Origin of the sequence: Pseudomonas syringae group sp. 26L6 (genome assembly GCF_032587815.1) — a bacterium.
Lineage (GTDB): Bacteria > Pseudomonadota > Gammaproteobacteria > Pseudomonadales > Pseudomonadaceae > Aquipseudomonas > Aquipseudomonas amygdali.
The window spans coordinates 1-50,926 of record NZ_JAWHPJ010000021.1 but is presented as its reverse complement, the minus strand read 5'-3'; the positions used below and the strand labels follow the sequence as shown (position 1 = coordinate 50,926).

The 50,926-nt window shown below is 60.2% G+C and carries 49 protein-coding genes; 18 read left to right on the top strand and 31 right to left on the bottom strand.

Going from position 1 to position 50,926, the window contains the following annotated elements; translation table 11 throughout:
* Positions 1-132 precede the first annotated feature (132 nt).
* On the bottom strand, positions 133-1,653 hold the full coding sequence (locus RYA97_RS13215; protein WP_004666377.1) for an aldehyde dehydrogenase family protein: 1,521 nt from the start codon (positions 1,651-1,653) through the stop codon (positions 133-135).
* Positions 1,654-1,878: 225 nt separating this feature from the next.
* On the opposite strand from RYA97_RS13215, the gene mpl reads away from it, so the two are divergent.
* The 3 genes from mpl to RYA97_RS13200 are packed head-to-tail and all read left to right on the top strand — an operon-like array spanning position 1,879 to position 4,131.
* Positions 1,879-3,228 (top strand): UDP-N-acetylmuramate:L-alanyl-gamma-D-glutamyl-meso-diaminopimelate ligase, encoded by a 1,350-nt coding sequence (mpl, locus tag RYA97_RS13210; protein ID WP_316892463.1) that lies wholly within the window; start codon positions 1,879-1,881, stop codon positions 3,226-3,228.
* The gene (gene ubiX, locus RYA97_RS13205; protein WP_002555552.1) at positions 3,225-3,854 is read left to right on the top strand and encodes a flavin prenyltransferase UbiX; all 630 of its coding nucleotides are present in this window, start codon (positions 3,225-3,227) and stop codon (positions 3,852-3,854) included. Before mpl ends, ubiX begins: the two co-directional genes overlap by 4 nt.
* Positions 3,847-4,131: a YceK/YidQ family lipoprotein gene (locus tag RYA97_RS13200; RefSeq protein ID WP_002555551.1), complete on the top strand. Its 285-nt coding sequence runs from the start codon at positions 3,847-3,849 to the stop codon at positions 4,129-4,131. The genes ubiX and RYA97_RS13200 overlap by 8 nt, the downstream gene beginning before the upstream one ends.
* A 143-nt stretch (positions 4,132-4,274) precedes the next feature.
* On the opposite strand, the gene RYA97_RS13195 is transcribed toward RYA97_RS13200, so the two are convergent.
* The 3 genes from RYA97_RS13195 to RYA97_RS13185 all read right to left on the bottom strand — a co-directional run bounded on the left by RYA97_RS13195 (position 4,275) and on the right by RYA97_RS13185 (position 7,268).
* Positions 4,275-4,916 carry an oxidoreductase gene (locus tag RYA97_RS13195; RefSeq protein ID WP_005778941.1) on the bottom strand — a complete coding sequence of 214 codons (642 nt, stop codon included), beginning with the start codon at positions 4,914-4,916 and terminating at the stop codon, positions 4,275-4,277.
* 28 nt (positions 4,917-4,944) lie between these two features.
* Positions 4,945-6,672, bottom strand: a complete 1,728-nt coding sequence (locus tag RYA97_RS13190) for a C13 family peptidase (RefSeq protein WP_046834944.1) — start codon at positions 6,670-6,672, stop codon at positions 4,945-4,947.
* A 140-nt stretch (positions 6,673-6,812) separates the two neighbouring features.
* Positions 6,813-7,268, bottom strand: a complete 456-nt coding sequence (locus RYA97_RS13185; protein WP_316892462.1) for a MaoC family dehydratase — start codon at positions 7,266-7,268, stop codon at positions 6,813-6,815.
* A 205-nt stretch (positions 7,269-7,473) separates the two neighbouring features.
* On the opposite strand from RYA97_RS13185, the gene RYA97_RS13180 reads away from it, so the two are divergent.
* From RYA97_RS13180 to RYA97_RS13170, 3 genes are read left to right on the top strand one after another with little or no spacing between them, the layout of a single operon-like run.
* The gene (locus tag RYA97_RS13180) at positions 7,474-7,836 is read left to right on the top strand and encodes a CidA/LrgA family protein (protein ID WP_004659394.1); all 363 of its coding nucleotides are present in this window, start codon (positions 7,474-7,476) and stop codon (positions 7,834-7,836) included.
* Positions 7,833-8,549 (top strand): LrgB family protein, encoded by a 717-nt coding sequence (locus RYA97_RS13175; protein ID WP_002555546.1) that lies wholly within the window; start codon positions 7,833-7,835, stop codon positions 8,547-8,549. The genes RYA97_RS13180 and RYA97_RS13175 overlap by 4 nt, the downstream gene beginning before the upstream one ends.
* A 13-nt stretch (positions 8,550-8,562) precedes the next feature.
* Positions 8,563-9,153 (top strand): LON peptidase substrate-binding domain-containing protein, encoded by a 591-nt coding sequence (locus RYA97_RS13170; protein ID WP_004666370.1) that lies wholly within the window; start codon positions 8,563-8,565, stop codon positions 9,151-9,153.
* A 41-nt stretch (positions 9,154-9,194) separates the two neighbouring features.
* On the opposite strand, the gene RYA97_RS13165 is transcribed toward RYA97_RS13170, so the two are convergent.
* From RYA97_RS13165 to RYA97_RS13140, 6 genes are all read right to left on the bottom strand, one after another.
* Entirely contained in the window at positions 9,195-9,761 is a 567-nt protein-coding gene (locus tag RYA97_RS13165; RefSeq protein WP_316892459.1) for a DUF4136 domain-containing protein, read from the bottom strand.
* Between the two features lie 18 nt (positions 9,762-9,779).
* Entirely contained in the window at positions 9,780-10,418 is a 639-nt protein-coding gene (locus RYA97_RS13160) for a DUF4136 domain-containing protein (RefSeq protein WP_004659385.1), read from the bottom strand.
* 19 nt (positions 10,419-10,437) lie between these two features.
* Positions 10,438-11,187 (bottom strand): methyltransferase domain-containing protein, encoded by a 750-nt coding sequence (locus tag RYA97_RS13155; RefSeq protein ID WP_316886639.1) that lies wholly within the window; start codon positions 11,185-11,187, stop codon positions 10,438-10,440.
* Complete coding sequence (locus RYA97_RS13150; RefSeq protein WP_004659381.1) at positions 11,184-11,489, bottom strand: MazG-like family protein; 306 nt, start codon at positions 11,487-11,489, stop codon at positions 11,184-11,186. The genes RYA97_RS13155 and RYA97_RS13150 overlap by 4 nt, the downstream gene beginning before the upstream one ends.
* Positions 11,490-11,609: 120 nt before the next feature.
* Entirely contained in the window at positions 11,610-12,467 is an 858-nt protein-coding gene (locus RYA97_RS13145; protein WP_316892466.1) for a MaoC family dehydratase, read from the bottom strand.
* 30 nt (positions 12,468-12,497) lie between these two features.
* Positions 12,498-13,853 carry a 3-oxoacyl-ACP reductase gene (locus RYA97_RS13140; protein WP_316892456.1) on the bottom strand — a complete coding sequence of 452 codons (1,356 nt, stop codon included), beginning with the start codon at positions 13,851-13,853 and terminating at the stop codon, positions 12,498-12,500.
* A gap of 108 nt (positions 13,854-13,961) precedes the next feature.
* Here RYA97_RS13140 and RYA97_RS13135 point away from each other — a divergent pair, with 108 nt between their 5' ends.
* The 3 genes from RYA97_RS13135 (at position 13,962) to RYA97_RS13125 (ending at position 17,185) form a co-directional block, all read left to right on the top strand.
* Positions 13,962-15,239, top strand: a complete 1,278-nt coding sequence (locus tag RYA97_RS13135; RefSeq protein ID WP_316892455.1) for an acetyl-CoA C-acetyltransferase — start codon at positions 13,962-13,964, stop codon at positions 15,237-15,239.
* Positions 15,240-15,476: 237 nt separating this feature from the next.
* On the top strand, positions 15,477-15,755 hold the full coding sequence (locus RYA97_RS13130) for a hypothetical protein (protein ID WP_316892453.1): 279 nt from the start codon (positions 15,477-15,479) through the stop codon (positions 15,753-15,755).
* Positions 15,756-15,787: 32 nt separating this feature from the next.
* On the top strand, positions 15,788-17,185 hold the full coding sequence (locus RYA97_RS13125; RefSeq protein ID WP_316892451.1) for a DUF726 domain-containing protein: 1,398 nt from the start codon (positions 15,788-15,790) through the stop codon (positions 17,183-17,185).
* Between the two features lie 6 nt (positions 17,186-17,191).
* Here the strand turns inward: RYA97_RS13125 and RYA97_RS13120 are convergent, their stop codons facing one another.
* Positions 17,192-18,220 (bottom strand): bile acid:sodium symporter family protein, encoded by a 1,029-nt coding sequence (locus RYA97_RS13120; RefSeq protein ID WP_057402417.1) that lies wholly within the window; start codon positions 18,218-18,220, stop codon positions 17,192-17,194.
* 85 nt (positions 18,221-18,305) lie between these two features.
* Here RYA97_RS13120 and RYA97_RS13115 point away from each other — a divergent pair, with 85 nt between their 5' ends.
* Together RYA97_RS13115 and RYA97_RS13110 are read left to right on the top strand one after the other, a co-directional pair.
* Positions 18,306-19,109, top strand: a complete 804-nt coding sequence (locus RYA97_RS13115; RefSeq protein WP_005752856.1) for an AraC family transcriptional regulator — start codon at positions 18,306-18,308, stop codon at positions 19,107-19,109.
* A 244-nt stretch (positions 19,110-19,353) separates the two neighbouring features.
* Positions 19,354-20,250 carry a PA4780 family RIO1-like protein kinase gene (locus RYA97_RS13110; RefSeq protein WP_002555533.1) on the top strand — a complete coding sequence of 299 codons (897 nt, stop codon included), beginning with the start codon at positions 19,354-19,356 and terminating at the stop codon, positions 20,248-20,250.
* A 171-nt stretch (positions 20,251-20,421) separates the two neighbouring features.
* On the opposite strand, the gene cueR is transcribed toward RYA97_RS13110, so the two are convergent.
* From cueR to RYA97_RS13095, 3 genes are all read right to left on the bottom strand, one after another.
* The gene (gene cueR / locus RYA97_RS13105; RefSeq protein WP_005742930.1) at positions 20,422-20,820 is read right to left on the bottom strand and encodes a Cu(I)-responsive transcriptional regulator; all 399 of its coding nucleotides are present in this window, start codon (positions 20,818-20,820) and stop codon (positions 20,422-20,424) included.
* Positions 20,817-23,015, bottom strand: coding sequence for a heavy metal translocating P-type ATPase (locus tag RYA97_RS13100; protein ID WP_117140142.1), 2,199 nt, complete (start codon positions 23,013-23,015; stop codon positions 20,817-20,819). The genes cueR and RYA97_RS13100 overlap by 4 nt, the downstream gene beginning before the upstream one ends.
* Before the next feature lie 69 nt (positions 23,016-23,084).
* Complete coding sequence (locus RYA97_RS13095) at positions 23,085-23,465, bottom strand: hypothetical protein (protein ID WP_002555530.1); 381 nt, start codon at positions 23,463-23,465, stop codon at positions 23,085-23,087.
* A gap of 146 nt (positions 23,466-23,611) precedes the next feature.
* Between RYA97_RS13095 and RYA97_RS13090 the strand changes: the two genes are divergently transcribed.
* Together RYA97_RS13090 and RYA97_RS13085 are read left to right on the top strand one after the other, a co-directional pair.
* Complete coding sequence (locus RYA97_RS13090) at positions 23,612-23,809, top strand: heavy-metal-associated domain-containing protein (protein ID WP_004659353.1); 198 nt, start codon at positions 23,612-23,614, stop codon at positions 23,807-23,809.
* A gap of 137 nt (positions 23,810-23,946) precedes the next feature.
* Positions 23,947-25,143, top strand: a complete 1,197-nt coding sequence (locus RYA97_RS13085; protein ID WP_005742926.1) for a multidrug effflux MFS transporter — start codon at positions 23,947-23,949, stop codon at positions 25,141-25,143.
* A 54-nt stretch (positions 25,144-25,197) separates the two neighbouring features.
* On the opposite strand, the gene RYA97_RS13080 is transcribed toward RYA97_RS13085, so the two are convergent.
* Positions 25,198-26,211 (bottom strand): zinc-binding alcohol dehydrogenase family protein, encoded by a 1,014-nt coding sequence (locus RYA97_RS13080; protein ID WP_005778965.1) that lies wholly within the window; start codon positions 26,209-26,211, stop codon positions 25,198-25,200.
* A gap of 112 nt (positions 26,212-26,323) precedes the next feature.
* Between RYA97_RS13080 and RYA97_RS13075 the strand changes: the two genes are divergently transcribed.
* Both RYA97_RS13075 and RYA97_RS13070 read left to right on the top strand, forming a co-directional pair.
* Positions 26,324-27,247 (top strand): LysR family transcriptional regulator, encoded by a 924-nt coding sequence (locus RYA97_RS13075; RefSeq protein ID WP_002555526.1) that lies wholly within the window; start codon positions 26,324-26,326, stop codon positions 27,245-27,247.
* Between the two features lie 436 nt (positions 27,248-27,683).
* A complete protein-coding gene (locus RYA97_RS13070) occupies positions 27,684-28,376 on the top strand; it encodes an ArsR/SmtB family transcription factor (protein ID WP_002555525.1) in 693 nt (230 codons plus the stop codon).
* A 246-nt stretch (positions 28,377-28,622) separates the two neighbouring features.
* On the opposite strand, the gene RYA97_RS13065 is transcribed toward RYA97_RS13070, so the two are convergent.
* The 7 genes from RYA97_RS13065 to RYA97_RS13035 form a co-directional block, all read right to left on the bottom strand.
* On the bottom strand, positions 28,623-29,576 hold the full coding sequence (locus RYA97_RS13065) for an adenosine deaminase (RefSeq protein ID WP_005742922.1): 954 nt from the start codon (positions 29,574-29,576) through the stop codon (positions 28,623-28,625).
* Positions 29,577-29,654: 78 nt separating this feature from the next.
* Entirely contained in the window at positions 29,655-30,620 is a 966-nt protein-coding gene (locus RYA97_RS13060) for a 2-oxoglutarate and iron-dependent oxygenase domain-containing protein (RefSeq protein ID WP_057404553.1), read from the bottom strand.
* Between the two features lie 75 nt (positions 30,621-30,695).
* Positions 30,696-31,790, bottom strand: a complete 1,095-nt coding sequence (locus RYA97_RS13055) for a BMP family ABC transporter substrate-binding protein (protein WP_117140144.1) — start codon at positions 31,788-31,790, stop codon at positions 30,696-30,698.
* Positions 31,791-32,073: 283 nt separating this feature from the next.
* On the bottom strand, positions 32,074-32,865 hold the full coding sequence (gene fecE / locus RYA97_RS13050) for a Fe(3+) dicitrate ABC transporter ATP-binding protein FecE (protein ID WP_117140145.1): 792 nt from the start codon (positions 32,863-32,865) through the stop codon (positions 32,074-32,076).
* A gap of 4 nt (positions 32,866-32,869) precedes the next feature.
* Positions 32,870-33,838 carry an iron chelate uptake ABC transporter family permease subunit gene (locus RYA97_RS13045; RefSeq protein WP_117140146.1) on the bottom strand — a complete coding sequence of 323 codons (969 nt, stop codon included), beginning with the start codon at positions 33,836-33,838 and terminating at the stop codon, positions 32,870-32,872.
* Positions 33,835-34,824, bottom strand: a complete 990-nt coding sequence (fecC, locus tag RYA97_RS13040; RefSeq protein ID WP_002555519.1) for an iron-dicitrate ABC transporter permease FecC — start codon at positions 34,822-34,824, stop codon at positions 33,835-33,837. Before fecC ends, RYA97_RS13045 begins: the two co-directional genes overlap by 4 nt.
* Positions 34,825-35,745, bottom strand: a complete 921-nt coding sequence (locus RYA97_RS13035) for a Fe(3+) dicitrate ABC transporter substrate-binding protein FecB (protein WP_003431850.1) — start codon at positions 35,743-35,745, stop codon at positions 34,825-34,827.
* 265 nt (positions 35,746-36,010) lie between these two features.
* Between RYA97_RS13035 and RYA97_RS13030 the strand changes: the two genes are divergently transcribed.
* Entirely contained in the window at positions 36,011-37,108 is a 1,098-nt protein-coding gene (locus tag RYA97_RS13030; RefSeq protein ID WP_004659338.1) for a calcium:proton antiporter, read from the top strand.
* A gap of 112 nt (positions 37,109-37,220) precedes the next feature.
* On the opposite strand, the gene RYA97_RS13025 is transcribed toward RYA97_RS13030, so the two are convergent.
* The 9 genes from RYA97_RS13025 to RYA97_RS12985 form a co-directional block, all read right to left on the bottom strand.
* Positions 37,221-38,576, bottom strand: a complete 1,356-nt coding sequence (locus RYA97_RS13025) for an 8-oxoguanine deaminase (RefSeq protein ID WP_005742917.1) — start codon at positions 38,574-38,576, stop codon at positions 37,221-37,223.
* A gap of 123 nt (positions 38,577-38,699) precedes the next feature.
* Positions 38,700-39,389: an SDR family oxidoreductase gene (locus RYA97_RS13020; RefSeq protein WP_054995097.1), complete on the bottom strand. Its 690-nt coding sequence runs from the start codon at positions 39,387-39,389 to the stop codon at positions 38,700-38,702.
* Between the two features lie 239 nt (positions 39,390-39,628).
* A complete protein-coding gene (locus RYA97_RS13015; protein WP_117140148.1) occupies positions 39,629-40,555 on the bottom strand; it encodes an ABC transporter permease in 927 nt (308 codons plus the stop codon).
* Entirely contained in the window at positions 40,555-41,655 is a 1,101-nt protein-coding gene (locus RYA97_RS13010; protein ID WP_005778974.1) for an ABC transporter permease, read from the bottom strand. The genes RYA97_RS13015 and RYA97_RS13010 overlap by 1 nt, the downstream gene beginning before the upstream one ends.
* Before the next feature lie 11 nt (positions 41,656-41,666).
* Positions 41,667-43,220, bottom strand: a complete 1,554-nt coding sequence (locus RYA97_RS13005; protein ID WP_117140149.1) for an ABC transporter ATP-binding protein — start codon at positions 43,218-43,220, stop codon at positions 41,667-41,669.
* A 522-nt stretch (positions 43,221-43,742) separates the two neighbouring features.
* On the bottom strand, positions 43,743-44,336 hold the full coding sequence (locus RYA97_RS13000) for an IMPACT family protein (RefSeq protein ID WP_117140150.1): 594 nt from the start codon (positions 44,334-44,336) through the stop codon (positions 43,743-43,745).
* 32 nt (positions 44,337-44,368) lie between these two features.
* Positions 44,369-45,031, bottom strand: coding sequence for a TetR/AcrR family transcriptional regulator (locus tag RYA97_RS12995; RefSeq protein ID WP_002555510.1), 663 nt, complete (start codon positions 45,029-45,031; stop codon positions 44,369-44,371).
* Between the two features lie 95 nt (positions 45,032-45,126).
* A complete protein-coding gene (locus RYA97_RS12990) occupies positions 45,127-46,524 on the bottom strand; it encodes a uracil-xanthine permease family protein (RefSeq protein ID WP_057404556.1) in 1,398 nt (465 codons plus the stop codon).
* A gap of 187 nt (positions 46,525-46,711) precedes the next feature.
* Positions 46,712-47,632: a LysR family transcriptional regulator gene (locus RYA97_RS12985; protein WP_005778983.1), complete on the bottom strand. Its 921-nt coding sequence runs from the start codon at positions 47,630-47,632 to the stop codon at positions 46,712-46,714.
* Between the two features lie 112 nt (positions 47,633-47,744).
* On the opposite strand from RYA97_RS12985, the gene RYA97_RS12980 reads away from it, so the two are divergent.
* Both RYA97_RS12980 and RYA97_RS12975 read left to right on the top strand, forming a co-directional pair.
* Positions 47,745-49,091 (top strand): aspartate aminotransferase family protein, encoded by a 1,347-nt coding sequence (locus tag RYA97_RS12980; RefSeq protein ID WP_002555507.1) that lies wholly within the window; start codon positions 47,745-47,747, stop codon positions 49,089-49,091.
* Between the two features lie 104 nt (positions 49,092-49,195).
* Positions 49,196-50,689, top strand: a complete 1,494-nt coding sequence (locus RYA97_RS12975; RefSeq protein WP_005742910.1) for a CoA-acylating methylmalonate-semialdehyde dehydrogenase — start codon at positions 49,196-49,198, stop codon at positions 50,687-50,689.
* Positions 50,690-50,926: the final 237 nt, after the last annotated feature.

The window sequence follows — 50,926 nt, the reverse complement described above, 5'->3', positions numbered from 1 at the left end:
GTCGGCATGCAGTTCGTGACGCTCTGCGTCACAAGCTCGTGCTGACCCCGCGCATTTGAGATCGGACGCAGAGCGTCCAGAACCGCGTTACCACGCTGGAGCGTGGTAACGATAGTCGGACAATCAACGGGCCTAGAAAAAACCCAACGGGTTGGTGTCGTAGCTCACCAGCAGGTTTTTGGTCTGTTGGTAGTGCTCAAGCGCGATTTTATGGGTTTCGCGGCCGACGCCGGACTTTTTGTAGCCACCGAACGCGGCGTGGGCCGGGTACAGGTGGTAGCAGTTGGTCCAGACTCGCCCGGCCTTGATCGCCCGGCCCACACGGTAGGCGCGGTTGATGTCGCGGGTCCACAAGCCTGCGCCCAGGCCGAACTCGGTGTCGTTGGCGATGGCCACAGCTTCTGCTTCGTCCTTGAAGGTGGTGACGCTGACCACCGGGCCGAAGATTTCTTCCTGGAACACACGCATCTTGTTGTTGCCTTTGAGCAGCGTCGGCTGGATGTAGTAGCCAGTGGACAGGCTGCCCTCAAGCTTCTCGACCTTGCCGCCGGTCAGCAGCTCGGCGCCTTCGCCCTTGGCGATGTCCAGATACGAAAGAATCTTGTCGAATTGTTGCTCGGATGCCTGAGCGCCGACCATAGTGTCAGTGTCCAGCGGGTCGCCGCGCTTGATCTTCTCGACCTTGCGCATCACCGCTTCCATGAACTGTGGATAGATCGACTCCTGCACCAGCGCGCGGGACGGGCAAGTGCAGACTTCGCCCTGATTGAAGAACGCCAGCACCAAACCTTCGGCGGCCTTGTCGATAAACTCAGGCTCGGCGCTCATGATGTCTTCGAAGAAGATGTTCGGCGACTTGCCGCCCAGCTCGACGGTGGACGGGATGATGTTGTCCGCCGCCAGTTTCATGATGTGCGAGCCGACCGGTGTCGAACCGGTGAAGGCAATTTTGGCGATGCGCTTGCTGCTGGCCAGCGCTTCGCCTGCCTCGCGACCATAACCCTGCACGATGTTCAGCACGCCAGGAGGCAGCAGGTCACCAATCAGTTCAATCAGTACGCTGATCCCCAGCGGGGTCTGTTCGGCTGGCTTGAGCACGATGCAGTTACCGGCAGCCAGCGCAGGGGCGAGTTTCCAGGCTGCCATCAGGAGCGGGAAGTTCCACGGGATGATCTGCCCGACCACGCCCAGCGGCTCATGAATGTGATAGGCCACGGTATTGCCGTCGATTTCCGCAGCGCTGCCTTCCTGCGCGCGCAGCACGCCAGCGAAGTAGCGGAAGTGATCGGCGGCCAGCGGAATATCGGCGTTGAGGGTTTCGCGGATCGCCTTGCCGTTGTCCCAGGTTTCGGTGATGGCCAGGACTTCGAGATTGGCTTCAATACGATCGGCAATCTTCAGCAGCACCAGCGAGCGCGCCTGCACCGAGGTCGAGCCCCAGGCTGCAGCGGCTGCGTGCGCAGCGTCGAGGGCCTTTTCGATGTCTTCGGCGGTGGAGCGCGGGAATTCGGCGATGGCCTTGCCGGTGACGGGCGAGGTGTTGGTGAAGTACTGGCCTTTGACCGGTGCGACGAACTCGCCGCCGATATAGTTACCGTAGCGTTCCTTGAAATTGACGATAGCGCCTTCGGTACCGGGATGAGCGTAACGCATGATATGTCTCCTGGTTCTTGTTGTGAGGGAGTCTGTGTCGATTCTGCTTTCGGGCATATGGCAATAAGCGTTCAAGAATAGGCCAATTGCATCCGGCCGTGGTTAGGACTTTAGGCTTATCTGCCGGTCATTGAAATGGCCTGTGCAGGCAATGCAGCGGACAAACTCAGGGTGCCATTTCACCGTCCCTACGTTAACCTGCGCAGATGTTCTGAGAGGTTGGTCATGCATATTCATATCCTTGGTATCTGCGGCACGTTCATGGGTTCTCTGGCGGTGCTCGCCAAAGAGTCGGGGCACCGGGTCACCGGCTCCGACGCCAACGTCTATCCGCCGATGAGCACCCAACTGCAAGCCCAGGGCATCGAGCTGACCCAGGGTTACGATTCTGCGCAACTGGACCCCGCACCTGATCTGGTCGTGATCGGCAATGCGCTGTCGCGTGGCAACCCGGCGGTTGAATACGTCCTGAATAAAGGTTTGCCGTATGTGTCCGGCCCGCAATGGCTGGCCGACCATGTGCTGCAAGACCGCTGGGTATTGGCGGTGGCCGGTACGCACGGCAAGACCACCACCAGCAGTATGCTGGCCTGGGTGCTGGAACATGCCGGCATGAGCCCCGGCTTCCTGATCGGTGGCATCCCGCAGAACTTCGCCGTGTCGGCGCGTCTGGGTGACACCCCGTTCTTCGTAGTCGAGGCCGATGAATACGACAGTGCGTTTTTCGACAAGCGCTCCAAGTTCGTTCATTACCGCCCGCGCACTGCGATCCTCAATAACCTTGAGTTCGATCATGCCGACATCTTCCCGGATCTGCCCGCCATCGAACGCCAGTTTCACCATCTGGTGCGTACCATTCCGAGTGAAGGCCTGGTGATCCATCCGACCACCGAGCCTGCGTTGTCGCGGGTCATCGAAATGGGATGCTGGACGCCGGTGCAAACCACTGGCGAAGGCGGTCAGTGGCAGGCTCGACTGTTGAGTGAAGACGGTTCGCGTTTTGAAGTGTTGTTCGAGGGCCAGCTTCAAGGTTGCGTCGAGTGGGACATGACCGGTCAGCACAACGTGGCCAATGCCCTGGCAACGCTGGCGGCTGCTCGCCACGTGGGCGTTGTGCCTTCGCTGGGCGTGCAGGCACTCAGCGCCTTCAAGAGCGTCAAGCGGCGCATGGAAAAGGTCGCCGAAGTGCGCGGCATCACTATTTATGATGACTTCGCTCACCACCCGACGGCCATTGCCACCACGCTGGATGGCCTGCGCAAGAAAATCGGTGATGCGCCGATCATTGCCGTCATCGAACCGCGTTCCAATTCCATGAAGCTTGGCGCGCACCGCGATGGTCTGCCGGAAAGCGTGAGTCAGGCAGATCAGGTGGTCTGGTATGCCCCGCCCAATCTTGGCTGGGACCTGGCGGCTACGGTCGCAGGAGGCAGCGCACCCTCGACGGTATGTGATTCGCTTGAAGCAATCATCGCGCGAGTCCATAGCCAGGCGCAGCCCGGCACGCATATCGTCATCATGAGCAACGGCGGCTTTGGCGGCCTGCACGGCAAACTGGCCGAGGCGCTGAAATGAGCGGCCCGGAGCGCGTTACGGTTGCGATGACCGGCGCTTCTGGCGCGCAATATGGCCTGCGCTTGCTGGATTGTCTGGTGCGTGAGGACCGGGAGGTGCACTTCCTGATTTCCAAGGCCGCGCAGTTGGTAATGGCCACCGAGACCGACGTACGCCTGCCACCCAAACCGATGATGATGCAGGCGTTTCTGACGGAATACACCGGCGCGTCTGCCGGGCAGATTCGCGTTTATGGTCGTGACGACTGGATGTCGCCAGTGGCGTCAGGTTCTGGTTCGCCCAGCGCAATGGTGGTGGTGCCATGCTCCACCGGTTCGCTGTCGGCAATTGCTACCGGGGCCTGCAACAATTTGATCGAACGCGCTGCCGACGTCACGCTCAAGGAGCGTCGCCAGTTGATTCTGGTGCCCCGCGAGGCTCCGTTTTCCAGTATTCATCTGGAGAACATGCTCAAGCTGTCGAACATGGGTGCGGTGATTCTGCCCGCATCTCCGGGCTTTTATCATCAGCCGCAGACCATCGACGACCTTGTGGACTTTGTCGTCGCGCGGATTCTCAATCTGCTGAATATTCCTCAGGACATGCTGCCGCGTTGGGGCGAGCACCACATTGGCGGCGATGAATAAGCTGATATTGATATCACTTGCGCTGGCACTGACCGGCTGCGCCACCGCGCGCACGCTCGATGCGGCCAAACCCGGCGCGCCGGTGGTGTATGCAGGCACGCGGTTGAATATGTATGCGCTGCAGGGTGGTTGCTGTGCGGCTGACCGTTTCGGTGCCGAAGCACCGAGCTATCCGGGCCTGGACCTGCCGGGCAGCGCGCTGCTCGACACCTTGTTGCTGCCGCTGTCATTGCTGACGGCAGCGGGACTAGGGGTTCAGGCTACGGGCGGGCTTTAGGGTTACCGGTGCAACACCTGCGCTATCAGGTAATGCTCCCTCGGGTGACGCAGAGCGTCACGAATTGCATTCCCACGCGGAGCATGGGAACGATCATGCGATGGGCTGGAAAACGATCATCGTCCGGCCGCAGCGACCGTCATCTACTTGCCCAGCTTACGCAGTTCATCCGACTCGACGATACGCTCGCCATTCTGCTCTTCCAGCGCCAGGCGCCACATGGCGCGGGCCAGCTGGCAGGCTTCGATAGCGCCATACTTACCGGGGATCAGTTTGGCGATGGGGGCTGCCAGTTGCTCGACCCAGCGGGTTTCGGTGCGGCTGCCTACCAGCAGGGAAGGGCGGGCGATAGTCAGTTGCGGCCAGTCCTGCGCGCGCAATGCCTGTTCCATCTCGCCTTTGATACGGTTGTAGAAGGTGCTGGACTTGGGGTCTGCACCAATCGCACTGATTACCAGCAAGTGGCGCGCGCCCAGCTCACGCGCTCGTTTGGCGAACGCTATGACCAGATCCAGATCAACCGCCTTGAACGCATCCTGTGAGCCCGCTTGCTTGATCGTGGTGCCCAGGCAGCAGAACGCGATATCCACACGGCCAGCCAGTGTTGGCAGCAGAGTGGTCAGCTCGCCGACCGGGTTTTCAAGGTGCGGGTGTTCTGCCAAGGGCCTGCGCGTTGGTGCCAGCACGCGGCTGACTGTCGGTTCGTTGAGCAGGCGGTCAAGCAAGTGCTCGCCCGTCAGGCCGGTGGCCCCTGCAAGCAGGATGTGTTGCGGCGTCAGATACATAACCGTTCTCCCTTCATACACTGATAGCCTAGTGGCTAGTCGAGGTCTTCGCTTCCGTGCGGTTCAACGCCGTATTCAAAGCGCGTTCGGCCTGGCTTTTGCGCAACTGCTGCCAGCGCGCCAGAACTCCTTTCGGTGCCCATATCTGCGGTTCGGAGGCGTCGAAATTGTCTTCGCTCTCTCGTTGGGCAACATAGGCTTTTGCTTCGTTGAAAGCGTGTTGCAGGTCATCGGTTTCGACCAATGCCCTGGCGAATAGTGCATCGCCAAAGTAAGTGAAGTCAGCCTCTTCCGAGCAGCCGAATGAAACGCGGTCGGCGCGTGATGCGGTCATGATCAACGTGCGTTCATCTTTCAGGTCTGGAATGAAACCACCGGAATAACACGCCGAAATCACCACGATCTTGTCACGATTCTTCAGCGGCGCAAGGGCGGCCGCGAGGGCATCGGCGGGCAGGTCGGCCAGCGACAGGCGCGGCTGGTCCAGCACCAGTTCATGTTCCTGGGTGCCGTGGCTGGTCAGGTAAATGAAGATCAGGTCTTCCGGGCCGGTACGTTGCGCGAGTGTCTGGACTGCGCGGGAGATGGTCTCGCGGGTTGCCATTGGCCGGTCATCCATGTGGTCGCGATGATTGACCAGACTGACCTGCCCGACGGCTCCAAAGCGCGACTTCAGCAGGTTGCTGACATAGTCTGCCTCGCGCATGAACACGCTCTGCTTGCCGTCGCCGCCCACGACCAGAGTGTAAAGCTCGGTGGCGGGCGTTGACGCAGGGACTGCGGCCAGCGCTTTTTCCAGCAGGGTGCCTTGTACCAGCAGCCCTGCTTCAAGTGCGTCGGGCAGCAGTTTGCCTTTGGCGTCGCGCACCCGTTGGCCATTGGCCCAGATACCGCGCTGCTCCTTGCCGTCCGGGGAGATCAGCACGCCATCGCCCTGATAGGTGTCATCGGCGAACTGGCCGACATAGCGGCTGCCGTCGGCCAGTTGCAGCTGGCCTTGCCCCATAAAGCGCCAGTTGTCGAAGTCGCCTTGATAACGGCTGCCGTCAGCACCGATCAATTCGCCTTTGCCGGTCAGCGCGCCTTCCTTGAAGTCACCGCTCCAGACGTCGCCGTCGCTATTTTCATAGCGACCTTTGCCGTCGAGCTGGCTGTTGCGAAAGTTGCCGACGTATTGATCGCCATCAGCGCTGGTGAAGCTGCCGGTGCCCTGCAATTGACCGTCGACAAAATTACCGCTGTATTGATTGCCGCTGGCGTCACTGCGCGAACCTTCGCCGTTGGCCTTGCCATTGGCGAACATGCCCTGGTGCTGGCTGCCGTCTTCAAGCTCCAGACGTCCGGGGCCGTCGTACAGGCCTGCCTTGAACTGACCGCGATAAAGCACGCCCTTGTCTTTCTGAGTGCCTTCGCCGTCGCGCAGCCCGAGCTTGAAGTTACCGACATAACTCGCGCCATTGCGGGTCGTTAATCGGCCCTGACCGTTGAACAGGCCTTGCTCGAAACCACCCTTGTAGACGTCACCGTTGCTGGCGTGCCATTCACCCTGGCCTTGGCGCAGGCCGTTTTCGAACTGGCCTGCGTACCAGCTGCCGTTGGGGTAGTCGATACGGCCCTGGCCCTGCAATACGCCGTTGACCAGATCGCCGCGATAGCGCCCGCCGTCGGAGAGGCGGCCGTCGGGTGGCAAAATTGATTCGCCATCACCGCAGCCTGCGATCAAGAGTGTCAAAGCCAATGGAGCGAGCGCGCGCATGTGAGATCCCGGAAGAATGATTCAGGGGCGGGCCCGGCTCTGCTTTAGCAGATGTTATGGGGCACGCCCGCAGGGGAGTATGCCGCAGCGAGTAAGCGGGATGAAACAGTCTGTTACGACTGTTTCATGTTTTAAACGTGTTACACGAAACACAGGGTTAAAGGTTCGGCCACAAAAGCGGGTTTTTCCTGACCTTCGATCTCCAGCGTGGCGATTGCCTTGAGCAGCCATTGGCCGGGTTTTTTCTCGCTCACTTCAGTCAACTGGACCTTGAGACGCACGCGAGAGTTGACCAGCACAGGCTGAACGAAGCGCACGCTGTCCATCCCGTAGTTGACCGCCATCTTCAAGCCTTCGGGCAGCACCATGATGCCCTCCATCAGCTTGGGGATCAGTGACAACGACAGGAAACCATGCGCAATAGTCGCGCCGAACGGAGTCTGCGCCGCTTTGACCGGGTCGACATGAATGAACTGAAAATCCCCTGTGGCTTCGGCGAACAGGTTGATGCGCTCCTGGTCGATGGTCAGCCAGTCTGAACATTCTGCGTCCTTGCCAATGTAATGCTTGAGCTCTGTGACGGGTACAGAAGGCATGCCGCTCTCCTTGTCTGATGTGGTTTTGTGTCGAGGTGCCACCGCCCGCATCAGCTAAGGCCTGCGGGCGAATCACAAGATCAGCAGAGTGTTGCCGGTTGGTCAAGCAACTGCCTCAATACGAATACCCGCTCATGACCTGCGACGCGGCGTGTTTATAATGACGCCGATAATTCGCTGGATTCGTTTATTTGCCGGGGTCCTCATGTTGTTACGGGGTTTGACATGGCTGGTGCTGTTCCAATTGCTGGGAACCGCGCTGAACCATCTGTTTCTATCGATATTGCCGGGGCCGATCATCGGTCTTGTGCTGTTGATGGCCTATCTGGTGCTGCGCGGTGAAGTGAGCGAGCCGATCAGCATGGCCGCCAGCAGTCTGCTGCGTTATCTGCCGCTGCTGCTGGTACCGCCTGCCGTTGGCGTGATGGTGTATGCGTCGGCCATCGCCAAGGACTTCTGGGCGATCTTCGGCACGCTGACCCTGTCCCTGATGATTTCCGTGACCTTTGTCGGCTGGCTGATGCAGGCACTCATCAGGCGCCAGGCCCGACGCCAGGAGGGGTCATGAATATGGACTGGCACGGTGCATGGCTATCGGTGATTCACCATCCGCTTTTTGGCATCGCGATCACCCTGGGTGCCTATCAACTGGCGATGGCTGTGTACGAGCGAACCCGTTGGCTGTTTCTGCAGCCGGTGCTGGTCTCGATGGTGGTGGTAATCAGTGTTGTGCTGTTCTGCGATCTTGAATACACCGAGTACCGCAAGAGCACTGAAATTCTCAGCACGCTGCTGGGGCCTGCGACCGTGGCGCTGGCGGTGCCGCTTTACCTGAATATGCGCCGAATCCGACAGCTGTTCTGGCCTGTCTTGACTACGCTGGTAGTCGGCGGGGTTTTTGCCACCGGGTTGTGTGTCGGGTTCGGGGTGCTGTTCGGTGCCGACCATATGATTCTGATGACCATGGCACCCAAGTCGGTCACCTCGCCCATCGCCATGCTGGTTGCCGAGCAGATCGGCGGCGTCGCAGCCCTGGCGGCGGTTTTTGTGTTGATTACTGGCGTATTCGGTGCCATTTTCGGCCCCGGTCTGCTGTCGCTGGCCGGGGTTGATAACCCTGCGGCTCGCGGCATGGCACTGGGTCTTACCGCTCATGCGGTTGGGACTTCCGTGGCATTGCAGGAGGGAGAGGAATCGGGGGCTTTTGCTGCGTTGGCAATGAGTCTGATGGGCGTTGCGACGGCACTGTTCCTGCCGCTGGCAATGTCGCTGGCCATTTAAAGGAGGCTTTTCCATGACGTTGCCATTGTTTCCGTTGAACGCTGTGCTGTTTCCAGGTTGCGTGCTTGATCTGCAGTTGTTTGAAGCGCGCTATCTGGACATGATCGGCCGCTGCATGAAGCAGGGTGAAGGGTTTGGTGTGGTGTGCATCACCGAAGGAAGTGAGGTGGGCACCGTACCGGGCGGCTACTCGCCGATTGGCTGCGAAGCACTGGTCACGGATTTCCAGCAGCAGGACAACGGCTTGCTGGGCATCCGTGTCGTCGGCGGGCGGCGCTTCCGGGTGGTCGCCGCTGAAGTTCAGCGCGATCAACTGCTGGTGGCCGAGGTTGAATGGCTGCAAGAGCCCGTGGAGCGTCCGTTGCAGGAAGAAGACGCCGACCTCGTTGCACTGCTGGAAGCGCTGGCCGAGCACCCGATGGTGGCGTCCTTGAACATGGGCGTGTCGGCCGGTGGGCAGTATTCATTGTCCAACCAGCTTGCCTATCTGCTGCCGTTCACCGAAAAGGACAAGGTGGAGCTTCTGGAAATCGACGACCCCGAAGAACGCCTCGACGCGATTCAGGAGCTACTCGATGAAATGCAGGGCGATCTGCAGGCCTGAGCCTCGATCGCGCTGCTCATTGCGCAACACGTCAGGCGAGGTTAGTGCGGCGGATATTGCTCCAGAATTTTTGCCACCGTGGTGCGGATGGCCTGCTCCCGTTCAGCCGGGTTGCCAGCGTTGTCGTTAAGGATGCGCTCGGTGCTGCCGCGCCAGACCAGTTTGCCGTCCTTACCGTCGAACATATCAATCTGCAAGGTGCCGACCTTGTAGTCCACGCTGCGGGTTTCGGTGTTCATCGGCCCGTTCCAGTAGCCGTAGCCACCCCAAGGGTTCCAGCCGCCGCCATAGTTGGTGCTGACCGTTTGCTGGCGGTTTTCGACAATCAGCCAGGCCTGTACTTTCAAATCCGACCGGGCACCGGCAGCGGCCATACGCAGGCCGCGCTGGTCCAGTTGCTCGCTGATCGATTGGCGAATGCGTTGCTCGGTCAGGTCACTTTTGAGCCGTGGGTCATCATCCGGCTGATACTGAACGGCAGGTTCTTTCCAGCTCCAGTTGCGATAGCCGCCGAAATCACGCTGGGCATCGAAATCACGATTGATCGAATTGCTCTGACAGGCAGCCAGCAGCAAGGCACAGGACAGCAGGACGATACGGCGAAACATGGCAGTGCTCCGAATGGGTTACGAAGGAGGGTAGGCCGTCAGCGCCTGTTGCACGGCCTGACGTAATGCGCTGCTGCGGTCTGCCAGGTTATTGCTGGCGCGTGCATCTGCGCTGGCGCTCCATACCGGTTGACCGGTGCGTGCGTCGATCAGATTGATCTGCACCACCATCACGTTTTCCTTATAAGTGCGCACCACCGGCACGCTGGCGTATCCGCCGTAACCGGGCCGGTAGCCATCGTAGCGGCCATAGCCCATGCCGCCTCCGTAATACGGGTCGTAATCTTCGCGCACCTGACGCAACCGGGTTTCCTGCCGGGTCGTGGCGCTGACGTAGAGGTCCGCAGCTTGATTACCGCGAGCCGGCCGCAAGCCGCGTTGGTCCAGACCATTGCTGACCGCTTCGACCACCTGCGCAGAATCCACCCACGCCGTACCGGGCGGCAACTGGCCGTTGAGCCAGCCCCACGACCGATACCGGCCATAGTCGCGCGGCGGCGCAGGGTAGGCGCTCATGTCCAGGGTCTTTGCCGCCTGCGCAGGAGCAGGCGGCATGGGCAGAGAACTGGCCACATACGGATTATCGCTCTGGCACGCGCTAATCCCGAGCAGGCCAGTCCCCAGAAGCACGGCAAACAAGGCAGAACGGTGTTTCATGGTGGTCTCCGCAGTGATGTCAGACCGGACGGCACATCCAGTGCAGGTAACGGCCCAGCCCGGCAAAGGCTGGATGACGCCGATGCGCCAGCTCCATTTCCAGCAGGTCGGTCAGCTCGGCCCGAGCCTGGAATTCAACCGGCATGTAATCGTGAAACACCCGTACGCCGCTACGGGTTTCGACTTGCCACAGGCCTTCAAGTTGCGTCGCCAGTTCCCGAGGGTCGAGCGGTTGTTGTGGCGTCAGGCTCTGCTTTTCCCCGGCCATGTCATTTTTGCGCAGCTTGCGGAAATGACCTTTCAGCAGGTTGCGATAGATCAGCGCATCACGGTTGTAAAAAGCCAGTGACAGCCAGCCATCGTCGCGGGTCAGGCGGCGCAGTACCGGAAGGATGGCGTGCGGCTCGGCCAGCCATTCCAGCACGGCGTGGCACAGCACCAGATCGTAAGTGTCGCTCAGTAAACCGGGCAGCGCCTGCCAAGGAGCCTGAATGAAGGTCGCCGTCTGTCCGGCCTCGACAAAGCGCTGACGTGCGCCTTCGAGCATGGGTTCGGCGGGCTCGGCCAGGGTCACTTCATGTCCTTGTTCGGCCAGCCAAAGTGACATGTGGCCCAGCCCCGCGCCGATATCCAGCACGCGAAGCGGTCGTGCGGGCAGCGTCTCGGTCAAATCGGCCTGCAGCACCGCCAGACGAATGGCTCCCTTGGCACCGCCGTAGATCTTTTCTGCAAAGCGGGTCGCCAGCTGGTCGAAATGCCGATCACTCACTTGGCAAATCTCCGCTCGCTGTCTGCCAGCTTGTTGCGCACCACGGTTTCCATGTCCAGCCCCAGCTCGCTGCACAGCAACAACAGATATAGAACGATATCGCCGACTTCCTGACCGGCATGTTCCAGTTGGTCGGCAGGCAGCTCGCGGGACTGGTCTTCACGCAGCCACTGGAATATCTCCACCAGCTCGGCCATTTCCACGCTGGCAGCCATGGCCAGATTTTTCGGGCTGTGAAATTGCTTCCAGTCATTCTGGTCGCGGATGCGGTGCAGGCGTTGGGTCAACTCGTCGATGTTCATCGTGCTCTCCTGAAGGTGCATAGCTTCAGGGGGAACGGGTCGCCAGGCAAGTGGGCGTTGCGGTTTGTTCAGCCATTGAAGGGAGCGGTGCTCCCGTCAGAGGGTTTTATCAGGGATGCATCACTCGGTTGCAGGCTGCCAGCTACCGATCATATGCACGATGCCCTCCTGGCCTTCGACACGGAACTGACCATGAGAGCAAGCGGCGCTGGCCGAGAGTGTGACGTCGGCGGGCAGGCGTACCGGCTTCTGGAACTGCACGCTGATCTCTACATTCGAGGCTGGCAAGTGCTCGCCAAGGGCCGCGAGCGTACGTGCCTTGAGCCACATGCCGTGGGCGATGGCACGCGGGAAGCCGAACAGCTTGGCGCTGGGTGCGCTGAGGTGAATCGGGTTGTAGTCGCCCGACACCTTGGCGTACTCGCGCCCGATTTGTGCCGACGCACGCCAGTTGTCCAGCTCGATCAGGGGCAGCGGCGCAAGCTCGGGATGCTCTACAGGCGCGTCTTCCAGATGCACAGCGGTGCACAGCATGGTGCTTTCTTCTTCCCAAAGCAGGCCCATGCCGTCCTCGGCCTGAGTCACCAGGGTGAAGGTGGCGCCTTTGGCGTGCGGGCGCAGGTCGGTGGCCTGAACGCTGATATACAGCTGGCTTACGCCGCCGAGCGGGCGATGAGTGCGAATGCGATTGGCAAGGTGAATAAGCCCCAGCAACGGAAACGGGAATTCCTGAGAGGTCATCAGCTGCATTTGTAACGGAAAGGCCAGCACATGCGGATACGTCGGCGGCAGCAGGCTGCTTTCTTCGAACCCACAGACCTTGCGGTAGGCATCAAGCTTGTCGGTATCGACCGCGATCCAGCTTCGCAATCCCAGATCGGGTAACTGCGACCCTGTGACCTTGCGCCTGAGCGCTGCCTGGATGAACAGGTTGGACAGGGGCTGCAGAGAATTGAGGTAGCGCCAGTGAGCCGTCATCATCCATCTCCTTGAATTCGATGCTGGGGCTTATGCCCCGATCACGTTTTGACCACATACACGTAGAACCTGACCGCTCACCGCGCCGCTGCCCGGCTGGCTAAACCACGCCACAGCTTCAGCAACATCCTGTGGCGAACCGCCCTGACCGAGCGAACTCATGCGCCGTCCTGCCTCACGCAGGGTGAACGGCATGTGCGCGGTCATTTTCGTTTCGATGAAACCTGGCGCGACGGCATTGATGCTGATGCCGCGCGACTTGAGCCCGGGAGCCATCGCCTTGGCAAAACCGATCAGACCGGCCTTACTGGTGGTGTAGTTGGTTTGCCCGCGATTACCGGCGATACCGCTGATCGAGGCCATGAGCACGATTCGGGCGTTGTCCTTCAAGGCTCCCGCGTCGAGCAGCACTTGAGTCAGCACTTGCGGCGCATTGAGGTTGACCGCCAGTACCGAGTCCCAGAAATCTTCCGGCATGTTGACCAGCGTCTTGTCGCGCGTGATGCCGGCGTTGTGCACCAGTATGTCGACGCCATCGGGCAGGTGTTCGAGCAACTGTGCCGGAGCATCCGCCGAGCAGATATCCAGCGCCAGAGCCTGACCGCCAAGCCGCGAGGCCAGTGCCTCCAGCTCGTTTTTGGTCTGCGGTACATCCAGCAGAATGACCTGCGCACCATCACGTGTCAGGGTTTCGGCTATAGACGCACCAATGCCGCGTGCAGCGCCCGTTACCACTGCCTTGCGTCCGGCCAGCGGGCGAGTCCAGTCCTGCACTTTGCCCGGACAGGCACTCAGGTGGACAAACTGACCGGAGATGAACGCAGCCTTGGGCGTCAGGAAGAAGCGCAAGGCGCCCTCCAGTTGATCCTGCGCGTCGTCATCCACTTGCAGCAGCTTGACCGTTGCGCCGTTGCGCACTTCCTTGGCCAGCGAGCGGCTGAAACCTACGATGGCCTGTTGAGTGCTGGCCGCCAGCGGATCAGCGAGTGTTTCGGGGGATTTGCCGAGGATGACCACATGTGCGCAGTGGTCAAGATTGCGCAGCAGCGGCTGAAAGAAGTCCCGCAACTGCCTGAGCTGCTCGGTGCGCAGGATCTGGCTGGCGTCGAACACCACCGCTTTCAGGCGAGGCCCCTGGTTGGACACCCAGGTGGTGGCGCCAGGCATGTCACTGCCGAAACTGTAAAGCGAGTCGGTCAGACGACTGGCGAACTGACGGACCTGATCACCCAGCGGCCCGGCACTGATCAGCAGTGTGCCTTCTACAGGACGAAGCCGGCCGGCCTGCCAGCGCTCCAGGTGCGTGGGGGCGGGCAGACCGACGGCATTCACCAAGCGCCGACCCATGTCGGAATTGGCGAAATCAATATAGCGATCTGACGGCATGGAACACTCTCCTGAAGTCGGGGTTCAAAGGAATGGACCACGGTGGCATGACGTTTGTTCTTGCGATCGACACGGCTCATCCATTCGCTTGAAGAAAGGGAGTTTTCCATGACGCATCCTCGTCGGGTCGCCATAGTTGGCGGTAACCGCATTCCGTTCGCCCGCTCCAATGGCCCTTACGCCACTGCCAGCAATCAGGACATGCTCACTGCTGCTCTGGAGGGGCTGATCGAGCGCTTCAATCTGCACGGGTTGCGCATGGGCGAGGTAGTGACAGGCGCGGTGCTCAAACACTCCAGAGACTTCAACCTGACCCGCGAATGCGTGCTCGGCTCGCGGCTCTCGGCACAGACCCCGGCGTATGACATTCAGCAAGCCTGCGGCACGGGGCTGGAAGCCGCGTTGCTGGTGGCCAACAAAATCGCGCTGGGGCAGATCGAGTGCGGCATTGCCGGGGGCGTGGACACCACGTCGGATGCGCCGATAGGTGTCAATGAAGGGCTGCGCAAGATTCTGTTACAGGTTAACCGCAGCAAAACGCCGGGCGACAAGATCAAGGCCTTGATGCAGTTGCGTCCACACCACCTCAAACCGGAGCTGCCCCGTAACGGCGAGCCACGTACGCGGTTGTCCATGGGCCAGCATTGCGAGCTGATGGCGCAGAACTGGGGCATAGAGCGCGGGGCGCAGGATCAACTGGCGCTCGAGAGCCATCTGAAAATGGCCGCAGCCTACGCCGAGGGCTGGCAGGATGACTTGATGACGCCGTACCTTGGGCTGATCCGTGACAACAACCTGCGCCCGGACCTGACCCTCGAAAAGCTGGCTGGCCTCAAGCCCGCATTCGAGCGAAGTGCCAAGGGCACGCTGTCGGCCGGCAACTCGACGCCGCTGACCGACGGCGCGTCGGTGGTGTTGCTGGCCAGTGAAGAGTGGGCGCGCGAGCGCGGCCTGTCGGTGCTGGCCTATTGGCGGGATGGTGAGGCCGCGGCGGTGGATTTCGTCAACGGCGCAGAAGGGCTGCTGATGGCCCCGGCCTACGCCGTTCCGCGCCTGCTGGCGCGCAATGGCCTGACCCTTCAGGATTTTGATTACTACGAAATCCACGAAGCCTTTGCCGCGCAGGTGCTGTGCACCCTCAAAGCCTGGGAGGACGCTGATTACTGCCAGACCCGTCTGGGACTGGGCGCGCCATTGGGTGCTATTGACCGCAGCAAACTGAACGTCAAGGGCAGCTCGCTGGCAGCCGGCCATCCGTTTGCCGCAACCGGAGGCCGCATCGTCGCCAACCTGGCCAAACTGCTCGATGCAGCAGGCAACGGGCGTGGATTGATTTCGATCTGCGCAGCTGGCGGGCAGGGTGTTACGGCGATTCTGGAGCGTTAGGCAAATGGCTGGGGTCATGGGCATAATCCACAGCTGAAAAGGGCGGTACGTCTGAAGAGATATGACGCGGAGCGTCATGAACGGCATGCCGACGCGGAGCATTGGCACGATAAGGTTCTTCTGGACACCTCTCGTTCCTCACGCTCCAGCGTGGGAATGCATTTCGTGACGCTCCGCGTCACACCCGTGCACGGGATGAACAGTCAGCATTATTGGCCTGTAACGTTGAGGTAAGGCATGGGGTTCATCATTGGGGTATCGGTGCTTCTGATTCTGGTCGGCACGGTGTTCTATCTGTTTGACAAAGGCGCGCGGACCCGCTGGCTGAGGCCCTATATCGGCCTGGCGCTGATTGGGTTGCTGATCGGCGGGATGGGCTTGCTGGTGGGGCTGGTTTCCGATGAAATCGAAAGTTATTTCCTGCTGGTTGCCAAATGGGTGATCGCTGTGACCGGTATCATGTTTTGCCTGCGGCTGATCATACTGATCGCCAGGCGCTTCATCGTCAGAAATTGAGCGTGCAACCCGCCCATGTGTGACAGGACAACGTGGAAAATCACTTCAAGTTTCTGACCTTGCCCAAGACATCGGGCGAGGTCGCCAACGTCTTCATTCACGGCTATTCGTCAGGGCATGATCTGGACGACCGGCGCATGCTGGCCAACAGTATTCCCGGTGCCTTGCGCCAAAGCGTGAATATTCTGGCGTTCTGGCCATCCAGCCATTTTACCCAGATGGACAACCGTTCCCGTGGCCTGTTGATGGCCGCCGCCCGAGTGCATCCGCTGGCGGGCGCAGCCGCGCTGGCAGGAGACCGCGTCGTTCATTTTGCGCGTATCCGCAACCGGGCTCGCGATATGGGCAAAGTGTTGCTGGCACAACTGGACCGTTACCTGTTCGAACATCATCCGGACGTAAAACAGGTCAACCTGATTGGCCACTCACTGGGCGGACGACTACTGGTCAGCACGCTCAAGAACCTGCAACAGACGCCCGAACACGGGCTGGTGGTGGGCGATGTGTTGCTGATGGCTGCTGCGGTGCGCATTGACGCGGCCGAGGCCGAAGTGTTGAAGCAGAAAATCAGCGGGCGATTGATCAACGCTTACTCCAGCGAAGACCACGTGCTGTTGCTGAATCTGGGCGAGAAGAGCCTGGGACGCACGCCGGTCGAGCATTTCGAGAATGTGCGGATGCAGGGTTATCGCCATCACCATTACTGGAGACGCTTGCAGGAAGTGCTGATTGCAACTCGCTTCAGCGGCTGTGAAGGACTGGAAACCGGCGTTGCCGTTTTACCGACAGTCAGCCGCGACCCGGTGTTGCAGGACATCTGGCTGCACAGCGTTCTGGCCCGCTCGCCAGACTACGTGCTGGAGGCGGCCATCAAGCATTTGTGCAGCAGTCGATGGACGCGCCTCAAGGCCACCGAAGCGGATCGCACCTACGCATTTGTGCGCGAGTTCCAGCTGGTCGCCGGACACTTTCTGATCAATGCCGCCCGGCGTCGAGGCGTGCCCTACACGCGAGTGCTGGGCATGCTGGCGCGGCAATACGGTCTGAGCGATTCGCTGCACAACTGTGCGACGGTGGTTGAAGTGGAGGAGCTGCTGCTGCGGACGTTTTTCCGGCAGGCCTTCAGCAACGATCACCCGCTGGTACAAATGCCTCGCGCCAGTGTCAGCGTGATGAGCTGGGAAGTGTATGCGGCACATATCGACGCACTGGCCGAGCGTTTGACCGTTGCTGCATTCTTCAAGCCCGCGCAGGCCGAGAAAGCTCCCGGCACGATCAAAGGGTTGCTGGGTGCAATTCGCCAGGCGCCGGTGCAGCGCCTGCTGACGCACTTCGGCACGGCGCTCAGGCCGGGTTATTCAGCGTTGATCCCGACAGTGGCAATCGTCTTTTACGCGCGCGTCACGCTGGGCGATGACGCGCTGATGTAACAGTGGTCAGGCGGCCTGGGCTTCTTCCAGCGCGGCCTGCGAAAGCTGCTGGCGATGACGACTGGCGTAGCTCTCGGCGATGATCGAACAGACGATCAACTGCATCGGGTGGTAGATCATGATCGGCAACAGGATCAGGCCCAGCCCTGGATTACTGCCGAAGATCAGCGCTGCCATCGGCGCCCCTGCTGCAAGCGATTTCTTGGTGGCGCAGAACACCGCCGCGACCTTATCGGCATGATCGAACTTGAGCGCCCGTGCGGTGCGCGTGGTCATCAACAGGATCACCGCCAGCAGCAGCGCGGTGCCGATGAATGCGGTCAGGATCACGCTGTTGCCCTGGCTCTGCCACATGCCGGAAATCATCGAGTTGCAGAACGCCGCGTAAACCAGCAGGAGGATCACCAGCTTGTCGATCAGGTTGGTGTACTTCTTGTGACGGGCGAAAAACTTGCCCAGCAACGGCCGCATTAGCTGGCCAAGCACCAGTGGCAGCAGGAGCATGGCGCACAGGTCGAGCAGTGTATCGCCCAGATCGATCCCGCCAGCGCCGGTGCCGACCACCAGGCTGACCAGCCACGGGGTGATGAAAATCCCGATGACGCTGGACATGCTGGCGTTGAGAATCGCTGCCGGGACATTGCCGCCTGCGCTGCCGGTCAGCGCCACCGAAGACGAAATGGTCGAGGGCAGGGCGCACAGGTAGAGAAAACCCAGCATCAGCAGCGCTGGCACATACGAGCCCAGCAGCTTTTGGCACGCCAGCCAGATCAGCGGGAACACCACGAAGGTGAAGACCTGGATCATCACGTGCAGGCGCCAGTTGGTCAGGCCTTTCTTGATCTGCTCGCTGGACAGGTTTACCCCATGCAGAAAGAACACCACGAACACGCCGACCTTGATGACGTATTCAGCGTGCATGCTGCCGCCGGTAGCGCCGAAACGCGGGAAGAAGTAGGCGAGCACCGTCGCCAGAACCATGCCCCAGAGGAACCAGTCGGTAGCGACGCGTTTGAAGTGTTTGAGTGATTGCATGACGGACCCGGACAACTTTTGTAAACAAGGATGTGCGCAGGCTACTCTGTTGCATAACAGCCGTCTTGCGACATAAGGCCATAAGATGCCGACTAACGGACAGATCGATCAGCGACATCCCACTGGCGAGCGGCAGATACCGGCACTGTCCGGTCTGCCGCGCCCGTTATATGCCCGCGCTGAAAGCCTCAGTGCCGGTTCGTGGACGCCGCCCCATCGTCACGACTGGGTGCAGTTTTCCTATGCGATCAGCGGGGTATTGGGTGTGCATACCGCCGAGGGCAGTTTTTTTGCACCGCCACAGTGGGGCGTCTGGGTGCCGGCCGGGCTTGAACACGAGGTCGTGACCTCCATGCGTGCCGAAATGCGCAGCCTGTACATTCGCACGGCTGATTCGGGCTGGGCACCACAGCGTTGCCGGGTGCTGGAAGTCACGCCGCTGGCCCGCGAACTGATCAAGAGCTTCTGCCTGTTACCCGTGGACTATCCCGAGCAGGACAGCCATGAGGCGCGGCTGGTGCAGGTATTGCTGGACCAGTTGGCGCACTTGCCGGAAGTCGGTTTTTCGCTGCCGTTGCCGCGTCACCCGCGTTTGCTGGGGCTATGCAACGAGTTGATCGAAGAACCCGGCCAGTTGATTACCCTGCACGACTGGGCGGCACGTCTTGGCACATCCGAGAAAACCCTGATGCGCCTGTTTCAGCGGGAAACCGGATTGAGCTTTCGCGGCTGGCGGCAGCGGGCACGGTTACTGTCCTCACTTTCTGCACTGGAAGAGGGCGCCAGTGTGACGCATACCGCGCTGGCCTGTGGGTATGACTCGACGTCGGCTTTCATCGCTGCGTTCAAGGGCTTGTTCGGGTATACGCCCGGTGATTTGTTCAAGTAACGCCAGGTTGTATTGCGTACTAACGAGTATATCTAGCGTAGATTTTTCGGGCTTTACACGTTTTGTCCCCGAATATCTTTTATCGCCTGTACGGCACGAAAGGTGCTTTAAACCGGGGGATTGCGTGGTTTTTGCTTAAAAAACCTTTCAATCCACTGGCCCCTACCCCTACTCGCTGGCGGAGGATTGCCGTATAACGGCAACAATCGCGTATCTGGCAACAAAGGACCCACAATAAAAGCTGATGAAAACTCCTAAACGCATTGAACCCCTGATCGAAGACGGTCTGGTCGACGAGGTGCTGCGCCCGCTCATGAGTGGTAAAGAGGCAGCTGTTTATGTGGTGCGCTGTGGCAATGAGCTGCGGTGTGCCAAGGTTTACAAGGAGGCTAACAAACGCAGTTTCCGTCAGGCGGCCGAGTATCAGGAAGGCCGCAAGGTACGCAACAGTCGCCAGGCCCGGGCCATGGCCAAGGGCTCGAAGTTCGGGCGCAAGGAAACCGAAGACGCCTGGCAGAACGCCGAAGTGGCTGCACTGTTTCGTCTGGCCAGCGCGGGTGTTCGGGTGCCCAAGCCGTACGACTTCCTGGAAGGCGTACTGCTCATGGAACTGGTGGCCGACGAGTATGGCGACGCTGCGCCGCGTCTGAACGATGTGGTGCTGGAGCCGGATCAGGCACGCGAGTATCACGCGTTCCTGATCGAGCAGATCGTGCTTATGCTGTGTTCCGGTCTGGTGCACGGTGACCTTTCCGAGTTCAACGTGCTGCTGGCACCGTCCGGCCCGGTCATCATCGACTTGCCGCAAGCAGTCGACGCCGCGGGCAACAACCACGCGTTCAGCATGCTGGAGCGTGACGTTGGCAACATGGCGCTGTACTTCGGCCGCTTCGCGCCGGAGCTCAGAAAGACCAAATACGCCAAGGAAATGTGGTCGTACTACGAGGCTGGCACTTTGTCGCCCGCCACGGTGTTGACTGGTGAGTTCGACGAGCCGGAGGACGAAGCCGATGTGGGCGGCGTACTGCGCGAAATCGAAGCCGCCCGTCTCGACGAGGCTCGCCGTCAGGCAGCTCGTGCGGCAGACGATGCGCCACCGAGCAAATCCACCGAAGAACCACCGCCGCCGTGGATGCAGTAAAAACTGACTGACTCTCGTGCAATGCTCTGCGTCGCCGTGTGACGCAGAGCGTCACGAACTGCATTCCGACGCTGGAGCGTGCGGAACGATGATCTCAACTATCGTGCGACGCTCTGCGTCGCATGCAGTTCTGGACGCTCTGCGTCCGCTCTTGAGCGGCAGGCATCCCAATCAACAACACCCTCCTGACGCCAGGTCCTTGAGGATCGGGCAGTCCGGGCGGTCGTCGCCGTGGCAGTGTTCTACCAGTTCCTGAAGCGTATCGCGCAGGCTGGCCAGTTCGTCGATCTTCTGATTCAGCTGCACGATATGCTGGCGGGCCAGCGCCTTGACGTCGGCGCTGGCGCGTTGGCGGTCTTGCCAGAGGGTCAGCAGTTTGCCGACTTCCTCCAGCGAGAACCCCAGGTCTCTCGAGCGTTTGATGAACGCCAGCGTGTGTAAATCGTCGGCGCTGTACAGGCGATAGCCACTGTCGCTGCGATGTGCCGCTTGCAGCAGACCGATGGACTCGTAGTAGCGGATCATCTTCGCGCTCAAACCACTGCTTTTCGCCGCCTGACCGATGTTCATGGCGTGTCCTCCAGATCATGTGGTTTCCAGGTTTTCAGCAGCAGCGCATTGCTCACCACGCTGACACTGGACAGCGCCATGGCCGCGCCAGCCAGTACCGGGTTGAGGTAGCCCAGCGCCGCGAGGGGAATACCGATCAGGTTGTAGACGAATGCCCAGAACAGGTTTTGGCGGATCTTTGCGTAGGTCCGTCGGCTGATGTCCAGCGCCGCTGGAACCAGTCGCGGGTCGCCGCGCATCAGGGTGATGCCTGCTGCATGCATCGCGACGTCCGTTCCGCCGCCCATCGCAATACCCACATCCGCAGCCGCCAGCGCCGGTGCATCGTTGATGCCGTCACCGACCATGGCAACCACATGATGGTTTTTCAGCTGGGTGACGGTGGCCGCCTTGTCGGCAGGCAGCACTTCGGCATGTACATCGTGTATCCCCAAGGCCTTGGCGACTACTTGAGCGCTGCCACGGTTATCGCCGGTCAGCAGATGGCTGGTAATGCCGCGTGCGTTCAGCGCCCTGATCGCCTGATCCGTTCCGGGCTTGAGTGTGTCACCAAAGGCAAACATGCCGATGACCTTCGGCTCCGGGGCCTGCTCGATCAGCCAGGACAGCGTTCGCCCTTCGGCTTCCCAGATACGCGCAGATTCGGCCAGTTCGCCGATGGGCAGGCCGCTTTCATCCAGTAGGCGTCGATTGCCCAGCGCCAGCTCCCGGCCCTGAACGGTGCCCGCTATGCCCCGGCCGCTGAGGGCATGGCTGTTTTCGGCTGCATCGAGCTTGAGTTGCCATTCATGACACACATCGAGCACCGCCCTGGCCAACGGGTGTTCACTGCCGCGTTGCAGTGCGCCCGCCAGTTGCAACAGGTGTTCTTCATTGCCCGACACCGCACTCATGTTGGTGATGCGCGGCGTGCCTGCGGTCAGCGTGCCGGTCTTGTCGAATACCACGGCATCCACAGCGTGGGCGCGCTCCAGTGCCTCTGCATCCTTGATCAGAATGCCGTAGCGCGCCGCCACGCCGGTTCCGGCCATGATCGCTGTAGGTGTCGCAAGGCCCAGAGAGCAGGGGCAGGCAATCACCAATACAGCGACCGCATTGATCAGCGCCACCTCAAGCGATGCTCCAGCCAGCAGCCAGCCTGCCAGGGTGAAAAAGGCAATCCCCAGTACAGTGGGTACAAACACCTGGCTGACTTTATCCACCAGTTTCTGGATCGGGGCCTTGGCCGCCTGAGCGTCTTCGACCAGCCGAATGATGCGCGCCAGCACTGTTTCTGCGCCCAGCGCAGTGGTTCTCACCAGCAACTGGCCCTCGCCGTTGATGGCACCCCCCGTGATCTTGTCACCCGCCTGCTTGGCCACCGGCAGGCTTTCACCGGTAATCAGCGCTTCGTCGGCATGGCTGCTGCCTTCGACCACTTCGCCGTCCACAGGAAACCGTTCGCCAGGTTTGACCAGCACTTGATCGCCAAGCTGCAGTGAGCTGATCGCGACGTCCTGTTCGAGGCCGTCGACCACGCGCAGGGCGCGTTCCGGGCGTAGTGCCTCGAGGGCACGAATGGCGCTGGCCGTCTGACGCTTGGCGCGGCTTTCCAGGTATTTGCCCAACAGCACCAGCGCGATAACTACCGCCGATGCTTCGAAATACAGATGCGGCGTTGAGCCGGGTGCAGCACTCAGCCATTGATAGACGCTCAAGCCGTAGCCCGCGCTGGTGCCGATGGCGACCAGCAGGTCCATATTGCCTGCGCCCGCGCGTACGGCCTTCCAGGCAGCCAGATAAAAACGCGCGCCCAGAACGAATTGCACCGGTGTCGCCAGTGCGAATTGCGCCCAGGCAGGCAGCATCCAGTGAACGCCCAGTGGCGTCAGTAACATTGGCGCGATCAACGGCAGTGCCAGCGCGATGGCCAACAGCAGGGCCCATCGTTCGTTGTGCAGGTGGCGTGCTTTCTGGTCAGCTTCGGCGTGGCGATCCTCAACCAGCGTCGCGCTGTAACCGGCACGGCTGATAGCATCGATCAGTGTTTGCGGATCGGTCTGTGCTGCGGTGTCTACATGGGCGCGCTCATTGGCGAGGTTGACCGTCACGCTGTTGACCCCCGGCACTTTGGCCAGAGCACGCTCGACCCGACCCGCACAACTGGCGCAGGTCATGCCGCTGATCGGCAGGTCGAAGGTGGTGGTTTGTTGCATGTGAATCACTCCCTGAGGCTGGATACCTGCAAGGATCAACCTTGCCACATGGGCAAGGTCAAGCGCGAATCAATAGTTGAGGTCGGCTTTCTTGAGGTACATGCCGTTCAGGTCCGCGGCGATACGGTATTTGAGGATATCGCCCGAGCGGAGCTGGATCTTGGTGCTGCGCGGCGCTTCCATTCCCGGTTCGCAGCCCACCACGGTGCCCCGCAGGGTGCTCAGTCTTATCGACACTTCACCGGGAGGCAGGTTGAAAGACACCGAGTCCTCCTGAAAAAGCCTTCCAGCCAGACGGTCCTGCACATAGATGCCGATCTCACAGGAGGTCGCGACTTCCAGGCGCTCTCGGGAAATGATCAGGATGCCGTAATCCTGATCGGCCTGAGTGGCGGGTGCGATAGCCAAGAAACCGAGAATGCTGAAGAGGCTCACTGCTGACCAGCGCATCGCTGATACTCCTGATGTAAACGTTGATGAGTCAGCTTGGCTCACGATCAGCACGAATACCAGCCCGGCAGCGATAACAGAAACTTGACCTTGCCATCATGACAAGGTTGAAGATGCTCGCTATCCATCAATGAGGGAGTGACACCATGCAGTTATTCAATGTTCAAGGCATGACCTGCGGGCACTGTGTTCGCGCGGTGACTCAAGCGATCAAGAACGATGACCCAGGCGCTGATGTTCAGGTTGAACTGGCCAGCAAGCAGGTGAAGGTGCAAAGCAGTCTGTCACCCGAGCAGATCGTCAGGTTGATCAGCGAAGAGGGTTATCAGGCGCAGCCGGCATGACGCGGGTCAGGGAGACCGGAGCGGTCTCCCTGTCTGTAAACTTTGAAAAGTTTTGAATTAATTACCCTGTCCTTCGTTCTCTGCAAGGTAAGCCGGTTAGACTAACCCGTTGCCCTGCACCCGTTAATGGACACCCGATGAATCTACGCACAATCCTTATCCTTGGCTCATTGAGTGCCTTCGGCCCTCTGGCCATCGACTTTTATCTTCCTGGCTTTCCGGCCATGGCCTCGTATTTCGGGACCGACGAAAAACATATTCAGTTGACCCTCGCGGCTTACTTTCTCGGGCTTTCCCTGGGACAACTGGCCTATGGTCCGGTGGCTGACCGGTTCGGCCGGCGCATTCCGCTGCTGTTCGGCGTTACCTTGTTCATGCTCGCCTCGATAGCCTGCGCCTTTGCGCCGAGCCTTGAATGGCTGATTGGTGCGCGCTTCGTTCAGGCGTTGGGCGGCTGTGCCGGGATGGTGTTGTCGCGGGCAATCGTCAGTGACAAGTGCAATGCCGTCGAGTCGGCCAAGGTCTTTTCACAACTGATGCTGGTCATGGGCCTGGCTCCGATTCTGGCACCCATGCTTGGCGGAGTACTGGTCAGCACCTTTGGCTGGCAATCGATCTTTGTCAGCCTGGCGCTTTTCAGTGGTGCCTGCCTGGCGGCGGTTGCACTGGGGCTGCCGGAAAGCATGCCCGCCAGCACGCCTCGTCAGCCGTTGAGTGGCGCATTTCGCCAGTACGTCAACCTGCTGCAGGACCGCGTCTTCATCGGCCATGCATTGACGGGCGGCATTGCCATGGCTGGAATGTTCGCTTACGTCGCCGGGTCGCCGTTCGTGTTCATCAAGCTGTACGGCGTACCAGCCGAGCATTATGGCTGGCTGTTCGGGATGAACGCGGCGGGTTTCATTCTGGTCGCGCAGATCAATGCGCGTCTGCTGCGCAAGACGGGGCCGGCATTTTTGCTGTCACGAACGGTCTGGATCTATCTGACCGCGGCGCTGGTGTTGCTGGCGATCAGCTTGCTGCGCACCGAAGCGCTTTGGCCGCTGCTGGTGCCATTGTTCATTTGCGTGGCAAGCCTTGGGTGCATCATCCCCAATGCTTCAGCCTGCGCGATGAGCGGCCAGTGGGCGCGTGCGGGCAGTGCCTCGGCGCTGCTGGGTTGTCTGCAATTCAGTGTTGCCGCCATCGCCGCCAGCCTGGTGGGCTTGTTGCATGACGGCACGGCCACACCCATGGCGTTGGTTATCAGCCTGTGCGGTGTGCTGACGGTCGGCCTTTCGGTACTGACACGCCGTGCGCAAGGCACGCGGGATGCACAGGCGAAGCCTGTCTGATTCGGCGCAACGGTTGTGTCAGTCACGCGATGCGCTGACACAACCATATCGCGTTCAGAACCCTTCCAGTACGACCTTGCCCTTGGCCTTGCCACTTTCCAGCAGGGCATGAGCGCGGCGCAGATTCTCTGCGTTGATGCTGCCGAAGTGCTCACCAAAGGTGGTTTTCAGCGTTCCCGCGTCGATCAGCTCGGCCACCCGGTTGAGCAGGTTGTGCTGTTCGATCATGTCCTCGGTTTCGAACATCGACCGCGTGTACATGAACTCCCAGTGCAGCGACAGGCTCTTGCGCTTGAGCTTCGACACATCCAGTGACTTGGGATCGTCGATCAGCGCCAGCTTGCCCTGTGGCTTGAGCGCCTCGACCAACTGGTCCAGATGCTGTTCGGTCTGGGTCAGGCTGGCCACATGGGTCACCTGGTTCAGGCCGACGCGCTTCAGTTCTTCGCTCAACGGCTTGCTGTGGTTCAGCACTTCGTGTGCGCCCAGTTCGCGGACCCAGCTTTCGGTCTCGGGCCGGGAAGCGGTGCCGATGACCTTCAGGGTGGTCAGCTGACGTGCCAACTGGGTAAGGATCGAACCTACACCGCCCGCTGCACCGACGATCAGCAGGCTGTGCGAGCCTTCGCCTTTTTGCTGAGCGATCTGCAGGCGCTCGAACAACAGCTCCCAGGCAGTGATCGCCGTCAACGGCAACGCGGCCGCATGGGCAAAGCTCAGGGTTTTCGGCATATGCCCGACAATACGCTCGTCGACCACATGCAGTTCGCTGTTGCCACCCGGCCGGGTCAGGGAGCCGGCATAGAACACCTTGTCACCCGGCTTGAACAGCGTGACCTGGCTACCCACCGCTTTCACGACACCTGCCACATCCCAGCCCAGCACCTTGGGAGCGCCGTCCTCGGGCTGGACGTTCTGGCGAATTTTGGTGTCCACCGGGTTGACGGAGATGGCCTTGACCTCTACCAGCAGATCACGAGCGCCAGCCACCGGTTCAGGCAGTTCGATGTCCTGCAATGACAGTGCGTCGCTGATCGGCAGCGAGTGGTAATACGCGATTGCTTTCATGACGGGCCTCTTCTGGAAAAATGATGAAGAGATCATTGGCTATTTCCAGTAAAGATAAAACCCGCTAAAACGGCAGGCTCTTTCAATTTTATTTTGATAATACGAGGCATTGATGTTGCGTTTTGACGACTTGCAGCTGTTCGTTCGTGCAGCGGACCTGGGCAGCCTTTCTGCCGCAGCGCGGGTGATGGACATGTCTGCGGCGGTTGCCAGCGCGGCGCTCAAACGTATTGAACGGCAATTGGGTGCGCGCTTGCTGGCACGTTCGACCCGCAGCCTGCGTCTGACCGCCGAAGGCGAGGGGTTTCTGGAGTATGCCCGCGCTGCACTGGGCAGTCTGGAAGAAGGGCGGCGCCTGCTGGCCAGCAGCCAGGACCGTTGTGAGGGCGTGTTGCAACTCTCGGCACCGTCGGATCTGGGACGTAACGTACTCTTGCCCTGGCTCGACGAATTTCAGCAGCAACATCCGCAACTGACCGTGCGCCTGTTGCTGGGTGATCGTATTGCCGACCTGTTCCGCCAGCCGGTCGATGTGGCGCTGCGTTACGGCGAGCCGGAGGATTCAAGCCTGGTCGCATTGCCGGTGTTGCCTGACAACCGGCGGGTGTTGTGTGCCGCGCCGAGTTACCTGCAGCGTCATGGCGAACCGCAGCAGGTTGAGCAACTGGCGCAGCATAACTGCCTGTTGTTCATGCTCGGTGATCGTGTGCATGACCGCTGGACGCTGAACGACGGCAAGCGCGAAATCAGCCTGACGGTCAGCGGCAACCGGTTCAGTGACGACGCAGATGTAGTGCGCCGCTGGGCAGTAGCGGGCGAAGGTGTGGCGTACAAATCCTGGCTGGACGTTGCCGCAGATGTACGGGCCGGGCACCTGAAAGTACTGATGCCTGATTTGATCGGCGAGCGAGCGCCGCTGAACCTGTTATGCGCCCACCGGGCGCAGCTCAGCAAGCCGGTCATTCTGTTGCTGGAAATGCTCAGGTCACGTTGTAAGCAACAGGCTGTAGGTCCGTCGCCCGTTGGTTTGTTTTAATAGCCACGTCCGGGTAGGAAATAACCTTCGGAAGTGTCGGAAAATATAATATTTGAAAGTGTTTCAACGGTGCAAAGTTTCAACTCTCAGGCGAAGTTAAAACTGACTGTTGTTGAGTGGTTTTGGCGGTTTTGTCATGGGTATTACGCTTGTTTTTTCAATCTCTTTTTGAAGTAATGGTCGGAACCCCTTTGCTAGAGGGGGTTTGCCGTTAAGGCAGGAAGATCTTCCTGCCGATCGGGCGAGAGAGAAACGTGGGTTTTTTCGAGCTGTTGTACAACAACAGTTTGTACGAATCGTTTTTCGCCCACTGGGGCCGAAGGGCATAGAGTTTATACTTGTCATTTCATATAAGAACCACGTTCAACTCTACCGAGGCGTGATTGCTTTCACCCAGTCATCACGATAGATGAATGTTTCAACAGGGAGTGAACACATGGAATACGGACCTTGCATCAGCCAGATCGCAACATTGCTGGCCGACCCCAAGCGCAGCGCAATGATCTGGGCACTGATGGATGGTACTGCTCGTCCTGCCGATGAGTTGGCGATTTTGGCGGGACTCTCGACTTCTTCTGCAGGCGCGCACCTGGCGCGTCTGACCAGCGGCGGTTTGTTGAAACAGGAGGCGCGGGGTCGCAAGCGCTTCTTTCGCCTCGCCGCGCCGGAAGTAGGGGCCGCTGTAGAAGCTCTGGCCTGTGCCTCGCTGGCCAGTGCCGAACAGATCAGCCGCAGGTTTGCTCAGCCCATGCCGCCGTTGCCGCTACGCCGTGCAAGAATCTGCTCCGATCATCTGGGCGGCGAAATGGCCGCCGAGCTTTATCAGCGCCTTCTGGAAGCGGGCTGGATAGAACAGCAAGAGAAGCGTGTCGAGGTCACAAGCAAGGGTGTGGCCAGTTTTGCCGAGCGCGGTATTTACATTCCGGCGCTGGCACAGCGCAAGCGTGAAACGGTATGTGCCTGCCCGAAATGGAATGATCGCAACCCGCACCTTGGCGGCGCGCTGGGGGCGGGGCTACTGCAGTTATTCTTCCAAATGGGCTGGCTGCGCACCACCGAGGAGCCCAGCACCTTGCAGGTCTCCTCCAGTGGGCAGCGGGAAATCAGCAAGATCGCGGCGGCGGCCTGACGGGAACCGCAGGTGTGGCCCACCCCACCACTACCGTGTTTTTGCATGCAGTTCCAGACGCTCCGCGTCCTCTTGCGACGCCGAGCGTCGCGAAAGGCATTCCCACGCGGAGCGTGAGGAACGATGGAGGCGCCTGCCCCACCACTATCGTGCCAATGCTCCGCGTTGGTATGCAGTTCCGGACGCTCTGCGTCCTCTGCGACGCAGAGCATGAGCAGCGATGGATGTAACTCGCTCAATCCCTCTTTAGGGCTTGACCAGTCGTGCATCCAGGCTGTTTTGTGCCAGACGTTTTGCCTGATCTTCAGTCATGCCCAGATGCGTGTACAGGGCATGGAAGTTCTCGGTCACGTAGCCACCGAAGTAGGCCGGGTCGTCCGAGTTGACGGTGACTTTCACGCCGCGCTCGAGCATGTCGAGAATGTTGTGCTGGGCCATGTCGTCGAACACGCAGAGCTTGGTGTTGGAGAGCGGGCAGACGGTCAGCGGGATTTGTTCGTCAATGATGCGCTGCATCAGTCGCTCGTCTTCAATGGCGCGTACACCGTGGTCGATGCGCTCGATCTTCAGCAGGTCCAGTGCTTCCCAGATGTATTCCGGCGGGCCTTCTTCTCCGGCGTGGGCGACGGTCAGGAAGCCCTCGTTGCGGGCGCGATCAAATACGCGCTGGAACTTGCTTGGCGGGTGGCCCATCTCGGAGCTATCGAGGCCCACGGCGACGAACGCATCACGGAACGGCAGCGCCTGATCGAGGGTTTTTTCGGCTTCTTCCTGGGACAGGTGACGCAGGAAGCTCAGGATCAGACCGCTGTCGACGCCCAGCTTCGACTTGCCGTCTTTCAGCGCACCGGTAATCCCGGCCAGCACCACTTCAAACGGGATACCACGGTCGGTGTGGGTTTGCGGATCGAAGAACGGTTCGGTGTGGATAACGTTCTGTTCCTTGCAGCGCAGCAGGTAAGCCCAGGTCAGGTCGTAGAAGTCCTGCTCTGTGCGCAAAACGTCCGCACCGCGGTAATACAGATCAAGGAATTCCTGCAGGTTGTTGAAGGCATAGGCCTTGCGCAGGGTTTCGACGTCATTCCACGGCAGGGCAATTTTGTTGCGCTCTGCCAGGGCGAACAGCAACTCGGGTTCCAGCGAACCTTCGAGGTGCAAGTGCAGTTCTGCCTTGGGCAGGGCGTTCAACCAGTCGTACATATTCTTTTCTCATCAGGTGCAGATCGCGGGCATTCTACAGATGCACGTCGCTGCGCAGGGTAAAACCTGACCGAACGTTCAACTTGCCTCCTGATCGCGGCGGTAAGCATAGGTATCAGCAAAGCGCGACAGCAGAAACTCGGCGCAGGTGGTAACAGGATAGCGCGCTGGCTGGCTTTCGCTCTGGCAACCGGGCAGGCATTCAATACGCGTGTCGGGATGCGGTTCGGCGAAAAACGGCATCGAATAGCGGTCGACGCCAAGCGGGCTGATAACCCGGTGCGGCGTGGACAGATAACGGTCGTTGCTCCAGCGCGCCATCATGTCGCCGAGGTTGACCACGAACGTGCCGTCAATCGGCGGTGCGTCGATCCATTCGCCCCGCACGTCGCGCACCTGCAAGCCGCCCGCCGTGTCCTGATACAACAGGGTGATGCAGCCATAATCGGTATGCGCGCCTGCGCCTTGTTGCTCGGCCGAGGTCGCCGTGTCGCGCGGCGGGTAATGAATCATGCGCAGCACGCTGACCGGGTCCTTGAAGCGCTGATCGAAGAAATCGCGTTCGATGCCCAGCGCCAGGGTCATGGCGCGCAGCAGGGTTTGCGCCAATGCCTGCATGTCCAGGTAATGCTGTTCCATCAGGCTTTCCCAGCCGGAAATGTCCGGGTGCCGATTGGGCCCGCGCAATGGTTTGCCAGCCAGCACGTCGGGATGGCCTGCCTCCAGATGCAGGCCCATGTCGAAGGTTTCCTTCAGGTCGCTCGGCAGGCTGGGGTCCAGTTGCTCTGTAGCGATGGCACCGTAGCCGCGATGATGGGTGCTTTGCGTGATGTCGATGATGAGCTTTTCGGCTGCCGGACGAGCGAAAAAGTCTTTGGCTGCCGATTGCACCTGTTCGATGCGTTGCGCGCTGATCGGGTGGCCCTTGATATAAAAGAAACCCCATTGCCGGCAGGCACTGTCGATCTGCCGGGCGACATCCTGCCAGGCCTCAAGGTCGGTGCCGTAGAGCGGGGCTATGTCGATGACGGGAAGCTGGTCCATTAACGGTCCTGGAAATCATGTGGTGTTCGCTGTCGATGAGCGTGCCCGCCGAAGCAGGCACGAGACGCCAGGCGGTTATTTAGGCAGTTCGGCCTTGATCCCTTCGACGTAATAGTTCATCGACGCCAGCTCAGCGTTGGTTGCAACCACGCCGTCAGCAATTTTCACGGTACCGTTCTGGTCCTTGATCGGCCCGGTGAACGGATGGAATTCGCCGCTTTCGATGCTGGCGATGATCTTCTGCGCCTCAGCCTTCACATCAGCAGGCACCACGTCGCTGATCGGCAACTCGACCGTACCCTCTTTCAGGCCGCCCCAGTAATCCTGTGGTTTCCAGGTGCCTGCGATTGCACCCTCGGCGGCCTGAATGTAATGCGGGCCCCAGTTGTTGACGATGGAAGCCAGTACCGCTTTCGGCCCGAAGTGCGCCATGTCCGAAGCGTAGCCAACTGCATAGACGCCACGACGCTCGGCGGTCTGGATCGGCGCAGGGCTGTCGGTGTGCTGGAAGACCACGTCAACGCCCTGATCGATGAGTGCGTTGGCAGCATCGGCTTCCTTGCCCGGATCGAACCAGGAGTTGACCCACACCACCTTGATCTCGGTGCCCGGGTTGTATTTGTTCAGCGCCAGCTGGATGGCGTCGATGTCGCGCAGCACTTCAGGAATCGGGAACGAGGCGACATAACCGATCTTCTTGGTCTTGGTCATCTTCGCGGCGATGTAGCCGCTCACGTAGCGACCCTCATAGGTACGGGCCAGATACGTGCCCATGTTCTTGTCCTGCTTGTAGCCGGTCGCGTGCTCGAACTTCACCTTGGGGAACTGCTTGGCGACTTTCAGCGTGGGGTTCATGTAGCCGAACGAGGTACTGAAAATCAGGTCGTAACCGCCCTTGGCCATGTTGCGGATAACCCGCTCGGCGTCCGCGCCCTCCGGCACGTTTTCCACATAGCTGCTGCTGACCTTGTCGCCCAGCGCCTTGACCATCGCCTGGCGGCCCTGCTCGTGCTGATAGGTCCAGCCGTGGTCGCCAATGGGGCCGATGTAGACGAATCCGACTTTCAGCGGATCGCCTGCCGAGGCGAGCAGGCTGGAGCCAATGCCGACAACGGCGGCCATGGCACACAGCAGTTTTTTCAGAGGACGACGTGGGTTGGTCAGGTGCATCGGGTCTAGCTCCTTGCGGTCTTGTTGGAGTGCATACCCGAGCAATGCAAATAACTGACCAACAGGACAACTTACGATGCGGGCTTGCTTCACCCTGTAGCAATAGTGCGTGTGTAGGAGCGGACTTGTCCGCGAAGGAGGTCGTTCAGACGATGCATTTTCGGAGAATATGCCGACCCTTTCGCGAACAAGTTCGCTCCCACGGCCTTCGGCCAGAATCTAAAACAGACTTGTGTGTAACGCGTAGTGCAGCGAGAAGGTGCAGGTGTGGTGGGCTGCGCCGCTAACTGGTGCAGCGCGTGCTGCGCTCGACAATGCACATTGGCGTACCGGCCACGGGTTCGCGCATGATCTGCACCTGCACATCGAACACCTGGCAGACCAGCTCGGCCGTCAGTACATCGCCCGGCGCGCCGCAGGTCACCAGACGTCCACCCTGCATGACCGCCAGATGGTCGGCATAGCGACAGGCCTGATTGATGTCGTGCAGCACGGTAATCACGGTTTTGCCTTCGGCGCTGAGTTCGCGCATCAGGTCCAGCAGTTCGACCTGATGGCTGATGTCCAGATACGTGGTGGGCTCGTCGAGCAGGACGATGGCGGCGTCCTGCGCGAGGATCATCGCCAGCCACGCTCGTTGGCGCTGCCCGCCGGAAAGGTCGGACAGCGGCCGGTCGGCCAGGGTTTCCAGCTCCATGCGTTGCAGCGCTTGTTCGACACTGTGCTGATCGGCCCCGCTCAAACGTCCCCACAGACTGTTGTGCGGGCTGCGTCCGTAAGCCACCAGTTGACGCACACTGACGCCTTCCGGAATGGGCAGCACTTGCGGCAGAAAAGCCACCTTGCGGGCCAGCTCTTTGGCGGAGAGCTGGCTGTAGGCTTTGCCGTCCAGGCTGAGGCTGCCCGATTGCGGGGTGAGAATCCGTGCAAACGCCTTGAGCAGTGTGGATTTGCCGCAACCGTTGGGGCCGATCAGCGCGGTGACCTGCGCAGGCGGCGGGCTGAACGACAGGTCTTGCACGATCCGCGTTGCGCCGTAGCCGATGTCGAGTTGCTGCGCCTTCAGAATGCTCATGGGATCAACCTTTGAATCGGGCCAGCAGCCAGAGGAAATACGGAGCGCCGATCACCGCCGTGAGAATCCCGGCCGGAATTTCGCTGGGCGCGATCAGCGTGCGTCCCAGCGTGTCGGCCAGCACCAGTAATAACGCACCCAGCACCATCGAGGCGGGCAGCAGGTACTGATGATGACCGCCGACCAGACGACGGGCCATGTGTGGCGCGACCAGCCCGACAAAACTCACCGGTCCGATGATGCCCACGCCCAGGCTGGTCAACAGCACGGCACTGCCCATCGCCAGCCAGCGCGTACGTTTGAGGCCGGTACCCAGGCTCTGCGCTGCTTCATCGCCCAGGCCGATCAGGTTCAGCGGTTTGGCCAGCAGCAAGCTGAGTGGGATCAGCAGCAGAAGCGGCGAGGCCAGCAGCACATGGTGCCAGTTACGGCTCCACAAACTGCCGGTCAGGGCCAGCAGGGCGGTATTGATATCCAGCGGGTTGGACAGAATCAGAAATTCGGTGATGCTCGACAGCGTCACTGCAATCGCTACCCCGGAGAGCGCGAAACGCACGCCAGAGAACTGCACGCCGGTGTTGTACAGCGCCAGCAGCAATGCCCCCGCTGCACCGCCCAGACACGCCACAAACGGCAGCGCGGCCACCGGCAATTGCGGCAGGCCGATAATCGCGATGGTCAGCGCCAGCCCTGCGCCCTGGGTCACGCCAAGAATTTCCGGCGAGGCCAGCGGGTTGCGAATCACACCTTGCACGATGGCACCCGCCAGGCCGAACGCGCAGCCGGTCATGGTTGCGATCAGGCCGCGTGGCAGGCGGTGATTCCAGACCTCGAAATCCTTGCTGTCGTGGGCGATCAGATGATCAAGTACTGCGCCGGGCGTCAGCCAGACGGTGCCCGCGCTGAGGCTCAGCAGCAGGGCCAGTGCCAGCAACATAATCAGCAACAACAGCCGTGAGCGGGACTGGTTCATAACGCACGCCTCGCCAGAAACAGAAAGAACGGCGCGCCGATCAATGCCGTCACTACCCCGGCCGGTGTTTCCACCGGGAAGGCCACGGCGCGGCTGATCAGGTCCGAGGCCAGCACGATAGCCGCACCCAGTCCGGCGCTGATCGGGATCAACCAGCGGTAGTCATTGCCCAGCCATTGGCGAGCAATGTTCGGCGCGATCAGGCCGACAAATGCTATCGGCCCCACCGCACAGACGCTGGCGCCGACCAGCAGCAAGCTGACCACGAACACCAGCAGGCGCAAGGCACCGATGCGTACGCCCAGTGAGCGGGCAGCGTCTTCGCCGAGGTTGATCAGGTTCAGGCGCGGCGCACAGGCAATCGCCAGCACCAGACCGATCAGCGTGCAAGGCCAGAGCAGTTGCAACTGCGCCGCGCCGACGTTGGCCAGTGAACCGGCCAGCCAGTTGAGGACACTTTGCGCCTGTGCTTCGACAAGAATCACAGTGAGGCGGGTCAAGGCTGCGCACAGCGCGGCGACGGCGACACCCGCCAGCACCAGTCGCCCCTGAGCGGTGGCAGGCGACCATGCGCCGCCAAGACTGAACACGGTGATCCATGCCAACGCACCACCGAGGCAGGTCATCAGCAGCGCGCCGCCGGGGAAGGGCAGGGCGACCAGCCCGGTGGAAAACAGCGCCAGCCCCAGCGCCGCGCCCGCCGTAACGCCAAACAATGAGGGGGAGGCCAGACGGTTGCGCGTGATGCCCTGCATCAAGGCCCCGGCCACGCCGAGGCAGGCACCGACCAGCGCCGCGCACAAGGCGCGTGGCACGCGCAATTGCGCAACGATATAAGCGATGTTGCCGCCCTCGCGACCCTGCGTGAACAGTCCGTTCCAGGCATCTACCTGACGAATGCTGAACGAAGACAGGGCGAACAGCGACACCCAGAACAGTCCCAGGCAGGTCGCGGTGATCACGCCCGCCATCAGCCAGCGGCGCATTTACGGGTTCAGCACGGCCTTGCCGCCCTTGAGTACGGCAAGCGCATCGTCGGCGATCTGCTCGGACGCCATGATCCCGCGATTGCGCGCCCAGCTGTCGCCATCCACTTCAGCTACCTGCTTGTTACGTACTGCGCCAAGCACCTGCCACAGCGGCTGCTTGCTCCAGCTGTCGACGATGCTCGGGCGACGATAATGACCGACCAGTAACCAGTTCGGGTCCAATGCCAGCAACTGCTCCAGGCTGACGAATTCGGTGGGCGCGGCGTCTTTGCGTACTTCCGGGACCTTCAGACCGATCGCCTGCAACACGCTGCCCGCATAAGAGTGCGGGCCATGTACCGAGAAGCTGTCTTCGCGGGCGACGCCGAACAGCACGTTGGTGTTGGCCGGAATCTGCTCGGCAACAGTCTTCAGGTGCTGGCGGTTCTCCGCGATCCGCGCCTGCATCTCTGGGCCTTTGCCGAGCGCCACGCCGATCAGCTCGGCAGATTTCAGACTGCCCTGATAATCCTCGCCGCGCGACGGCAGCATCAGTGTTGGTGCCAGGCTGGCCAGATCGTTGTAAAGCGCCTGATGGCGGCCGAGGTCGGCAATGATCAGGTCCGGCTTGAGCCGCGCGATCACTTCTATATTGGGTTGCGAGCGCAGCCCCACGGACTGCCATTCGCCTACCGCCTTACGCACTTTGGGCAGTACCCGGTTGGCATCGCCATCGTCGGCGGCACCGACCGGCGTCACACCGACCGAAGCCAGTCCGTCGAGAAACGAGAACTCCAGCACCACTACGCGCTTGGGAGTGTCAGGCAGGTGGACTTTGTGTTGGCCGTCATCGATGTCGATAGGCGCGGCCTGGGCGGCGCTGGCCATCAAGGTCAGCAGGCCGCAAGCCAGCAGGTGCGGAAGTCGAAAAGCACGCATGGCGAAGGTCCTTTCTAACAAAGCGGAATCATGAAAACAGGCGCGCCCTGAAGGCCGCGAAGAAAACGGCGGGCGCTATTGTTGAAAACGGCGGGCACTATTTCACATCGCGACGACGGGATCAAAAGTCATTTACGTGTGGGTGCAGTTCTCATTCGGGTCATTTGTTGAAACCTTTTGTCACACACCGCACTCTGAACGGCTTCAATGACAGACACGTTCATGACTATCCGCGGCGATCTGTCGCAAGGGTTTGGAGAAAGTAATGGGCGCTTTGCTCAAGCAAGAAAAGTTTCTACTGCTGGCAATCATTGCCATGTTTGTCGCCTATCCGCTGGAGCATGTGCTGCTGGGCAACGGACAGGTCGTCGCACTGGTTTCCGGGTTGGCGCTGGTCGGCTTCATCGTCTGCGCCTCGATGCGCGTCGCGCACCACGCCGAAATGCTCGCGGAAAAGGTCGGTGATCCCTACGGGACGATGATCCTCACGCTCTCGGCGGTGCTGGTCGAAGTGGTGATTCTGGCGATCATGATGAGCAACGAACCATCGCCGACGCTGGTGCGAGACACCATTTACTCGGCGGTCATGCTCGACATCAACGGCATCCTTGGCCTGGCCGCGCTGATGGGCGGTATCAAGCACGGCGAGCAGTCCTATAACGATGACTCGGCGCGCACCTATAGCGTGATGATCCTCACCGCCATGGGCGTGTCGATGGTGGTGCCCGAGTTCATCCCCAAAGGCGACTGGAAGATCTATTCGGCGTTCACCATTGGCGCGATGATTCTGCTCTACACGCTGTTCCTGCGCATGCAGGTCGGCCCGCACAGCTACTTTTTCAGCTACAGCTACCCGGAAAAGAAAAAGCGCCAGGGCTCGGATCAGGCTGAACAGCATGCAGAGCCGGTCAACCTGACCCGCTCTATTGTCACATTGGTCACCGGTGTGGTGGTGATTGGCGCGCTGGCTGAAGTGATGTCCAAGACGGTCGACCTGGGCCTGGAAGGGACGGGGGCTCCGCCAGTGATGACCGCCATTCTGGTGGCCGCCATTTCCGCTGCACCAGAGATTCTGACCGCCCTGCGCGCGGCACTCGCCAACCGCATGCAGTCAGTGGTCAACATCGCTTTGGGTGCATCGTTGTCCACCGTGATTCTGACGGTTCCGGTCATGGAAGCGATGGCGCTTTACAGCGGCCAGCCGTTCCAGATGGCCATGACGCCGGTGCAGACCGTGATGATCTTCATCACCCTGCTGGTGTCCGCCATCAACCTCAACGACGGCGAAACCAACGCCATCGAAGGCATGACCCACTTCGTGCTGTTCGCGACGTTCATCATGCTCTCGTGTCTGGGGCTTTAGGGCCTATTGCCTATCGCTCCCACGCTCTGCGTCGCAAGAGGGACGCAGAGCGTCCTGAACGGCATGCCGACGCGGAGCGTCGCACGATAGTTGAGATTATCGCCCCGCACGTTCAGCCCCGAATCAACTCCCGCGCGGCCTGGCTGTGATCGGCAATCAACTGCTTGATGTCCAGGCCTTCAACCTGCCCGTCAATCACTCGCCACTGACCGCCAACCATCACTCGGTCTGCACGGTCAGCGCCGCACAGCAATAGCGCCGAGAGCGGATCATGGCTGCCGGAAAAACGCAGTTCGTCCAGCTTGAACAGCGCCAGATCGGCCTGTTTACCCACCGCCAGCTCACCGATATCGGTACGTCCCAGTAATTGCGCTGACCCCTTGGTGGCCCAGCCCAGCACGAGCTGCGGAGTGATTTTTTCGGCGCCGTAGCGCAGGCGTTGCAGGTAAAGCGCCTGGCGGGTTTCGAGGATCATGTTCGATGCATCGTTGGACGCCGAACCATCGACCCCGAGTCCCAGCGGCGCGCCGGCAGCGATCAGCTCCAGCGTCGGGCAGATGCCAGAGGCCAGGCGCATGTTCGAGCTTGGGCAATGACAGACGCCGGTGCCCGCAGCGCCGAGGCGGGCAATCTCGTCGGAGTTGAAATGAATGCCGTGGGCCAGCCAGGTGCGCGGGCCGAGCCAGCCGACGCTGTCCAGATAATCCACGGTGCGCAGGCCGAAGCGTTGCAGGCAGAAGTCCTCTTCGTCGAGGGTTTCAGCCAGATGCGTGTGCAGGCGCACGTCGAGATTTTCGGCCATGGCCGCACTCTCGGACATGATCTGCGGCGTGACCGAAAACGGCGAGCAGGGTGCCAGCGCGATCTGGATCTGCGCACCATCGCCGCGCTCGTGATAGGTCTCGATCAGGCGCTGACTGTCGGCCAGAATCACCTCGCCCTGCTGCACGGTTTGCTGTGGCGGCAAACCTCCGTCGGCTTCACCAAGGCTCATCGAACCACGCGTCAACATTGCGCGCATACCCAGCTCGCGAACGCTTTGCACCTGAACATCGATGGCGTGTTCCAGCCCGTCGGGGAACAGGTAGTGATGGTCAGCAGCCGTTGTGCAACCCGACAGCAGCAATTCAGCCAGCGCCACCTTGCTGGCGACCGCGAGCTTCTCCGGCGTCAGGCGCGCCCATACCGGGTACAGGGTTTTCAGCCACGGGAACAAAGGCTGATTGACCACTGGTGCCCAGGCCCGCGTGAGGGTTTGATAGAAGTGATGGTGCGTGTTGATCAACCCCGGCAGCAACACATGCTCACGGGCATCGAATGTTTGTGTGCAGGGCTTTGACGGGAGCTGCCCGGCGGCCAGCACTTCAGTGATGACGCCGCCTTCGATCACCAGACCGCCACGGGCGTCCAGGTCATTGGCAGTGAACACGGCAAGGGGGTTTTTCAACCAGATACGGATCGCAGGCATGGGCCGGCTCCTCTGAAAGACAGGTTCAGGTTAGCCAGCTCAGTGTTGCCCTGTCTGCTGATCCAGGGTCGCCGGGGTCAGGTGCGCCCCGGCGAAGGACGGCGATTCTAGTCGAGCAGCCGATTACCAGGCAATCGTCTTGCCCTGGTAATCGATGAAGTGATGGCCGCCCTTGCCTGCGTAGGCATTGAGCTGTTCGACAAGCCCGGTGGTGCTGGTCATAACGTCGATGGCGGCATTTTCGCCGCCCATGTCGGTCTTCACCCAACCCGGATGCATCGACAGCACGGTAGGACGGTTCTCGCCCAGCTCGGTGACAAAGGTATTGGTCATCGAATTGAGTGCAGCCTTGCTGGCCTTGTACAGCGCAAGGTTTGCGCCGTCCGGGCAAGTGACGCTGCCCAGCCACGAACTCATGAACGCCAGGACGCCCGTGCCGGGACGAAGTTGATCGACGAAGCGTTCGGCCAGACGAATCGGCGCTACAGCGTTGGTCAGGAACAACTGCCCAAGCTCGGCAGCGGTCGACTTCGCAGCGCTCTGGTGTGCCGCGCCACTGATGCCAGCATTGACGAACAGCACGTCGAACACTTCACCGCGCAGCTTCTGGACCAGCACTTCAAGCGAGGCCGTTTCGTCCAGATCCACCGCTTCGATGCGCACGCCCTCGACCGCTTTGAGGTTTTCGGCGTTCTGCGGATCACGCACCGTGGCGGTGACGTGCCAGCCCTGTTCGGTCAAGCGCTGCACCAGCCCGAGGCCCAGGCCACGCGAAGCACCGATGATCAGGGCGGTTTTCTTGGTAGTGGTCATGAATGATTCCTTGGCAGATTGAGAGACAGACTCCATGGCAGTGCCAGCAAGGCCTCTCGAAAGTTTCGACCTTGCAGCGTACTCCTGCCCATGACCTGTTGGAATCTTCGCGAGCCGAAAACGTTCAGGGGAATCATTGGAACGGCATGCCTGATAGTTTCAGGATTATCGTTCCTCACGCTCCAGCGTGGGAATGCCGTTCATGACGCTCTGCGTCAACCATCTGCGCCGCTAGCTCCTCAATGACCCGCCCGCCATGGCTGGCCCAGCGATACCGGCGCATACAGCCGGGTGCGCAGGGCGTCGCGGGAGAGCAGGACGAGCACGATGATGGTGGCCACATAAGGCAGCATCGCCAGCAGGTTGGACGGGATGGCCAGGCCTATGCCCTGCGCGACCAGGTGCAGAATGCTGGCCAGACCGAACAGGTAGGCACCCAGCAGCAGGCGCCACACACGCCAGCTGGCGAACACCACCAGCGCCAAGGCTATCCAGCCGCGTCCGGCGCTCATGTTTTCCGCCCACATCGGTGTGTAGGCCAGCGACAGGTACGCCCCGGCCAACCCAGCCATTGCGCCGCCGAACAGCACGGCCAGCGTGCGTACGCGCAACACCGGCAAGCCCATGGCGCTGGCCGCATCGGGGTTTTCGCCGACCGCCTGAATAATCAGCCCGACGCGGCTTTTCAGCAGCGCCCATGCGACCAGTGCAAACAGCGCAAAGGACAGGTAGACCAGCAGGTCCTGGGCAAACAGCATGCGGCCGATCAGCGGAATGTCACTCAGCAGCGGGATGGCCACCGGTTCAAAACCACTCAATGGCTTGCCGACCCAAGCGGCACCGACGAAGCTGGAAAGGCCGACACCGAAGATGGTCAGCGCCAGCCCGGTCGCGACCTGATTGGCGTTGAACACCAGCGCCACCAGCGCAAACAGTGCCGACAGCAGCATGCCAGCGAGCATCGCCAGCAGCACGCCCAGCCATAGATTGCCGGTACTCAGGGCGATGATGAAACCGATCACCGCGCCAAACAGCATCATGCCTTCCTGACCCAGGTTGATGACGCCGCTTTTTTCGCAGATCAGTTCGCCCAGCGCCACCAGCATCAAGGGGGTTCCGCAGCGGACCATGGCATAGAAAATGTTGCTCAGCAGGTCGATATCCATCATGCGGCTCCTGTGACGGCTGTCATCTGGCGCTTGGCCCAGTGCAGTTTCAACCGTGGGCGATAGAGAATCAGCACATCACAGGCCAGCAGGAAGAACAGCATCATCCCCTGAAACAATTGCGTGATTGCCAAGGGCAGGTTCAAGGTCATTTGTGCGCTTTCACCACCCAGGTACAGCAGGGCGATCAACAGGCTGGAGAACAGAATGCCAATGGGGTTGAGGCGGCCGAGAAAGGCCACGGTGATCGCGGCATAGCCGTAACCTGGCGAGACCTGCGGCACCAGTTGACCGATCGGCCCTGTCACTTCCGATACGCCGGCCAGCCCGGCCAGCGCGCCACTGATCAACAGTGCCAGCCAGACCAGGCGTTTCTCTCGAAAGCCGACAAACCCGGCAGCACGCTTGTCCAGGCCCAGCACCTTGATCTGAAAACCGACGAAACTGCGTTGCAGCAATACCCAGACCGCGACCAGTGCCAGCAGGGCGAAGTACACGCCGATGTGCGCGCGGCCATCTTCCATCAGCAGCGGCAGGCGGCTGGCGTCGCCAAAAGTCGCTGACTCCGGGAAATTCATGCCCGCCGGGTCCTTGAGCGGCCCGTGCACGAAGTACAGCAGCAAGTTGAGGGCGATGTAGTTGAGCATGATGCTGGTGAGGATCTCATTGGCATTGAAGCGCGTGCGCAGCCAGGCGGTCACGCCCGCCCAAGCCGCGCCGGCGAGGGTGCCGGCCAGCAGCACCATGACCAGTGCCCAACGACTCTCCATCTCGATGATATTCACCGCCACGGCACTGCCTGCCAATGCGCCGAGCAGCAACTGGCCTTCCGCCCCGATGTTCCAGATACGCGCCTGATAGGCGACCGCCAGACCCAGCGCGCAGAGCAGAATCGGCAGGGTCTTGACCATCAATTCCGACAGGCCATACCAGTCGCTGACCGGTGCGATCAGCAAGGTGTGCAGCGTCACCCAAGGGTTGAGCCCCAGGCCGATGAACAGCAGCGAGCCGCAGACCAGTGTCAGGACGGCAGCCAGTAAAGGGGAACACCACAACATGGCGCGCGATTGCTGGCCGCGCGGTTCCAGAGAAAGCAGCATCTTTTGCTCCGTTAACCAGGCACGTGGGCTTGGGTTTGAGAATGATCGAACTGTCCCGCCATCCAGCCGCCGATTTGCACGGTGCTGGTCTGTTCAGTGGGGATCAGGTCGGAAAGCTGGCCGCCGCTCAGGGCGGCGAGTCGGTCGCTGATCTGGAACAACTCGTCCAGGTCTTCGGAGATCACCAGAATGGCCGCCCCCGCGTCGCGCAAGGCAATCAGCGCCCGGTGAATCGCTGCGGCAGCACCGACATCCACGCCCCAGGTCGGGTGCGCAGCAATCAGCAGTTTGGGGTTTTGCAGGATTTCCCGACCGAGGATGAATTTCTGCAGGTTGCCGCCCGAGAGGCTGCGCGCCGCGGCCTGTGCGTCCGGCGTCTTGACCGCAAAGCGACGGATGATTTCGTCGGCCAGTGCGCGAACCTTGCCGCGCTGGATCAAGCCGTTGCTCACCAGTCCTTGCTGGAAAGCGGTCAGCAGAGCGTTGTCGGCCAGGCTCAGTTCCGGCACTGCGCCATGCCCCAGACGCTCTGCCGGAACGAACGCCAGCCCTCGCTTGCGGCGGGCGTCGGGGCGCAGGTCGCCGACCGGGGTGTCTTTGAAGCGCAGGGTCGTCGCCTGGGCATGAGGTAGTGTCTGTTCGCCACTCAGCAGCGCCAGCAATTCATCCTGACCATTGCCGGCAACGCCCGCGATGCCGACGATTTCGCCGCTGCGTACTTCCAGGCTCAGGTCTTTCAGTGAGCAACCGAACGGGTCCGGGTTGTGCCAGGACAGCTTGTCGACGCGCAGAAAGGCTTCGCTGCCGCTGACTTTGTCGTAGTGCGCGGTCAACCCTTCGGCATCACCGACCATCAAGCGCGCCAACTCCAGATCAGAGCATTCAGCCGGGATACAGTGCCCGGATACCTTACCGTTGCGCAGGACGGTTGCGCTGTGACACAAAGCACGAACCTCGCCCAGCTTGTGACTGATAAACAGAATGCTGCAGCCTTCTACGGCCAGATGCCTGAGGGTCACGAACAGCTCTTCGGCTTCCTGGGGTGTGAGCACAGAGGTGGGCTCGTCGAGGATCAACAGACGAATGTCCTGCATCAGGCAGCGAATGATTTCGACTTTCTGCCGCTCGCCAATCGACAGGCTATGGACCAGGCGCTGAGGCTCCACTGCCATGCCGTAGCGTTGCGAAACCTCGCGAATGCGCGGTTCCAGTTGTTTGGGCGTGCCTGCCGCAGCGCCCATTGCCAGGGCGATGTTTTGCGCGACGCTGAGGGTTTCGAACAGCGAGAAATGCTGGAACACCATGCCGATCCCCAGGCTTCTTGCCTGTGCTGGATTGCGCATGGTCTGCACCTGGCCTTGCCAGATGATCGACCCGGCGTCGGGCTGCGTCACGCCATAGATGATCTTCATCAGCGTGCTTTTGCCGGCACCGTTCTCTCCCAGCAGGGCATGAATCTCGCCGGGCTGAATCGTCAGGTCGACAGCGTCGTTGGCCAGGCAGCCTGGATACCGTTTAGTGATGTGGCGCAGTTGTAGACGCGCAGGTATCGCGTGGTTTGACATGAAAGGCTCGAAGGCAGAAGTGGGTCGCTTGTGGATAAAGCAAAATCCTGGCCAAGGAGTCAGGATTCCTGTCCTGTGCGTTCAATCAAGGTTGAGTAAGGTGTTTTCGACATTCATGGCCGTGCAGTGACAACCTGACGCGATCATTTCGGCACCAGTTCGGGGCGCGCTGGCGGAGCGAGGGGCAAATGTGGCTCTTTGATTTGAGTGAAAAATGTACAGCAGGCGTCAAGCGAGGTGCGTTATACGGATGCGCGACCCTTGCACCTGTTATCCACAGGTTCTTCCACAGATACTGTGCGCAAGCGCGTCAGCGGAGAATAATACGCCGGTGGTTAGCATCCAAAGGGACTAACGAGCGCTAACAGACTGTTTTTGCACCGTTTATGGATCCATGCCAGGCGATTGCTCAAAAAACGATCATTCGCCTGAAACGCAAGCCCGGCAAGGCCCGCAGTGGAGTGTGCTCAGCTTATCCACAGCCGGATGCACAGTAGATGTGGGCAATTGCTGACGCGTTGCCTACTCTGTTGTGGCCTTGTGCAAAACAATTCTGCCGCGACTCAGATCAGCCAGTTGTCGTTGCAGCGTGTCGACATGCTCGGGGCCTATCGCGATTGCCATTTGCACGCCAGTAGCAGTGAAGTTTTCACTTTCCAGCAGGCCGTTGACTTCCGCGAGACGCAACTTGACCAGCGCCAGTTCACTGAAGCTGCATTCAAGCTGGAATGACGAACGCTGAATCAGCGGCAGACGCTCGGCCTGCTGCAAACATTTGTTGGCACCACCGCCATAGGCGCGGGCCAGGCCGCCAGTCCCCAGTTGAATGCCGCCGTACCAGCGGATCACCAGCACCACGACCTGATCGAATTCCTGCGCCTCGATGGCTGCCAGGATTGGCCTGCCTGCAGTACCGCCCGGTTCCCCGTCATCGTTGCTGCGATACTGACCACCCAGCTTCCAGGCCCAGCAATTGTGGGTGGCGTTGAGGTCGCTGTGCTGCTCGATGAACGCCTGGGCGTCGGCCGGGCTGGCGATGGGGGCGGCGAGGGTGATGAAGCGGCTCTTGCGGATTTCTTCACGAAACTCGCAAGGGCCGACCAGGGTAAAAGGCATGCGTGTATCCAGCTGACGTCAAGGCGCCGATTCTACAAGGCTGGCGGCGTGAGCCCACAACCTTTGAGGATGATCCGGATTAGATTATTGCTGGCCTGATCCATGTCTTGCCGGGTCAGGCGGGAGCGACCGGTGACTCGGCAGATCTGCGAGGCAAAATCAGCGTAGTGCTGGGTGCTTCCCCACAGCAGGAAGATCAGGTGTACAGGGTCGACCGGGTCCATCTTGCCTGCATCGATCCAGGCTTGAAAAACCGCTGCCCGGCCCTGGAACCACAGGCGGTAGTCCTGGCTGAAATACTCGCTCATGCATTCGCCACCGCTGATGATCTCCATGGCGAAGATCCGTGAAGCCTGAGGCTGGCGGCGCGAAAACTCCATCTTGGCGCGAATGTAGCGGGCCAGTGCCTCGGCTGGATCATCTTCGACGCTCAGGTGGTTGAACGTGCTGTCCCACAAATCAATGATGTTGCTCAGTACCGCGACATACAGGCCCAGCTTATTGGTGAAGTAGTAATGCAGGTTGGCTTTGGGCAGCCCGGCTTTCAGCGCAATGGTGTTCATGCTGGTGCCCTTGAAGCCGTGGCGGGCAAATTCATCTTCGGCTGCCTGGATGATTGCTTGTTCGTTCTTCTGACGAATACGGCTTGCGGGCTTGGTGACGTGAGCGCTGTGTGCGGGGACTTCAAGGGTCATGGGCAATTCCGGACAGGTCGTAGGGCGCAACTAATGAACAGATAGCGCACCGGCGATTATCTCGCAAGCACCGGCGCAAGTGCGGCTATGGAAACCTATCGTGGTTGTTCAAGGGGATTGGGTTCCGTCGCTGAATCATTCCGGGTCACGGCGACCTTTCCTTCCGGAATCAGCAGGCACATTACGATGGCTGTGATGCCGCCGCTGGTGATGGCCGAATCGAACAGGTTCTGTACCAGTTTGGGCATCTGATGCAGCAGCGCAGGCTGCGCGGCGATACCCAGACCGACACCCAGTGACGTGGCGATGATCAGCATGCTGCGTCGGTCCAGCGGAGACTGGGCCAGAATGCGCACACCGGCTGCCGCGACGCTGCCGAACATCACCAGCGTTGCGCCGCCGAGTACCGGTTTGGGAATCTGCTGGACGATGGCTCCGATGTGCGGGAACAGCCCGAGCACAAACAGCACCGCGCCGATGTACAGCCCGACATAGCGACTGGCAACGCCGGTCAGCTGGATCACGCCGTTGTTCTGCGCAAAGGTGGTGTTGGGGAATGCACTGAACGTTGCGGCAATCATGCAGCTCACGCCGTCACCCAGCACGCCACCCTTGAGACGCGCCATGTAGCTCGGGCCACTGATCGGCTGGCGGGCGAGCATGCAATTGGCGGTCAGGTCGCCGACCGTTTCGATACTGCTGATCAGATAAATCAGCGCGACCGGCAGGAAAGCGGTCCAGTCAAAGCTGAAACCAAAACGGAACGGCACCGGCACGCTGATCAAGGGCAGGTCGTGGATCGGCTGTGGAATCAGCTTGCCGCTGAACCAGGCGGCGAGACTGCCGACCGCCAGGCCGATGATGATCGCCGACAAGCGCACCCAGGGCGTATTCGAACGATTAAGTACGATGATCACTGCCAGAACGAAGGCGCCCAGCGCCAGGTTCAACGGCGCGCCGAAGTCAGGTGCGTTGAAGCCGCCGCCCAGGTCCGTCACACCTACCTTGATCAGGCTTATGCCAATCAGCGTAATGACAATGCCGGTCACCAGCGGCGTGATGACACGTCGCAACTGGCCAATACAGCGACTGAGCACGATTTGCACCAGCGCGCCGAAAAAGCACACGCCGAAGATCATCGCCATGATGTCCTCCGGGCTGCCGCCGCGTTGCTTGACCAGAAAACCCGCGGACAACACCGCGCCCAGGAAAGCGAAGCTGGTGCCTTGCAGGCAGATCATGCCTGCGCCGATACCAAACGGGCGGCGCGCCTGAATGAAAGTACCTGTGCCCGACACCATCAGGGCCATGCTGATCAGATACGGCAGGTATTGAGTCAGGCCGAGCGTCGATCCGATGATCAACGGCGGGGTGATGATCCCGACGAAGCTGGCGAGGACATGCTGGAACGCTGCCAATATGGCCGTTAAAGGTCTTGGGCGATCATTCAGGCCGTAAATCAGGTCATCGTTGTCGAGTGTTTCAGGCTGCATGGCAAGGTCTCGGACGGGGAACTGCCATGTACTGGCGTGTCGTTATCGGGATTACTGCAAAAAACTGTCCAGTTGCTCAGGTTATTTTTATTTGAGTCCAACTATTTCAATAAATATCAGCCTGATAGCGTTTTCGAGCCGCTCTGCAACGTTGGCTGACTGGAAGGGTGTCTCCTGCAGGAGTGTGTCATCGGGTAGCGGCCAGTGTTTCCAGAAAGCTCTCCAGCACCAAATGAGGGCGTCGGCCTTTTCGGGTAACGGTCACCAGGTTGAGGTCGTAGAACTTTGAGTCCGGTTTCAGCGCGCGCAATCGACCTTCCTGCACCCAGGCGTTGGCGTAATGATCTGGCAGGTAGCCAATGTAGCGTCCAGTCAGAATCAGGAACGCGATGCCCTCGCGGTCTGAAGCGCTCGCGGTGCAGGTCAGTGCCTGATAATGCTCCTGAATATCGTTGGGCAGGCGAAAGGTCGGGGCAATGGCTTCCTGCTGTGCGAGGCGTTCATCATCCAGCGTTGAGTTGTCCGCGTAGAAGAGCGGATGTCCCACCGCGCAATAAAGCAGCGAACGCTCACTGTACAACGGGTGATATTCAAGGCCGGGCAGGGCGCTGGCCTGTGGCACGACACCGACGTGCAGACCGCCGTCCAGTACGCCTCGCTCGACTTCGGCGGGAGCAATCATGCGGATATTGATGTGCACGCCCGGGCCACGTTCTTTCAGGCGGGCCAGTGCATGGGTGATGCGCATGTGGGGAAGGGTGACCAGGTTGTCGGTCAGGCCGATGTTCAGCTCGCCGCGCAGGTTCTGATGCAGGCCGTTGACCTCAGTCCTGAAACTTTCCAGAGCGCTGAGCAGTTGCAACGACGATTGATAAACCTCACGTCCTTCGTCGGTCAGTGAAAAACCGGACCGCCCTCGCTGGCAAAGCCGCAAGCCGAGACGCTGTTCCAGATCGCTCATTTGCTGGCTGATCGCCGACCGGCCAATGCCGAGCACGCTTTCGGCCGCGGAAAAACCGCCTGCCTCAACGACACTTTTGAAAATGCGCAGCAGGCGGATATCAAAATCGCTCACCTGCGACAGTGGATCGGGCCGACGGACACTCATTGTTTAGTCCTTACCAAACCAAAGATCATGAAAATCGGGTTTTATGAACTTTAGCCGCGTGACACCTTGGCTGCAATGACCGTTCGTTTAGCGCCTGCGAGGCTTGCCCCCCATGAATATGTTCGAAGCGTCTGATGTGCCTGTAGCCAGTCAGTTGAAGCTTGATGCCCACTGGATGCCTTACACGGCGAATCGAAATTTCCAACGTGACCCGCGCATGGTCGTGGCTGCGCATGGCAGCTATCTGACAGACGACAAGGGCCGCAAGATCTACGATGGGCTTTCCGGGCTATGGACATGCGGGGCCGGGCACACCCGCAAGGAAATTCAGGAAGCCGTTTCCCGGCAACTGGGCATTCTGGATTACTCGCCGGGCTTTCAGTTCGGGCATCCGCTGTCGTTCCAGTTGGCGGAAAAAATTACCGAACTGACGCCGGGCAATCTCAATCACGTCTTTTATACCAACTCCGGTTCCGAATGCGCGGACACGGCAGTGAAGATGGTGCGTGCCTACTGGCGGCTGAAGGGGCAGGCGACCAAGACCAAGATGATCGGGCGCGCGCGTGGCTATCACGGTGTGAACGTGGCGGGCACCAGCTTGGGCGGAGTGAATGGTAACCGCAAGATGTTCGGCCAGTTGATGGATGTCGATCATCTGCCGCACACGCTGCTGGCCAGCAACGCCTATTCGAAGGGGATGCCCGAAGCAGGCGGTATTGCGCTGGCCGATGAGATGCTCAAGCTGATCGAGCTGCACGATGCGTCGAACATCGCGGCGGTAATCGTCGAACCCATGGCGGGCTCTGCCGGCGTGATCGTTCCGCCGCAAGGCTATCTCAAGCGTCTGCGCGAGATTTGTGATCAGCACAATATCCTGCTGATATTCGACGAAGTCATTACCGGCTTCGGCCGTACAGGCTCGATGTTTGGTGCGGACAGTTTCGGTGTCACGCCTGACCTGATGTGTATCGCCAAGCAGATCACCAATGGCGCGATCCCCATGGGTGCAGTGATCGCCAGCAGCGAGATCTATCAGACCTTCATGAATCAGCCAACGCCGGAATACGCCGTCGAATTCCCCCACGGCTACACCTATTCGGCACATCCGGTGGCTTGCGCAGCCGGGCTCGCGGCGCTGGAGTTGTTGCAACGTGAAAACCTGGTACAGCAGGCAGCAGAAATCGCTCCGCATTTTGAAAGCGTGCTGCACGGTATCAAGGGCGCGAAAAACGTGGTGGATATCCGCAACTACGGACTGGCAGGCGCCATCCAGATCGCACCTCGTGACGGCGATGCAATCGTGCGGCCTTTCGAGGCTGGCATGAAACTGTGGAAAGCCGGATTCTATGTGCGTTTTGGCGGTGACACCTTGCAGTTTGGCCCGACCTTCAACAGTCAGGCGCAGGACTTGGACCGGTTGTTCGATGCCGTCGGCGAAACGCTGAACCTGATCGACTGATCACGCTGACAGGCTCTCTTCTTATATAGGTACTTTTATACAGGTGCTTTTGTCGCATGGGCCGCGAAGCCATTCGCGCCCGATGCAATTATCCGGAGTTTTCCATGAGCAGCATTCAACACCTGATCCACGGCGAGTTCATTTCTGAAGATGGCCGCACCGCAGATGTGTTCAATCCGTCGACCGGCCAGGTTATCCACACAGTAGCGCTCGCCACTCGGGACACGGTCCAGAAGGCGATCGATTCGGCCAAGGCTGCGTTTCCGGCCTGGCGTAATACACCGCCAGCCAAGCGGGCTCAGGTGATGTTCCGCTTCAAGCAATTGCTGGAGCAGAACGAAGCGCGCATTGCTCAGTTGATCAGTGAAGAACACGGCAAGACCCTGGAAGATGCGGCGGGCGAGCTGAAGCGCGGTATTGAAAACGTGGAGTACGCCTGCGCTGCGCCTGAAGTGCTCAAGGGTGAATACAGCCGCAACGTCGGGCCGAACATCGATGCGTGGTCTGACTTTCAGCCGCTGGGTATCGTTGCCGGTATCACTCCGTTCAACTTCCCGGCCATGGTGCCGCTGTGGATGTACCCGCTGGCCATTGCGTGTGGCAATTGCTTCATCCTCAAACCCTCCGAACGCGATCCCAGTTCCACGCTGCTGATAGCCGAGCTGCTGCACGAAGCCGGGCTGCCGAAGGGTGTGCTCAATGTGGTTCACGGTGACAAGGTCGCGGTTGATGCGCTGATCGAAGCGCCTGAGGTCAAGGCGCTGAGCTTTGTCGGTTCCACACCGATTGCCGAGTACATCTATAAAGAGGGCGCAGCGCGTGGCAAGCGGGTTCAGGCTCTTGGTGGCGCGAAGAATCATGCGGTACTGATGCCGGATGCCGACCTGGACAACGCAGTGAGTGCCTTGATGGGCGCTGCCTACGGATCCTGCGGTGAGCGTTGCATGGCTATTTCGGTTGCGGTGTGCGTCGGGGATCAGATCGCCGATGCGTTGGTGGCCAAACTGGTTCCGCAAATTCAGGGCCTGAAAATCGGCGCAGGTACGACTTGCGGCCTGGATATGGGGCCACTGGTCACCGGGCAGCATCGCGACAAGGTCGGCGGCTATATAGAGGACGGTGTGCAGTCGGGCGCTACTCTGGTGGTAGACGGTCGCAATCTCCAGGTTGCCGGGCACGAACAGGGCTTCTTCATGGGCGGCTGTCTGTTCGATCGCGTGACGCCGCAAATGCGCATCTATAAAGAAGAGATCTTCGGGCCGGTGCTGTGCATCGTGCGTGTGGACAGCCTTGAACAGGCCATGCAACTGATCAACGACCATGAATACGGCAACGGTACTTGCATCTTTACCCGTGATGGCGAAGCGGCCCGATTGTTTTGTGATGAGATTGAAGTAGGAATGGTCGGGGTCAACGTTCCGCTGCCGGTACCGGTTGCCTATCACAGCTTTGGCGGCTGGAAGCGTTCCCTGTTCGGCGACTTGCATGCGTACGGTCCCGATGGTGTGCGCTTCTACACGCGTCGCAAGGCGATTACCCAGCGCTGGCCGCAACGTGCGAGCCATGAAGCGTCGCAATTCGCATTCCCTAGCTTGTAAATTCCCGTAGCGGGAGATCGTCTTTAAAGAGGATATCCCGTGTTTGTTGGGGCTCAGCAGTTGAATTGCAGATTTTTGAAATTAACGGTTGACGCCCTATGTGATCTGTCTATAATTCGCCCCACTTCCGGCGCAGACGGAAACGAAAAAGCCTTGCAGATCAATAGTTTACAGGGATTTGGAGTGAAGAGTCAGCGAGGAAAAAGGTCGAGTCTGCAGTGATCGACAGCGGTGAGA

Coding starts and splice junctions, on each gene's coding strand:
- RYA97_RS13215 (WP_004666377.1), bottom strand. CDS start 1,653: ATGCGTTACGCTCATCCCGGTACCGAAGGCGCTATCGTCAATTTCAAG.
- mpl (WP_316892463.1), top strand. CDS start 1,879: ATGCATATTCATATCCTTGGTATCTGCGGCACGTTCATGGGTTCTCTG.
- ubiX (WP_002555552.1), top strand. CDS start 3,225: ATGAGCGGCCCGGAGCGCGTTACGGTTGCGATGACCGGCGCTTCTGGC.
- RYA97_RS13200 (WP_002555551.1), top strand. CDS start 3,847: ATGAATAAGCTGATATTGATATCACTTGCGCTGGCACTGACCGGCTGC.
- RYA97_RS13195 (WP_005778941.1), bottom strand. CDS start 4,916: ATGTATCTGACGCCGCAACACATCCTGCTTGCAGGGGCCACCGGCCTG.
- RYA97_RS13190 (WP_046834944.1), bottom strand. CDS start 6,672: ATGCGCGCGCTCGCTCCATTGGCTTTGACACTCTTGATCGCAGGCTGC.
- RYA97_RS13185 (WP_316892462.1), bottom strand. CDS start 7,268: ATGCCTTCTGTACCCGTCACAGAGCTCAAGCATTACATTGGCAAGGAC.
- RYA97_RS13180 (WP_004659394.1), top strand. CDS start 7,474: ATGTTGTTACGGGGTTTGACATGGCTGGTGCTGTTCCAATTGCTGGGA.
- RYA97_RS13175 (WP_002555546.1), top strand. CDS start 7,833: ATGAATATGGACTGGCACGGTGCATGGCTATCGGTGATTCACCATCCG.
- RYA97_RS13170 (WP_004666370.1), top strand. CDS start 8,563: ATGACGTTGCCATTGTTTCCGTTGAACGCTGTGCTGTTTCCAGGTTGC.
- RYA97_RS13165 (WP_316892459.1), bottom strand. CDS start 9,761: ATGTTTCGCCGTATCGTCCTGCTGTCCTGTGCCTTGCTGCTGGCTGCC.
- RYA97_RS13160 (WP_004659385.1), bottom strand. CDS start 10,418: ATGAAACACCGTTCTGCCTTGTTTGCCGTGCTTCTGGGGACTGGCCTG.
- RYA97_RS13150 (WP_004659381.1), bottom strand. CDS start 11,489: ATGAACATCGACGAGTTGACCCAACGCCTGCACCGCATCCGCGACCAG.
- RYA97_RS13145 (WP_316892466.1), bottom strand. CDS start 12,467: ATGACGGCTCACTGGCGCTACCTCAATTCTCTGCAGCCCCTGTCCAAC.
- RYA97_RS13140 (WP_316892456.1), bottom strand. CDS start 13,853: ATGCCGTCAGATCGCTATATTGATTTCGCCAATTCCGACATGGGTCGG.
- RYA97_RS13135 (WP_316892455.1), top strand. CDS start 13,962: ATGACGCATCCTCGTCGGGTCGCCATAGTTGGCGGTAACCGCATTCCG.
- RYA97_RS13130 (WP_316892453.1), top strand. CDS start 15,477: ATGGGGTTCATCATTGGGGTATCGGTGCTTCTGATTCTGGTCGGCACG.
- RYA97_RS13120 (WP_057402417.1), bottom strand. CDS start 18,220: ATGCAATCACTCAAACACTTCAAACGCGTCGCTACCGACTGGTTCCTC.
- RYA97_RS13115 (WP_005752856.1), top strand. CDS start 18,306: ATGCCGACTAACGGACAGATCGATCAGCGACATCCCACTGGCGAGCGG.
- RYA97_RS13110 (WP_002555533.1), top strand. CDS start 19,354: ATGAAAACTCCTAAACGCATTGAACCCCTGATCGAAGACGGTCTGGTC.
- cueR (WP_005742930.1), bottom strand. CDS start 20,820: ATGAACATCGGTCAGGCGGCGAAAAGCAGTGGTTTGAGCGCGAAGATG.
- RYA97_RS13100 (WP_117140142.1), bottom strand. CDS start 23,015: ATGCAACAAACCACCACCTTCGACCTGCCGATCAGCGGCATGACCTGC.
- RYA97_RS13095 (WP_002555530.1), bottom strand. CDS start 23,465: ATGCGCTGGTCAGCAGTGAGCCTCTTCAGCATTCTCGGTTTCTTGGCT.
- RYA97_RS13090 (WP_004659353.1), top strand. CDS start 23,612: ATGCAGTTATTCAATGTTCAAGGCATGACCTGCGGGCACTGTGTTCGC.
- RYA97_RS13085 (WP_005742926.1), top strand. CDS start 23,947: ATGAATCTACGCACAATCCTTATCCTTGGCTCATTGAGTGCCTTCGGC.
- RYA97_RS13080 (WP_005778965.1), bottom strand. CDS start 26,211: ATGAAAGCAATCGCGTATTACCACTCGCTGCCGATCAGCGACGCACTG.
- RYA97_RS13075 (WP_002555526.1), top strand. CDS start 26,324: ATGTTGCGTTTTGACGACTTGCAGCTGTTCGTTCGTGCAGCGGACCTG.
- RYA97_RS13070 (WP_002555525.1), top strand. CDS start 27,684: ATGGAATACGGACCTTGCATCAGCCAGATCGCAACATTGCTGGCCGAC.
- RYA97_RS13065 (WP_005742922.1), bottom strand. CDS start 29,576: ATGTACGACTGGTTGAACGCCCTGCCCAAGGCAGAACTGCACTTGCAC.
- RYA97_RS13060 (WP_057404553.1), bottom strand. CDS start 30,620: ATGGACCAGCTTCCCGTCATCGACATAGCCCCGCTCTACGGCACCGAC.
- RYA97_RS13055 (WP_117140144.1), bottom strand. CDS start 31,790: ATGCACCTGACCAACCCACGTCGTCCTCTGAAAAAACTGCTGTGTGCC.
- fecE (WP_117140145.1), bottom strand. CDS start 32,865: ATGAGCATTCTGAAGGCGCAGCAACTCGACATCGGCTACGGCGCAACG.
- RYA97_RS13045 (WP_117140146.1), bottom strand. CDS start 33,838: ATGAACCAGTCCCGCTCACGGCTGTTGTTGCTGATTATGTTGCTGGCA.
- fecC (WP_002555519.1), bottom strand. CDS start 34,824: ATGCGCCGCTGGCTGATGGCGGGCGTGATCACCGCGACCTGCCTGGGA.
- RYA97_RS13035 (WP_003431850.1), bottom strand. CDS start 35,745: ATGCGTGCTTTTCGACTTCCGCACCTGCTGGCTTGCGGCCTGCTGACC.
- RYA97_RS13030 (WP_004659338.1), top strand. CDS start 36,011: ATGGGCGCTTTGCTCAAGCAAGAAAAGTTTCTACTGCTGGCAATCATT.
- RYA97_RS13025 (WP_005742917.1), bottom strand. CDS start 38,576: ATGCCTGCGATCCGTATCTGGTTGAAAAACCCCCTTGCCGTGTTCACT.
- RYA97_RS13020 (WP_054995097.1), bottom strand. CDS start 39,389: ATGACCACTACCAAGAAAACCGCCCTGATCATCGGTGCTTCGCGTGGC.
- RYA97_RS13015 (WP_117140148.1), bottom strand. CDS start 40,555: ATGGATATCGACCTGCTGAGCAACATTTTCTATGCCATGGTCCGCTGC.
- RYA97_RS13010 (WP_005778974.1), bottom strand. CDS start 41,655: ATGCTGCTTTCTCTGGAACCGCGCGGCCAGCAATCGCGCGCCATGTTG.
- RYA97_RS13005 (WP_117140149.1), bottom strand. CDS start 43,220: ATGTCAAACCACGCGATACCTGCGCGTCTACAACTGCGCCACATCACT.
- RYA97_RS13000 (WP_117140150.1), bottom strand. CDS start 44,336: ATGCCTTTTACCCTGGTCGGCCCTTGCGAGTTTCGTGAAGAAATCCGC.
- RYA97_RS12995 (WP_002555510.1), bottom strand. CDS start 45,031: ATGACCCTTGAAGTCCCCGCACACAGCGCTCACGTCACCAAGCCCGCA.
- RYA97_RS12990 (WP_057404556.1), bottom strand. CDS start 46,524: ATGCAGCCTGAAACACTCGACAACGATGACCTGATTTACGGCCTGAAT.
- RYA97_RS12985 (WP_005778983.1), bottom strand. CDS start 47,632: ATGAGTGTCCGTCGGCCCGATCCACTGTCGCAGGTGAGCGATTTTGAT.
- RYA97_RS12980 (WP_002555507.1), top strand. CDS start 47,745: ATGAATATGTTCGAAGCGTCTGATGTGCCTGTAGCCAGTCAGTTGAAG.
- RYA97_RS12975 (WP_005742910.1), top strand. CDS start 49,196: ATGAGCAGCATTCAACACCTGATCCACGGCGAGTTCATTTCTGAAGAT.